Raw genomic sequence first — 50,372 nt, forward strand, 5'->3', positions numbered from 1 at the left:
CGGGACAACTCCGGCTGGTGGTGTGCCCGTTGCACACATGGCTGCTGCCGAGAAGGGACATGCTGTGCCCGCTGGTGGCGCACTTCACCAGTCGACCGCTCAGAGGGTGCACCACCTTGCCGGGGGCGGGGCGGTCTTCCTTGGCCACGAACTGGAATCCCGCCAGGACTCGGCGGGCCCGCTCGGCAAGCTCGGCGGGGATCATGTGCGGCAGCGTCTCGTCAGTGACGCAGCGGATGTTCTCGCCGGTGTCGGGGTGGACGTACCGGCTGGGCCGCTTGTGCGACTTCTGCTTGCCCACCGCGGGGGCTACGGTCAGCCATCCCTCGTACACGGGGTGGACGACGATTGCCCAAATGGTGGCGGCCCGCCAGTACGCGCCGGTGCCGGTCCGCAGACCCTCGGAGTTGAGCGATCGTGCGAGGGCCCGCGCGGAAGTGCCGGTCGACAACGCCCAGAAAATCCGCTTCACCACCTCCCACGGGGTCACCTCCTGGTGGTCCGCCAGCAGGCACATGTACGGGGTGGTGTCCGGGGCGAGCCGGCGATTCGTGTCCGCCGTCAGACCGAACGGGGCCCGGCCGAGCCACCGTCCCTCTTTCTGCTGCTTCGCTTTGGTGCCGCGGACGTTGTGGCTCAGACGCTGCGAGTAGTCGCGGGCGTTCTCGGCCCGGTCGAGAATCCACCGGCGGTCGCGTTCGTCCATGGAGTCGAGACGCTCGTAGTCGAAGATCACACGGGCCTTGCCGAGGATCGGAACGACGGACTCAGCCCCCTTGCGGGAGAACCGGTCGAGCGCGTAGCACCAGAGCGCTTGCACCTCTCCGGCCAGCACGGCGTCAAGGGCGGCGTCCATCTTCGGTCGGCGCACGTCCGACCAGGCCGACAGGTTCTCCTTCCACACGGTCCGAACGCAGTAGCCGTTCTCTGCGGCCCACGCGCGGCCCCGGTCTTCCTGCGTCCGGATGGACAGGGCCCGCTCACCCTCGCGGACAATCTTGCTCTTACGCAGCAACAGGTCAGCTTGCGGCCGACCGTGGCACGGGCAGATGCCCGGCTGTGTGGTTTCCATGCTCTTGTTCGGGGGCGAGGATTGCCGGGCAGGGCGGGCGGTGGTGGCGGTCGACATGGGCGGGCCCCTCAGAGATGCGGGGTCGGCCCGCTCCGAGTAGGCGTTGCAAGACCTTCGCGCCTACTGGGGACTGCGCGACAAGCGCGAACCTGCGCCCCCGTTTTCGCACCCACCGGCGCCCGTCCTCGGTTCCCGGCAGTAGGGTGCGCGGATGGCGACCCATGAGCGTGAGATCACCGAAGCCGTCGACCTGTGCGGTCCGGACGGGCGGCTCAACCCTGCGGCGGTCGGGTGGTCCCGCACCCCGTTGCACCGGGCCAATCTGCGGGGGTGGGGGCGGACCAAGCGGTTCGAGTACTGGTGTGTCACCACGCCCACGCACCTGGTCGCGCTGACCGTCAGCGACCTCGACTTCCTGACGCTCGACGCCGTCCACTTCCTCGCCTGGGACGACCACGGCGTGCTGGAGGACCACGAACGCACCGCGCTCGCTCCCGGGCTGCCGCTGCGCCCCACCGCGATGCCGGAGGGCATCGCCGGCTCCGGCGGCCCGTACGGCGCGGACCTCGCCGTCGGGCCCGAGCGGCCCGCTCGTCGTCAGGTCAGGGTGGCGATCCGTCAGGAGAAGGACGGCGGGACCCGGTTGTCGGCCCGCGCGCTCACCGCGGACCTGCGGCCGCTCGAAGTGGACCTGCTGGTGGCGTTGCCGGAGGGCCACGAGACGATGTCGGTGGTCGTCCCCTGGGACGGGAAGCGCTTCCAGTACACCTCCAAGCACACGGCCCGCCCCGCCACCGGCACCGTCCGGCTCGGCGGTCGCACGTACGCGTTCGACGAGGACGCCTGGGGCGTGCTCGACCACGGCCGGGGCCGCTGGCCGCGTTCGCTCGGCTGGAACTGGGGCGCCGCGTCCGGCCGGACCGACGGGCACGTGGTCGGCCTCCAGTTCGGCGGACAGTGGACGGTCGGGACGGGCTCCACCGAGAACGCGCTCTGCGTGGACGGCCGGCTGAGCAAGATCGGCGACGAACTCGACTGGCAGTACGACCCGGCCGCCCCGCTCGCCCCCTGGCGGATCACCACGCCCGGCAGCGACCAGGTCGAGCTGACCTTCACCCCGTTCCACGACCGCCGGGTCCGCACGGAGGCCGGGCTGCTCGCCAACCGCACCGACCAGTGCTTCGGCCACTACCGCGGCAGCATCCGCACCGACGACGGCCTGCGGATCGCGGTGGACGGCCTGCTGGGCTGGGCCGAGGACGTCCGGATGCGCTGGTGACGGCGGGACGCCGGGAAAACCGGTGTCCGCACCGTGGGCGCCGGTGATAGACATCCGCGCGTGGAAAAGAATCTTGATTTCGCCGGTCCCGCCCACGACGAGCTGCTGCGACTGATCGACGGGCGCGCGACGGCCTTCCGCGCCGCGATTGCCGCCGCGCCCGGCCTCGACGTGCCGGTGCCGTCCTGCCCGGGGTGGACGCTGCGCGACCTCGCCCAGCACCTCGGCGAGGGCCGTCGGGCCTGGGCGGCGACGGTGGCCGCCGGGCCGGCGGCCACCGGGAAGCTGGCGCCGCTCGGCGGGGCGACCGCGCCCGAGGAGCGCGAGGCGCTGCTCGGCTGGCTCGCCGAGTCGACGGAGCTGCTGCTGGCCGAGCTCCGCGAGGCGGGCCCGGACCGGGTCTGCTGGGGCTGGTGGGGCAAGTCGCAGACCCCGCTGACCAGCCGCGGTGTGGCCCGCCGCCAGGTGCACGAGATCTCCGTGCACACCTGGGACGCGCAGCTCGCCGCGGGCGTGTCCGAGCCGCTGCCCACCGAGCTCGCGGTCGACTGCGTGGAGGAGTTCCTCTCCAGCATGTGCACCACCACGGAGGCGTGGCCGCACGAGCCCGCCACCGCCGACTACCACGCCGCCGAGGGCCGCTCCTGGCGCAACGACCTCTCCGCCGCCGGCGCGACCCTGGTCCCCGTCCCCGCGGACGCCACGCCCACCGCCGCCGCCCACGGCTCGGCGAGCGACCTGGCGCTCATGTTCTACGGCCGCTTCCCGCTGGACGACCTGAAGCTCGACGGCGACCGCCGGCTCTTCGACCACCTGATCGAGTGGGACCCGGAGCGCTGACCCGCCCCACCACCCCGGGCAGGGGCCTGAACACCCCTGCCCCGCCGCCCAGTTGCCCCACCCACGGCCCGGGCCTCGACCCGGCCGGGCTGGTCGGCCGCCGACTGATCGGGCTGATGGCGTCCTGGTTCACGCCGCCCGGCGGCGAGCGCGAGCCCGAACCGGTGGACGTCTGGCTGCTCGACGACCGGGGCGGCCGCACCCGGATCACCACCGGCAGCGACTGGTGCCTGACCGTCGAGGACGAGGCGCCGCACGGGGATCTCGACCTGGGGGAGTGGGGCCGCATCGAGGTCCGCCCCGACCGCGCCGGGACGCCGTTCGCCCGTCACCTCGGCGAGCCCGTCCTCGCCGTGCGCGAGGAGCACCACCCGCTCACCGGCCGCACTGCCCTCGAACTCGCCTTTCCCGCCGGCGCCGTCCGCTGCGACGGCTGGTCCGGCGACCTGCGGGTCAGGCGCCTCGGCTGATGTTCCGTCAGTCGGTGTCGTCCGGGTGGATGGCGATGTGGTCGGTGGCGAGGTCGGCGGCCACGCGGTGTTCCATGCCGAGGGCGGCGAGGAACTTGGCGGGGAGTTGGACGCGGCCGGTGCGGTCGAGCATGACGTACTCGCGTTCGCTGACGGTCTCCTGGCCGTGCTCGTCGGTGACGGTGCGGCGGAGCACCTCGCTGCTGGTGCGGCCGTCGCGGATGGCCACGGTGCGGCGGACCTCGCCGGCCACCATGGGGTCGTGGGTGACGACGACGACGGTGGTGCCGAGTTCGCGGTTGACGGTGCGGAAGGCTTCGAAGATGCCGACGGCGGTCTCCGAGTCGAGTTCGCCGGTGGGCTCGTCGGCGAGCAGCACCGCCGGGTCGTTGGCCAGGGCGACCGCGATCGCGACGCGCTGCTGCTGGCCGCCGGAGAGCTCGGCGGGGCGGCGGTGCCCCAACTCGGCGATGTCCAGGGCCTCCAGCAGTTCGGTGACGCGGCCGCGCTGCCGCTTGGCGGCGCGGTGGCCGGAGCGCAGCTGCATCGGCAGGGCGACGTTCTGGGCGGCCGTCAGGAACGGGAGCAGGTTGCGGGCGGTCTGCTGCCAGATGAAGCCGACCACCTCGCGCCGGTAGCGGAGGCGGTCCTTGGGCGTCATGGCGAGCAGGTCGCAGCCGGCCACGGTGGCGCTGCCCGCGGTGGGGGCGTCGAGGCCCGCGAGGACGTTCAGCAGGGTGGACTTGCCGCTGCCGGACGCGCCGACCAGGGCCACCAGGTCGCCCTGGTCGACCGTCAGGTCGAGCCCCTGGAGGGCCTGGACCTCGATGCCGTCGCTGCTGAAGATCCGCACCAGCCGCTCGCAGCTGATCGCCAGGTCGGCGCGGACGGCCCTGGGCGCGGAGGCGGCCAGCGCCCTGGCGCGGAGCTCGTCCAGGCTCGGGGGCGGAGTGCTCATCGGTTGTCTCCCGCTCGTAGCTCGGTGGTGATCTGCCGACGGGCGGTGACGGCGGTCTCGGCCAGCACCGCGAGGGCGGCCAACAGTGCCAGCCCGAGGGCCTGTTGGAGGATCGGTGACGCGGTGAGCCGCAGTCCGGTGGTGGTCGCGGCGCCGACCAGGGGGCCGAGGTCGATGGCCGGGCCGAGCAGCAGCACGCCGCAGATCGCGGTGAGCGCCCCGCCGAGTGCGGCGACCAGGGTCTGCGGCAGGGCCTCGGCGAGGATCAGCGCCAGTCCCTGCCGGGGCCGCAGGCCCATGGTGCGCAGCCGGGCCAGGGTCGCGGCCCGCTCGGGGCCGGCCCGGAGCAGCGTCAGCAGGACGGAGAGCAGCGCGAACAGGGCGGTGGCGCCGACCGCGACCCAGAACATCCGCTCGGCGGAGGCCTGCAGCGGGTCGTTGCCGAGTGCGGCGGCCTCGCCGGCGGCGGTCCGCGCCACGTGGCCCGGCTTGGTGTCCGTGGCCGGCGGCCCGAGGTACTGCACGGCGAGCGCGTGCAATCGGGCGTCGTCGACGGGCCCGACGGCCAGCCACTTGGCGGGGCCGCCGATCCGGGGCAGCAGGTCGGTGGCCGGGCCGAGCGGCAGCAGCACGTTGACGCCGACCGCACCGTTCAGGGCGGGGGTGCCGTCGACGAAGCCGACGGTGTGGATCGGGACGGCTTCGCCGGCGCCCAGTCGGAGGGCGAAGTCGCCCTCCGGCAGGTCGCTGCTGACCAGGGCGGGCAGCGGCTGTCCGGGGGCGCCGCCGGCGAGCAGCGCCGGGTCGAACCGGCCCCGCCCGGCGGCCTCGGCGATCTTGGCGTACGCGACCGGGTCGGCCACCACGACGTTGACCCGGATCGACCGGCCGACGCTGACCGCCATGGCGACGTCGTCCATGATCCAGATCGGCGCCGCGGTCTGCACACCGGGCAGCCGACCGGCGGCGGTGACGAAGGCGTCCGGCAGCGCGCTGCCCAGCGGGGCGGCGACCTGGGCGTCGGCGCCGATGTTGTACCGGGCGACGACGGCGCGCTGGTCGGCCACCGAGCTCAGCACGGTGGCGCCGATCGCGCCGCAGGTCACGGCGAGGACCAGGGCGAGCAGCGGCAGCACCGAGGGGCGCGAGCGCGGGCCGCCGCTGCCGCGGGCGGCGCGGGCCAGGCCGAGGAAGCCGATCGCGCCGGGCCGCCGCGCGGCCCAGCGGGCCAGCAGTCCGATCAGGGCGGGCTGGAGCCGGGCCAGCAGCAGTGCGCCGGTCAGCGCGAGCAGCAGCGGCGCGGCGACCAGCAGCGGGTCCACGCCTTCGCCGGCCGGGGCCACGCCGCGCCGGGCGACCTGGGTGACGGCGGCGACGGTGGTGGCCAGGACGGCGAACTCGCCCATCAGGCGGCGGCGTCCGGACCGGGCCCGGTCGGCCCGTTCGCGCAGCAGCACGGCCGCCCGGACCGGGAACGCCAGCAGGGCGAGCAGGGTGACCGAGGCGGCCGCGACGGCGGCGGGCAGCCAGCGCGGGGTGGGCAGCAGGGTGAAGGCGAGCAGCGCGCCCAGCGCGGCGGGCGGCAGCACCGTCAACGCGCTTTCGCCGAGCAGTCGTCGGAAGATGCCGCGGATTCCGGCGCCGCGGGCCAGCAGCAGCCGCAGTTCGGCCGTGCGGCGTTCGGTGCCGAGCGCAGCCGCGAGGCAGAGCACCACGGCGGTGACTCCGGCGGCGCCGGCGGGGCCGAGTTCGGCGAGCGAGTCGATGGCGCCCTGCCGCTGCCGGGCGTGGTCGATCAGGGTGCGCAGCTGGGAGGTGATCCGGACGTTGTTCCGGCCGAGGGCGGTGGTCATCCGGACGGCGACCGGCCCGGTCATGACCGAGGCGAGGTCGTAGGAGGTCTGCTTGAGCCGGTCGGCCCGCAGCGTGTCCACCCGCACCGGCAGTCGCCAGTAGTCCTCGGCGCCGTGGCCCCAGGTGGCCACCTGCCCGGTGGCCTCGGGGCCGGCCAGCGCGACGGCGTACCAGTACTGCTCCGGGGGGTCGCCGGGGCCGCTGCTGGGGGTGAGGTTCAGGCAGGCCTTGAGCGCGCAGCCGATCTCGGCCCAGAACGGGTCCGCCGGGTCGTCGACGGTGTACAGGCCGACCACCCGGACCTGCTGGGCCGGGGGCGGGCCGGTGCGGTCCAGCACCGACCTGCCGCCGGCGTACACCGTGCCGAGCCGCAGCCCGAGGGTCTCGGCGGCGGCCCGAGACACGGCGATCGGCGTCGGCTCGCCCTCCGCGGCGGCGCCCGGCCACTGACCGGACGTCAACCGGAGGTGGTCGTTCGCCCCGTGCTGGTACTGCACGGCGATCTCGGGCGGGACGCCGTCGGGGCGGGTCAGTGACGGGTCGCCCAGTGAACGCGGCTGGGTGCCGCGGCGGCCGTAGACCGGGCCGCTCGGGTCGAGCGGGAGCAGCGCGCCGACGGTCTCGGTGAGTCGGCCTGCGGTGACGTCGAGCTGGTGCGCCCCGTCGGCCGACCGGGGAATGGCGGAGGTGACCTGCAGGCCGTTGGCGGCCGGGCCCGCGGTGCGCAGGTAGCTGCGCAGCGCGTCGTCCGCGCCACGGTCCTGGGCCCGGGGCAGTGCGGCGGACAGGAAGACCACGGTCAGCGCCAGGGCGGCGGTGAGCAGGGCCGCCAGCGGTGCGGTGCGCAGCCGGGTGCGGACCCAGGGGGCCGGGGTGCTCATTTGTCCTCCACGAACCGGAGCCGGGCGGCCACGTCCCGGCGGCGGCCGCCGACCAGGAAGGCGGACAGCAGCGGCAGGGCGGCGGTCCCGACCGCCAGGGCCAGCAGCTGGCCGAGCGGCAGCCCGACCAGCACCTCGGGAACCGGCGGGCGGGCCGCCGGGGTGAGCACCACCAGCGGCACCACCAGGTGGACCAGGACGGCGCCGAGCAGCAGTCCGGTGCCGGTGCCGATGCCGACCAGCACGACCTGTTCGGCGGTGGCGGTGCGGCGCAGCAGCCGCCGGGGCGTGCCGAGGGCGAGCAGCACGGCCGACTCGCCGGCCCGTTCGGCCGCCGAGGCGGCCGCGGCGGCGGCGAAGCCGATGGTGGCGAGGACGGCGGCGGCCACCGCCAGGGCGGCCAGCACGCTCTGCGGGGCGGCGCTCAGCGGGTCGCCGGAGCGGGCGGCGGCGTCCTCCTCGCGGAGCGTCAGCTGCTGGGCGGTCGGTCCGGCGCGCAGGGCGGCGGCGGCCTCGGCGGGGGTGCGGTCGTCGGGGCCGGCGGCGGGCAGCCACCATTCGGAGACCTGCGGGACGTCGGCGCCCCGGTCGGTCAGCCACCGGTGGGCGCCGGCCAGGTCGAGCATCAGCGCGGTGTCGCCGTACACGGGCAGTTCCTCGACCTGGCCGGTGATCCGCACCGGCATGCCGGTGTTGCCGAGCTGGACCTTGATCAGGTCGCCGACCTCGGCGCCGGTGGCCGTCAGGTAGCCGCGGGTGGCCAGGCCCTTGACCTCCGCGCCGGACATGGTGTCGCCGGGCGGGAGCAGCAGGGCGCGCCGGCCGTCGCGCCGGTCGAAGCTCTTGGACTCGTCCGGGGTGTAGGAGATGGTCGGCAGCCCGGTCCCGGCGGGGGCGTCGGTCACCCGGACCGGGGAGTCGGCCGTGGCGCTCCAGGAGCCGGCGGGCGCGGGGACGGGCGTGGCCGGTCCGGCCGCGGTGTCGGAGACGGCCAGGCGGCGGATCGTCAGCTCATTGGCGGCCAGGCTCGCGTTGGAGCCGTACGTCAGCTCGAAGCCGGTCAGAGTCAGCGGCGCGGCGATCGAGCCGAGCGGGGCGGCGGTCTGCGCGCTCAGGTCGACCGAGACGGTGACCTCGCCCTGGCCGGGGAGCTGCGGCAGCAGGACGCGGTAGGCCGCCCCGAAGCCGTCCCGCAGGTGCAGCCAGACGTCGGGCGCCGTCGGCGGCGGCATCCAGGCGGGGAACGAGGAGTCGACGGCGCCGACCTGGACCGCCACGGTCAGGTCGATCCGGGTCGGCTTCCCGGGCAGCCGCAGGCCGGTCGGCTGCGGTTCGGCCAGCGGGCCGAGCAGGTCCTCGACCGGCCGGTCGTCGAACAGGTCGGGACGGACGTGCAGTTCGGCGGCGGCGCGGGCGGTGTCGGTGAGCAGCACCCGGCCCCGCCTGTCGCCGGGGAGCCACTGGTCGAACCCGGCCACCGGCAGCAGCCGGTCGCCGCCGGGCAGCGCCGCGTACCGGCCGCCCTGGCCGAGTGCGGGCAGCGCCGAGCCCTGGATCCGCAGGCCGCCCGCCGAGGCGAAGTCGGCCTGGTCGTGCTGCGAGTCGCGCCAGGCGGCGTGCTGGCCGAGCGCCAGCACGCCGGTGGCGACCGCCAGCACCAGCAGCAGCACCGGACCGTTCGCCCGGCCCGGGCGGCGGGCCAGCTGCCAGCCGGCGAGCGCCGGTCCGAGGCCGCGGCCCCGGGCCGCCAGCCGGGCCCCGAGCCGGGCCGCGAACGGCAGCACCCGCAGCACCAGCAGCGTTCCGGCGCCCAGCGCCAGGGTGGGCGCCGCGACCAGCACCGGGTCGATGCCGAGCTGCCCGGAGGCGTCCGCGGAGAGGCCACCGGTGCGGGCGTCGAGCTGCTGGTAGGCGATCACGGCGAGGACGAGCAGGGTCAGGTCGGCGCCGGAGCGGGCCACCGTGCTGACCACGGCCTGCCGGCGGGACACCACCCGCTCGCCGCCGCGCCGGAGCACGGCGGGCAGGGCGGTGAGCGCGACGCAGGCCAGCGCGCAGGCCGCGGCCACCGGCCAGCGGACGGCGGTGTCGGCGTGCTCCAGCGGCAGCCCGGCCAGCGGGCCCCAGGCGGTGAGCAGTCGCAGCAGCGGCCCGGTCAGCAGGGGAGCGAGCACGGCGGCGGGCAGGGCGAGCAGCAACGCCTCGACGGCCGTCCAGCCGGCCAGTCGGCGTCGGGTCGCGCCCCGGGAGGTGAGCAGGGCGTTCTCCTGGCTCTGCCGCTCCGACACCAGGTGCACCACCAGCAGCAGCGCGGCCGCGGCCAGCACCGCGAGCTGCAGCGCCCCGATCGCCAGGCTGGACCTGGCGACCAGCATCGACGACTGCAACTCGCCCAGCAGGGCGGGCAGTTCGGTCTGTGGCTGGAGGCCGGCGCCGTACTGCTTGGTGAGGTCCGCCAGGTGGTCGGCGCGGGCCCGGACCCGGTCGACGCGCTCCGGGTCGGCGGCGGAGAAGTCGGCGGTCAGCAGCACGCTCCGGCCGCCCTGCGGCAGCGGGCCGGCGGTGAAGACGGCGTCGTCCACCACCATCGGCCCGTAGGTGGTGAAGCCCTTGACCTGGATCTCGCGGCCGCCGAGCGGGTCGAGCCGCCAGTACGGGGCCTCCCGGTCGGCGACCTGGTAGACCCCGGTGATCCGGACGGTGAGCGGCCGGCCGCCGTACCGGTCGGAGAGCGTGACCTGCGCGGGCAGCGCGCCCTCGGTCAGGCCGAGCCGGCGCAGGGCGCTGCCCGGGACGGCCGCCTGGACCGTCCCCGCGGTGTCGGGGCCGGCGGGGGCGCTCTCGGCGGTCGGCCACTGGCCGGCCGTCAGCTTCAGCCGGCTGCGGTCCGGCGACGCCAGCACCGTCAGGTCCGGGTCGTTGGCGCCCGTTGCTCCGGGCAGCCCGTACGAGCGGCTGTGCGCGAGGGACTGCACGTCGACCGGCAGCCCGTCGAACAGCTGGGCGCCGAGCGCGGCGGCCTTCGCGTCGTCCGCCGTCCGGGCGTCCGCCGCGTGGTCGGAGCGCAGCTCCACGCCGACCCGGGTGCCGCCGTCCAGGTTCCGCCGCAGGCCGGCCTCGGCCACGGTGCGGTTGAAGGCGACCAGCGTGGTCAGCACCGTGGTGGTGATCAGCACCGTGAACAGCACGGCAGCCGCCAGCGGCAGCCGCCCGCGCAGTCGTCGCAGGACAAAGCCGAACATGTTTCCCCGTACCCCCGTTCCGGTCAGCGTGTACCGGATGGCGGACGACTCTGTCAGATTCGAACGATCAGCGGAAGGGCCTTGCGCGAACCGTTGTCGTAGTGCGCAGAATCGAGCACCATCGCTCAACTGCCAACGGGGGACAAAGAGATGACCGAGTCAGCGGCGCCCATGGTGGTGGTCGAGGACCTGTGGCGCAGCTTCGGCGCCGGACCGCGCACCGTGCACGCGCTGCGCGGGGTGTCCTTCACCGCGGCCCGCGGCCAACTCACCGCTCTCAAGGGCCGGTCCGGCTCCGGCAAGACCACCCTGCTCAACCTGGTCGGCGGCCTCGACACCCCGACCAGCGGCCGGATCTCGCTCGACGGCGCCGACCTGTCCGGCCTCGACGAGGCGGGACGGCTCGCGCTGCGCCGGGACCGGATCGGTTTCGTCTTCCAGTCCTTCGGCCTGCTGCCGACGCTCACCGCCGCCGAGAACGTCGGCGTCCCGATGCGGCTGCGCCGGCTGTCCGCCGTCGAGCGCGAGGAGAAGGTCCGCACCCTGCTCGCCCTGGTCGGGCTGGCCGACCACGCCGAGCAGCGGCCGAGCGAGCTCTCCGGCGGCCAGCAGCAGCGGGTCGCGATCGCCCGGGCGCTGGCCAACGACCCCGCGCTGATCATCGCGGACGAGCCCACCGGACAGCTCGACTCCGAGACCGGCCTGGCCGTGATGGAGCTGCTCCGCGCGGTGGTGCACTCCCAGGGCGTCACGGCCCTGGTCGCCACCCACGACCCGGCCCTGATGGCCCAGGCCGACCGGGTGATCTCGCTGCACGACGGCACCGTGTCCCGGCCGGAGGCCGAGCCCGAAGTCGCGCCCGAGGCCGCCGCGGGCTGAGCCGGGACGGGTCACCGGCGGCGGGGGCGCCGCGGGTGACCCGGTGGGCGGTCGGGTCGCGGTGACCCGGCGGGCGGTCAGGGGGAGGGGACGACCCGGGCGAAGTCGTGGTGGGTGCGGACCGCCTGGTCCCACTCCAGGGTGCGGATCAGGCGGTGCACGATCAGCAGCGGAATGACGCCGAATACACCGAACGACATGTCGACGAATTGCCAGAACAGCGGAATCTCGCGCAGCGGCCCGCAGACCAGCGCGAGCGGGATGACGGCGCCGCAGGCGAGCATCGCCCAGCGGATCACCCAGATGTTGCGGACCGGATCCCGCAGCGGCCCCCAGAACGCGGCCGCGATCACCAGGTGCGCGAAGGCCAGCCAGTCGGTGCCGTAGGCGAGGAACGGGTGGCTGCCGAGGCCGTCGGCGACGCCGTCCCGGGTCAGCACGGCCCAGTCGCCGAGGGCGGGGAGCGCGGAGCTCAGACCGGTGGCGTCCAGGGCGCGCACCAGCAGCGTGGTCTCGCTCTGCAGCGGGAAGGCGGTCAGCCCGCTGAGCGCGAGGCAGACGATGAACAGCCAGAGCCAGCGCCTGATCCGGCGTCGGACCAGCGCGGTGTCGGTGACGGTGGTGGGGCCGGGGCCGGCGGTGGTGGAACCGGTCGGGGCGGTGGCGATGTCGGACATGGGGAGTCCCCCTCCATGACGCGGGTGCCGCAGACGGCACGCGGTGTCGCGAGAAGGACTCTAGACCTGAATTTGAACGCGTTCAACACGCCGGAACAGGCTGTCCCAAAGGGGACGTTTCGGACCTGTCCACGGAAAGCCCTAATCTTGTCCACCGTGACCGCCATCGCAGACCAGCCCACCAGGCCCGCCCCCGGACCGGCCGCCGACGAGGGACTCGCCCGCCGGCTCAAGGCGCTCGCCTGCACCGCGCCGCTGCACGACCTGGACAGCCGCAAGGTCAACCTGGCCGGCGAGTACGCCTCGTACACGATGGCCGAGATCGGCCTCGCCGCGATCGACCTGGTCACCCTCAACATGGACTTCGACACCGGGGCCGACCGCGACATAGTGCTCGGCCGGCTCCAGCCCCGGATCGCCGCGCAGAACCCCGGGCGGGCCGTCACCGAGCACGAGCGGGTGGCCCGCTGGGTACTGGAGTCGCTGATCAACGTCGGCAGCGTCGACCGCGGCTTCCGCGCCGTGTACGGCACCTTCGGGCCGGACGGCGCGTACACCCGCCGCGACTACGACTTCAAGCTGATCGAGGAAGTCCCCGGCCAGGACGGCGGCGTCTACCTGCGCACCACCGACGAGGCGGTCAACGTCCTGGTCGGCGCGCTGGACACCGACGTGACGAGCGCTCAGATCGCCGCCGAGGTCAAGCTGGAGGTGCTGATCCGCCGCGGCCGCCTCGCTGACGCCCAGCTCGCCGCCGAACAGGCCCGTTACCGCACCGTCCAGTACGCCGAGACGCTGCGCCGCGCACTGGAGGCGACCCGCCGCAACGTCCGCGCCGTGGACTGGATGGAGACCGTCCCCGACCTGATCGACGAGGCGCTCGACCACATCGCCGACCGGTACCGGCACGAGAACGCGATCCTCACCAACATCCGCAAGGCCCGCGACGAGAGCACCGACGCCGAGCACAAGCGCCGCGCCGCCGAGCTCGTCGACATCGTCAAGGACTGCATCCGCCGACACACCCAGCTGCAGACCCGCCTGCTGGAAGCCGGCCCGCTGTTTCGCGCCGAACAGGACCGGCAGGCGTTCTCCGCACCCACCGCGCGCACCGGCATCGACCTGTACGGTCAACTCCTCGCCCCCGTTCTCACCCTGCCGCTCGCGGACGCCACCCGGCCCACCGACGCGTTCTTCGCCCGCGGCACCGGCCTGCGCACCCCCGCCTCGGTCCGGGTCGGCGACCTGGTCGACCTGCTGCTCACCCCGCCCGTGGAACGCGAGCACCTCGGCGCCGAACTGCCCGAGCCCGACCTGGTCGCCACCCCCGACGACAGCCGGTTCTCCGAAGCCCAACTGGAGGCCGCGCTGGAGCTGCTGGAGCTGCCCGCCGACGCGCCCCGCCGACTGTCCGGCCTGCTCGCCGACGCCCGTGCCCGCGGCACCGAACTCGCCGAGGACGGCGAGGAACTCGCCTACCTGGTCGCCCTGTTGGCCGTGCACGCAGCCAGTCCGCCGGTCGGCACCGCGTACCGGCAGGGCGAGGAGCGCCTGCTGTTCGCGGTGGACGACGGCACCCGCCTGGACGACCCGGGCTTCGGCGGCGCGGACCTGATCGTCGGCAGCGCCCTGCTGGACGCCGCAGGCATGGCCGCCGACCGCCGGGACGCGAAATGACCGACCGGTCCGGGGACGGAGCGAGTCGCGCCTGCGGCGCCGGCAGCGCGAGCGGGACGGGTTGCGCCTGCGGCGCGGGCATTGCCTGTGGCGCGCATGGTGCCTGCGGCGCGGGCGTCGACCGCCGCACCGGTACCGCCCGCGCGGCTCGCAGCGCCGGCGGCAAGCGCAGCGGGCGCAGCACCGGCGCTGCCTGCACCGCTCGCGGCATGCGCAGCGCTTGCATCGCCCGCAGTATCGGCATCGCCCGCAGCGCTCGCGGCACGCGTAGCACCACTGGCACTGCCCTTGTCACTCGCATCGCCCATAGCGCGCACAGCGCCCGCGTCGTCCGTACCGCTCGCGGCACTTGCGTCGCCCGTGGCGCGCACAGCCCTCGCAGCACGCGCAGCATTTGCACCGAAGGAGCACCCGCATGACCACCAGCGCCGAGGCGTGGGCACCGCAGGACGCCGAGCCGGCCGTCCCCGCCCACGCGCCGATCAGCCCGGCGGACGTCGCCGAGGCCGCCCGCCTGGTGTCCTTCGGCCTGCAGGCGAAGCTGCTGCCCTCCCGGGACGCGGAGTACGCCGAACTGGTGCGCCGCTACCGCGACGACCCGCTGTTCGGGCGCCTCGCGGACGCCGTCGCCACCGGCATGGGCCTGGTGGTGCTGGAGGTCTCGCCGCGGGCCGGCATGGCGGTCGCCGCCGCCGAGGACTCGGTGTTCGCCGTCCGGATGGGCGACTACTCGCGCCGCGCCGCCTCCGAGTCCACCGACCGCTTCCTGCACGGCCTCGCGCACCTCGCGGTCGCCGCGCTCGCCTTCCCCCGCCCCGAGGACCTCGCCGACGACGGCTACCTCGGCCGGGTCACCGTCAACGGCGTGGACGCGTTCGTCCGGCAGGCCTGCCGCCGCCTGGAGGAACGCGCCGAGGCCGAGGGCAGCAACACCGACCCGGCCAGCTCCGCGCCCGGCCTGGAGGCGGCCTGGCGGGTGTGGGCGCGCCGCTCCGCGACCGGCGCCACCAAGGACGCCCGCCGCCTGGCCGGCTCCACCACCGGCATCGTCTCCAAGGCGGTGTCCTTCCTGGTCGACTCCGGCTTCCTGCAGAAGACCTCCGACGACGCCGGCGGCACCTACCGCACCACCGCCCGCTACCAGTTGCAGGTCCGCGACCTGGCCGGCAGCGCCGCCATGGGCGAACTGCTCGACCTGGGCGTCGTCCCGGTCAGCGACGGCACCGCCACCCTGCTGCCGCCCGACGACAGCGACGAACTCGTCGCCGACGCCGGCCTGCCCTTCCACGCGCTCTGACGATCCGTCACCACACGTTCTGAACTGACCGCTCCAGGAGAACCACCGCACATGTACGAGCTGAACCGGGTCCGCCTGTACTCGATCGGACCGGCGGGCGCCCGCTACGCCGACACGGTGCTCGACCTGCGCGGCGTCGGCGATCCGGTCCCCGAGCCGCAGCCCCAGCAGATCGGCCTGTTCGGCGAGGAGCCCGAGGGCCCGCAGCGCCGCCCCGCGCCCGCCGGCGTGCTGTTCCTGGAGAACGGCGGCGGCAAGTCCGTGCTGCTCAAGCTGATCTTCTCGGTGATGCTGCCCGGCCACCGCAACACCCTGGGCGGCGCGTCGTCCGGCGTGCTGCGCAAGTTCCTGCTCGCCGACGACTGCGGCCATGTCGCCCTCGAATGGCAGCACACCATCACCGGCGAACTCATCGTGGTCGGCAAGGTCAGCGAGTGGCGCGGCCGCCAGGTCTCCTCCGACCCGCGGAAGTTCGCCGAACTCTGGTACTCCTTCCGCCCCGGCCCCGGCCTCACCCTGGACGCGCTGCCGGTCGCCGAACGGCCCAGCCTGGCCGGCGACCAGAAGGCCCGCGGCCGCCGCCGCACCATGAAGGGCTTCCGCGACACCCTCACCGAGGCCGCCAAGGCCCACCCGCACCTCGACGTCACCTTCGAGGAGATCCACGACCGCTGGAACGAGCACCTCGGCGCGCTCGGCCTCGACCCCGAACTCTTCCGCTACCAGCGCGAGATGAACGCCGACGAGGGCGAGGCCGCCGGCCTGTTCGCGGTCCGCAACGACGCCGACTTCACCGACCTGCTGCTGCGCGCCGTCACCGACACCCGCGACACCGACGGCCTCGCCGACCTCGTCCACGGCTTCGCCGCCAAGCTCGGCCGCCGCGCCGAACTCACCGCCGAACGCGACTTCACCGCCGGCTCCGTCGACCTGCTGCAGCGCATCGTCGACGCCACCGCCGGCCGCGAGACCGTCCGCGAGGGCCACCGCGCCGCCGAACGCCGCACCCGCAGGCTCGCGCTATCGCTGTCCGCGCGCTCCACCGTCGAACGCGACCGGATGCACGACCTGGCCGTCGAGGTCGCCGCCGCCGCGAGCGCCGTCACCGCCGCCGAGACCGACCGCACCCGGCACGCCCTGATCGTCGCCGAACTCGGCTACCGGCACGCCACCCTCGGACTGGAGGCCGCGACCGCCGAAGCCGGCCGACTGCGCCGCGAACTCACCGACGCCCGCGCCCAGTTCGCCGCCTGGCAGGCCGCCGAGGCGGTGCTGCGGCACCGCGCCGCCGCCGACCGGGCCGGCCGTGTGGCCACCGCCATCCGGGAAGCCGAACTCGACGCCGCACCCGCCCTCGCCGCCCGCGACCGCGCCGCCGGCGCCCTCGCCCGCGCCCTCGAAGACGCCGCGCTGAGCGCCGAGACCCGCGCCGACCAGGAAGAGCTGCGCGCAGGCGAGTTGCAGCAGGACGGCTCGGCCGCCCAGGCCGAAGCCACCGCCGCCGCCACCGCCGCACAGAAGGCCCGCTCCGAGGCCGAACACCTGCGCCAGCGCCTCACCGAGGTCGAGCAGGAGACCGCCGCCGCCGTCGAAGCCGGCTGGATCGACGACTCCGGCGCCGAACCCGACCCCGCCCGCGCCGCCCTGCACGCCGCCGACGCCGAACGCGCCGCCACCGAAGCCCTCGAACTGGCCCGCACCGCCGCCGAGTCCAGCGCTGTCCGGGCCCGCGAGTCCGCCGCCGCCGAGGCCCGCGCCGAACTCGCCGCCGCCCGCGCCACCGACGCCCGCACCGCCGCCGAGCGCGCGCTGGCCGCCGAACAGCGCACCGCCGCCCAGCTCGCCGCCGAACCCCGGCTCGCCGAACTGCTCTCCCTCTCCCCGTACCAGGACGGCGCGGACGAGAGCGAAGGCTTCCTGACGCCCCGTCAGCTCGACGCCTCCGCCGAGGACCTGCGCGAACTCCTCGACCAGGCCGTGGCCAACGCCGAACGCACCCTGTTCGACCTGCGCACCGCCGCCGCCGACGACTCCCGGATCCTCGCCGCGCTCGGCGACGGCGGACTCCTCCCGCCCGGCCCCGACGTCCTCGCGACCGTCGAGCACCTCGGCGAACAGGGCATCCCCGCGCTGCCCGGCTGGCGCTACCTCGCCCAGTCCGTCGACCCCGCCGACCACGACGCCATCCTCGCCGCCCGCCCCGAACTCGTCGACGGCGTCGTCGTCACCGACCCCGCCTCGCTCGACCGGGCCCGCGAAGCGCTCGCCGCCGCCGCCCTGCTGCCCCGCTCCACCGTCGCCGTCGGCACCGCCGCCGCCCTGATCGCCCCCATCGAGGGCGAACCCGGGTTCTTCCTGGTGCCGCCGAACCCGGCCATGCACAACGAGACCGCCGCCGACGACGAACGCCGCGAACTGCGCGCCCGCGCCACCGCCCGCGAGGAGCACATCCGCGAACTCGCCGCCCGCCTCGGCGGCGACCGCGCCCTCGCCGCCCGCCTCGCCTCCTGGCACGCCTCCTGCCCGCCCGGCACCCTCGCCGAACTCGCCGAGACCGCCGCAGCCGCAGCCGACCACGCCGAAGCCACCGCCGCGGAACTCGCCACCCTGCGCGCCGACCACGCCGAAGCCGACGCCGACCACCAGGCCGCCGCCGCCCGCCACGAGGAGTGCCGGGAGACCGCCCAGCGCACCCGCCGCCGCGCCGACGCCCTCGCCGGCCTCGCCTTCCGCCTCCGCGAACGCGCCAACTGGACCCGCCGGCAGCGCGAACTCGCCGACGACGCCACCGAGTGCGAACGCCGCCAGGCCCTGTGCACCGAACGCGCCCGCACCTGCGACGAGGACCGCCGCGCCGCCCAGCGCGCCGCCGACGACGCCCGCCGCACCGCGCGCACCCTGCGCGGCGAACGCGCCGAGATCGCCGCCGCCGACACCAGCGCCGAGCCCGACGACACCGTCACCCCCATCTCGCTGCCCGCCCTGCGCGAGGCCTACCGGGCAGCGGCCCAGCTCTACGAGAAGGTCGGCGTCGGCGCCGACCTGCGCGCCGAACAGGCCCGCGCCGAAGGCGACGAAGCCGCCGCCGCAGCCGAGTTGGAGCGCCTCAGCAACAAGGTCAAGGCCCGCGCCGAGGAACTCCTCGCCAGCCCCGACGGCGCCGACGGCCCCGCCCGACAGGCCGCCGCCGCCCGCGCCGAAGAACTCGTCACCATCATCGAGGCCCGCTCCGGCGCCGCCGCTGAGGAGGTCGGCCGCCTGCGCGGCGACGCCGAACGCTCCGCGCCCGTCAACGGCGAAGCCCACACCGAGCTCCCCGAGGACCTCCTCCCGGCCGACCCCGAGCACGCCCAGGCCCTGCTGCGCACCGCCACCGCGCTGCTCGCCGAACGCCGCGAACGCGTCGACACCGCCCGCACCGAACACGCCGACCTGCAGCGCACCCTGGACCAGGCGCAGGCCGCCGCCACCGACTTCGAGGAACTCGCCGGCCAGCTCCGCGACGCGCTGCGCGACAACGGCGACGAGACCGAGACCGCCGACACTTACCTCGGCGGCCTCGCCGCGGCCCGCGCCGCCGCCGCCGACACGCGGCGCGCCATGCGCACCGCCGCCACCGAACTTACCGGCGCCGAACTCGCCGTCCGGGACGCCTCCGACGCCCTCGTCCGGCACGCCAACGCCGCCCGCTACGAGGCCGTCCGCACCCCCGCCCGCCAGCAGATCCGCGAACTCCCCGCCGCCGCCCTGCCCGACCACGCCGCCGCCTGGGCCGCCGCGTTCGCCCCCCGCCTGCGCGTCCTCACCGACGAACTCGCCCAGCTGGAACGCAACCGCGCCTCCATCGTCGACCGCCTGCGCGGCCTGGTCGAGTCGTCGCTGGCCACCCTGCGCGCCGCGCAGCGGCTCTCGCGCCTGCCCGAGGGTCTCGGCGAATGGTCGGGCCAGGAGTTCCTGCGCATCCGCTTCGACGACCCCGACCACGCCGTCCTGGTCGAACGGCTCGGCGAAGTCATCGACGACGCCACCCAGTCGGCCGTCCGGAAGAACTCCGACCTGCGCCGCGACGGCATGTCCCTGCTGCTGCGCGGCGTCGCCGCCGCGATCGGCCCCAAGGGCGTCTCGGTCGAGATCCTCAAGCCGGACGCGGTGCTTCGCGCCGAACGGGTCTCCGTCGGCCAGATGTCGGACGTCTTCTCCGGCGGCCAGCTGCTCACCGCGGCCATCGCCCTCTACTGCACGATGGCCGCCCTGCGCGCCAACGACCGCGGCCAGTCGCAGCTCCGCCACGCCGGCACGCTCTTCCTCGACAACCCGATCGGCCGCGCCAACGCGACCTACCTGCTGGAACTCCAGCGCGCCGTCGCCGACGCCCTCGGCGTCCAACTCATCTACACCACCGGCCTGTTCGACACCACGGCGCTCGCCGAGTTCCCGCTCGTCATCCGCCTCCGCAACGACGCGGACCTCCGCGCCGGCCTCAAGTACATCTCGGTGGAAGAACACCTCCGCCCCGGCCTCCCCGCACCCCAGGACCCGGACGGCCCCACGATCCACGGCGAGATCACGGCAACCAGGATGTTCCGCAAGCCCGAATAGGGCGGGAGGGTGCGAGAACAGGGGCGCGGGAGGGTGCGAAACCGGGGGCGCGTGGGGGTACCTCCCGGCCCGCCAGGGCTGGGGGAGAACTGCGCGAAGGGGAACGCGCCACGTCCGCAAGATCGCGATGCAGGACAATGACCTGCACTTGATCGCGACCTTGCGGACGTGGCTGGCGCTCGTCGCGCAGTTGCTCCTACTGCTTCGTCGAAACGGTGACCGACGCGACCTTCATCGGATGCCCCGGCTCCGTCGCCGACGTCACCGGACTCCCGTACGCCGTAGGCAGGTTGCCGCCGATCGCGACGTTCAGGATCAGGAAGATCCCGTGGTGCACCGCCTGGTCCCACGCGGCCGGCTCGACCTGGTCGGACGTCACCGCGAAGTACTCCTGGCCGTCCCGCAGCCAACGGACCTTCTCGGGAGAGGCTGAGCGGTCGACCTCCAGCGTCCAGGTGTGGAACGCGCCCCAGCAGTCCGCGCAGGACTGTTCGCCGGAGCCCAGCCCGTTCGGCTCCTTGCAGGGGCCGCCCGGCGCGGTGCCGCAGTGCATGGTGCCGAAGACGCCGCGGCCGCCGACCGATTCGAGGACGTCGAGCTCGCCGACGCCCGGCCAACCGGTGTACCCGTCACGGAGTTTGCCGCCCAGCGCCCAGAATGCGGGCCAATACCCGGACGCGGCAGGCCCCTTGACGTCCGGGAGGGCCAACTTGGCCTCCACTCGCAGGACTCCGCTCGCCGGTGCGGCGAAGTCCGCGCGCTTGGACTCGATCCGTCCGGAGGACCAGCGGCCGGCGCCGTCCCGGGTGGGCACGATCTCCAGTGAACCCTGGCCGTCCAGGCGGACGTTCGCGGTGGAGTCGGTCATGGTCTCGATCTCGCCGGTTCCCCACTGCGCGGCGGGGCAGCCGGGGTAGCAGGTGCCCACGTCGTACTGCCAGTTGGCGGAGTCGGGCTTCGCGCCGGCGGGGCCGTCGAACTCGTCGTGCAGCAGGGTGGTCCAGCCGGTGGTGAACACGCCCGCGTCGATGAGCAGTTGGTCGAGCCGGGAGGTGAGGACGACGGCCGCCGCGTTGGTCAGGTGCGAGTCGTCGCGGTACAGCAGGACGTGCTCCAGGACGGCGGGGCAGGTTCGGCCGTCGCCGGGGCAGAGCACCGAGTTGACGCCGATGGTGCGGACGCCGGGGACGCGGCCGGCGGCGATCTCCTCGGCCAGCGGGTCGGCCCACAGGCCTTCGCTGCGCGGGAAGTCGCAGGCGGAGGTGGTGTCGGGGTGTCCGGAGACGCAGGCGGGGACGTCGCGGCCGGGGATCGGGGTGTCCTGCAGGTAGACGATCGGGACGCCCAACTCCCGCAGTGGGGCGAGGGTCCGCTCCCAGCCGTGCAGCAGCGTCGCCCGGTCGGCGGTGTAGCGGTTCAGCGTGGAGACGATGATCAGCTTGGGCCTGGGCCCGTCCTTGAGCCGGGTCAGCGCGTTCGTCCGCCAGGTGTCGCACTCGTGGTAGGTGCGTCCCAACTGGGGGTTCTCGACGGTGAGTTCGGGTAGCGGGCAGCCCTGCTTGACGAGTTCCTCGACGGACATGCGGTGCTGGGCGGCGATGCCGAGCAGGGCGGAGAACCACTGGCCGGCGTGCGAGTCGCCGAGCAGCACGATCCGGTCGTCGCCGGTGCCGAAGCGGCAGGGCGGGCTGACGGTGTCCGCCGGGTCGACCTCGCAGGCGCCGTCCGGCGGGAAGTCCTGCCGGGCCTGGACGGGGTTGGGCACGGTCGGGCTGTGCGCGGGCGGGGCGGCGGCGAGCAGGGAGCGGCCGTCGCGGGCGCCCGGCGGCAGGCCGGACGGGTCCGGGGGAGTGGCGGGGCCGAGCATCCGGATCGTGCCGGTGCCGACGACCAGCGCCAGCACCACCGGCATCACCACCGCGGTGAGGCCCAACGACAGCCCCCGGCGCGGGATTTCACCGAGCACCCGGCTGCGGCGCAGCGGCTGCTCCAGCCAGTTGAGGGCGGCCAGCGCGGGCAGCGCGGCAGCCGCGGTGAGGGCGACCTTCACGCCCCAGTGCAGGCTGCCCCACTGGGCTTCGGCGAGCACCAGCACCGGCCAGTGCCACAGGTACAGGTTGTAGGAGAGCCGGCCGATCGCGCGCGGCGCGCGGAGCGACAGCAGCCGTCCCACCAGGTGCTTCTCGCCGGCCAGGACGACGGCGGCGGTGCCGATGGTGGGCACCAGCGCGGCGTAGCCGGGGTAGGGCGTGCGGGCGTCGAAGACCAGGACCGCGCCGAGTACCGCCGCCATGCCGCCGAGCCCCAGCAACTCCCGTATCAGTCGCGGTATTTCGCGTATCGGCAGGAGCGCGATGATCGCGCCGGCGGCGAACTGCCAGGCCCGGGTGGGCGTGGAGAGGTACGCGCCGGCGCTCCAGTGCAGGGAGAGCCAGAACGAGCCGGCGCCGAGCAGCAGGGTCAGGCCGAGCAGGGTGCGCCGCTTCCAGACCCAGCGGGCGGCGAGGGCCATCAGCGGGGCCCACAGCAGGTAGAACTGCTCCTCGACGGCGAGCGACCAGAAGTGCAGCAGCACGCTGGGGTCGCGGCCGGCCGCCAGGTAGTCGGTCTGTTCGGCGATGAAGCGCCAGTTGGCGACGGACAGCGCGGAGGCGAGGACGTCGCGTTCCAGGTCGGCGCGGCGCAGCGGCGCGGTGAGCAGGGCGCCGAGGACGGCGACCACGGCGAGCACCACGGCGGCGGAGGGCAGCAGGCGGCGGGCGCGGCGGGAGTAGAACTCGGCCAGCCGGACCTTCCCGGTGGCGGCGCTCTCGCTGCGCAGCAGCCCGGTGATGAGGTAGCCGGAGATGACGAAGAAGACGTCGACGCCGACGAAGCCGCCGGCCAGGCCGGGGACGGCCGCGTGGAACGCGAGCACGGCGAGCACGGCGACGGCCCGCAGGCCTTCGATGTCGGGTCTGAACCTGGGCCGTTCGACGGGTGGTTGCCCGAGGACGACGGTGAACGGGGCGGTGCTGGTGGACACGGGAGGTGGACCTTTCAGCCCAGCCAGGGCAGCATCGGCGCCACCCAGCCGGAGGCGAGCAGGGCGATCAGGGCGAGCGTGCTCGTGACGGCGAGGGCCTCGGGCCAGCGCCTGGGCCGCATCGTCGGGCGTGCCCCGGATTCGGTGTTCTCGGTGGGGTGCGGCCGCAGTTCGGCGTACAGGTCGCGGATCAGCGGGACGCCGGCGTGCAGCTGCACGGCCAGGTACAGGGCCAGACCCCAGGTGTAGTGCCAGCCGTGCATCGCGGTGGCGACGGCCACGCCGGCGGTGGTGGCGATCAGGGTGCCGGCCGTCCACACCAGGGAGACCAGCAGCACCTTGCGGGCCATGCCGCCGGAGCCGCCGGGCTTGGCGACGCCGGTGGGCACCCAGGCGGCGCTGCGGCCGCGCAGGGTGTGCCAGTAGGCGGTGGCGGCGGCGAAGCTCATCAGCACGTTGGCGCGCAGCACTTCGGTGCGCCAGCGGGTGCGGCTGACCCGGGGCAGCAGGACGTGCCAGAGCCACAGCAGGGAGAGCATCGGCAGCACGTACCAGGCGCGGACCTCGCCGGGGAAGGCGAACAGCATGACCAGCGGCGGCAGCGGCGCGGTGAGCACGTTCACGGCCGCGGCCAGGTAGCCGACGATGCCTTCGTCGAAGCAGCGGCGCATCCGCCAGGTCATGGCCTTGCGGGCGGCCCGGTCGCCGATCAGGTGCAGGTTGCCCATCGTCCAGCGGTACTGCTGGTTGACGAAGCTGGTGGTGGAGTCCGGCGAGGTGCCCTTGGCGACCAGCACCGGCACGTACCGGGTGGTGAATCCCCGTTCGTGCAGGGCGAGTCCGGTGTACATGTCCTCGCTGTGGTCGAGCCGGGCGAAGCCGCCCGCGGCGTCGATCGCGGAGCGCCGGTACACGGCGTTGGAGCCGCAGCAGATCGCCGCGTCGGAGGCGTCCCGGCTGGGCTGCACCCAGCGGAAGAACCACTCCTGGGAGGCGCCTGCGGCGCGCTGCACCCAGCCCATCGAGGCGTCGGTGTCGAAGCACTGCGGGCTCTGGACGATGCCGACCCGGTCGTCGCCGAAGTACGGCAGCAGGTGCTGCAGCAGGTCGGCGCGCGGCGCGAAGTCGGCGTCCAGGATGGCGATGTACTCGGCCCTGCTCAGGGTGAGCGCGTGGTTGAGGTTGCCGGCCTTCTTGAACTCGCCGCGGTTCGGCCGCACGACGTAGTGGTAGCCGAACTCCTCGGCCAGCGCGGCCACTTCGGGCCGGTCGGCGTCGTCCAGCACCCAGACGTCGAGCTGTCCGGGGTGGTCGAGCCGGGCGACGGCGCGGTAGGCGTTGGCGAGGATGTCGAGCGGTTCGCCGCAGGTCGGCAGGTAGAGGTCGACGGACGGCGGTTCGGCGGGCTGCCAGGCGGCGACCAGCAGTTCGTGGCCGGCCCGGGTGAATCGGCGGCGACGCAGTCCGTTGAGGCAAGTCAGCGCGAGTGCAACGAGGTTGACGCCGAGGACGGCCAGGAACGGCCAGAGCGCGGGCGTCCGGAGGGAGAAACTGAACATGGTGGCCGCGCTGAGCACGAAGGCGAACGCGGAGAGCAGCGGGACCCAGCGACGCTGAGGTCCGAAATACCAGTAGAGCTCCTGATCGGAGGGTGGCGACGGAAGGTGATTGACAGTCATTGGGCCCCCCACGGCCGGTCATTGACACCTGTCGTCGGTCAGATTACCCGATTGGTATAGACCAAATGACCACGTGGGATGAACGCTGGGGCAACTCCGGTGAAGCCCGTGTGACCAGGCATGACCATGTCGGACGGAGGCCCCCGGCATCCGCCGGGCGAGGCCTCTGGGGCCGTTGACGAGCAGGGTGACGAGACGGTTCCAACGTTGTACTGGCGAAGGGTCGCCGCGCCCCGTGGCGGGTATCCGCCTTGTCCGGGACGTGAATTGACGGATCGTCAGGCTGGTGGCCCGAGGGTCGGTCGAACGGTCAGCGGGCGGCCGGCTTCGGGGTGGTGAAGCACGGCCCGGCGGCGACGAGCACCGCGTCCAGCAGTCCGGGGAAGCGCGCGGAAAGATCTGCGGCGCGCAGTGTGTTCATCTTAGAGGTGCCGCGACGGTGCTGGCGGATCAGTCCGGCCTCGCGCAGGACGCGGAAGTGGTGGGTCAATGTCGATTTGGTGACCGGCAGTTCGAACGCCAGGCAGTTCAGCTCGTCGCCGCCCACCGCCGCCAGGTCGGCGACGATCCGCAGCCGGGTCGGGTCGGCGAGTGCGTGCAGCACGGCCTCCAGCCGCAGCTCGGCGACGGTCGGCTCCGGCAGCAGTCCCGGGCAGTCCTGGTCGGTGGTCACCCTGCCATAGTACGAGAACTCTCGTAGTTTGACAGATGTCGTAGTACGGCAGCTATCGTACGAAGCGAAGAGACCAGTCGGGACCACAGGAAGGACGGGCCGTCGTGAGCGCCCTGTTCGAGCCGATCACCCTCCGTTCGCTGACCATCCCCAACCGGATCTGGCTCAGCCCCATGTGCATGTACTCGGCCGCCCACGAAGGCCCCGAGACCGGCGTCGCCACCGACTTCCACCTCGCCCACCTCGGCTCCCGCGCCGCCGGCGGCGCGGGCCTGGTCATGGTCGAGGCGACCGGCGTCCGCCCCGACGCCCGGATCTCCCCCTGGGACCTCGGCCTGTGGAACGACCGCCAGCAGGACGCCCTCGCCCGGATCGCCGCCCTGATCCGCCAGCACGGCTCCGTCCCCGCCATCCAGCTCGCCCACGCCGGCCGGAAGGCCTCGACGGGGAAGGCCGGTTCGGGCGGCGGACCGCTGGCCGTGGCGGACGGCGGCTTCCCGATCGTCGGCGCGTCCCCGATCCCGTTCGACGAGGGCTACCCGGCACCCGCCGAACTGACGGAGGCGCAGATCGCCGAGCTGGTCCAGGACTTCGCCGATTCCGCCCGCCGCGCGCTGGCGGCCGGCTTCCAGGTGGTCGATGTGCACGGCGCCCACGGCTACCTGATCCACCAGTTCCTCTCCCCGCTCACCAACCACCGCACCGACGGCTACGGCGGCGACTTCGCCGGCCGCAGCCGCCTCGCCCGCGAGATCGCCGGCGCCGTGCGGGCCGTGTGGCCCGAGGAGCTGCCGGTGCTGTTCCGGGTCTCCGCCACCGACTGGGTCACCGACCGGCCCAGCTGGACGGTCGAGGAGTGCGTGCTGCTCGCCAAGGAGCTCCAGGCCATCGGCATCGACCTGGTCGACGTCTCCTCCGGCGGCCTCGTCCCGAACGCCGAGATCACCGTCGGGCCCGGCTACCAGGTGCCGTTCGCCGCGCAGATCCGGCGCGAGGCCGGCATCCCGGTCAGCGCCGTCGGGATGATCACCGAGCCGGACCAGGCGGAGGCGATCCTGGCGGACGGCGAGGCGGACGCGGTCATGCTCGGCCGCGAGCTGCTGCGCGACCCGTACTGGCCGCTGCACGCGGCGAAGGCGCTGGGCGTGGACCGCAACTGGCCCGCCCAGTACGGCTTCGCGGTCGGCTCCCGGGGCTGAGCCCCGTGCTCGGCTCCCGGGGCTGAGTCCCGTGTTCGGCTCCCGGGGCTGAGCCCCGCGCGACGGGCCGTGCCCGCACCCCTGCCCGGGGCGCGGGCACGGCCCGCAGTGGTCTTCGGTCACTTGAAGAACACCGAGTAGTCGACGGACGAGCCGCTCCGGAAGTCGGCCCCGCCGCCGACCGTCGGGATCTTTCCGTCCGCCGAGACGATCGGCGTGCCGCCCGGAGAGTGCGGTCGGGGCGCCGCACGCCCCCCCAAGGCCCGGAGCGCTGTCGGCCGGTCAGCCCCGGTGGGGCGAGGGCCGGGCGTTCGGTCGGCGGGTGCGTTCCCGCGAACCGTCCAGCGGCCCCGAGGAGTTGGGCGCCCGCCGACGCGAGGCCGCGACCTGGCGGGAGACGACGACGTCTATCAGGCACCACACCAGGACGAAGACGCCCATCGCCATCATCGCCAGTGCGGGCACGATCAGGTTGGTGTGGGACCAGGAGGCCAGGACGGCGACGATGACCGTCACCACGGTGAACGCGAACGCCAGGCCCGCGCGGACGGCGGCGGCACGCACCTCGTCCGGCAGCCGGTTGCGCCGACGACGCGCCATCGCCCACCCCCTGTCGGACCCCAGGTTGCCCCCATGGGGGTGAAGGTATGCCCCTGCCCGGCTGAATTCCACTCAAACCGGGCGTGTCGCACCCCGACGGGCCGTCAACCCCCCTGAGGAGGATCGTATTCGGCCCGGCAAGAGGGCCGCCGGGAGGTCAGTCGGTGAGGGTGGCGTCGAGTTCCTCCAGTGCGCCGACCACGATGGTGCGCATCGCCCGCTCGGCGAGTTCGGGGTCGCCCGCGCAGATGGCCTCGGCGACGTCCCGGTGCAGTTGGACGGCGTACTCGCGGGGGCGGTGCGGCATCAGGCGGTGCTCGGTGCGGCCGGTGAGCACCGCGCCGACGGTGTCCTTCAGGTGCGCGAACATCTCGTTGCCGGAGGCGCGCAGGACCGCCGCGTGGAACGCGATGTCGTGTTCGAGGAAGGCTTCGAGGTCCGCGGCCCGGGCGGTGACGGTCAGTTCGACGGCCAGTGCGCTGAGTTCCCGCCGGTCGTCGTCGCTGGCGTGGCGGGCGGCCAGCGCCGCCGCGGCGGGCTCGACCGCGACCCGCAGCGAGCCGAGCGAGCGCAGCTGCGCGGAGCGGCCCGCGCCGGCCAGGCGCCAGCGGATGACCAGCGGGTCGAAGACGTCCCAGTCGGACTGCGGCCGCACCGTGGTCCCGACCCGGCGGCGCGGCTCGACCATCCGCATCGACTCCAGGATGCGCACCGCCTCCCGCACCACGGTGCGGGACACCCCGTGCTGCGCCTCCAGCTCCTCGGCGCGCAGCACGGTGCCCGCGGGCAGCTCGCCGGAGGCGATCGCCGGACCGAGGTGGGCGAGCAGTCGGCCGGGCAGGCCCTGGATCTCCATCCCGCCAGCCTATCGGCGAGGTCACGGCGGCCGAGGGGGCGGGGGAGCGGTGAAGGGCTCTCACCTGCGATAACGCATATATGTATGACGATTGGGTTTCGGCGGCTTGAATAAGTCATACCTTTGGGTCTACCTTGCCCGTGACCAGGCAAGGACAGGAGCACCACCCATGGCTCTCAGCGTCGAGAACCAGCAGCCGCCCGTCATCGTGGTGATGGGCGTCTCCGGAGTCGGGAAGACCACCGTCGCCCGACTGCTCGCCCACCGTCTCGGCCTCCCGTACGCCGAGGCCGACGACTTCCACCCCGCCGCCAACATCGCCAAGATGAGCGCCGGGACACCGCTCGACGACCACGACCGCGAACCCTGGCTGCGCGCCCTCGGCGCCTGGCTCGGCGAACGGGCCGCGGCCGGCACCGGCGGCGTCGTCACCTGCTCCGCCCTCAAGCGCAGCTACCGCGACATCCTGCGGGACGCCTGCCCCGAGGCGTTCTTCCTGCACCTGACCGGCAGCCACGAGCTGGTCGGCGACCGCATCGCCCACCGCACCGGCCACTTCATGCCGCCCTCGCTGCTGGACTCCCAGTACGCCACCCTCGAACCCCTCCGGGCGGACGAGAGCGGCACCGTGCTGGACGTCGACGCCGACCCCGACACCCTCGTCGACCGCGCCGTCGCCGCCCTGCCGAACTGACCCCCGCCCGACCTGTCACACCCGCCGCCGCGCACCCGAGACCCCCCGGGGCGGCGACGGCCCGTCAATGGAGACTCGCGTGACCCCCACCCTGCTGGCCGCCGCCGCGCCGGCGCTCCCCCACACGTCCAGCAACGGCCAACTGCTGGTCGCGGTGCTGCTCAGCATCGGCGCGATCGTGCTGCTGATCACCAAGTTCAAGCTGCACCCGTTCCTCGCGCTCACCCTCGGCTCGGGCCTGCTCGCCGCCGTCGCCGGCGCGCCGTTCGACAAGCTGCTCAGCAGCTTCTCCACCGGCTTCGGCTCCACCGTCGCCTCGGTCGGCCTGCTGATCGGCCTCGGCGCGATGCTCGGCAAGCTGCTCGCCGACTCCGGCGGCGCCAACATCATCGCCGACACGGTGCTCGCCCGGACCGGCCCGAAGATGCTGCCCTGGGCGATGGCGCTGATCGCCGCCGTGCTCGGCCTGCCGCTGTTCTTCGAGGTCGGCGTCGTGCTGCTGATCCCGATCGTGCTGCTGGTGGCCCGCCGCGGAAACGTCCCGCTGATGCGGATCGGCATCCCCGCGCTGGCCGGCCTGTCCGTGCTGCACGGCCTGGTGCCGCCGCACCCCGGCCCGCTGGTCGCCGTCGACGCCCTCAAGGCCGACCTCGGCGTCACCCTGGCGCTCGGCCTGCTGATCGCCGTCCCCACCCTGATCGTGGCCGGCCCGCTGTTCTCCCGGTTCGCCCAGCGCTGGGTCGGCCCGCTGGAGATCCCCGCCGACACCACGCCCGCCGAGACCGTCAAGCACGAGAAGACCCCGCGGTTCGGCGCCGTCCTGGCGACCATCCTGCTGCCGGTCGTGCTGATGCTCGGCAAGGCCCTCGCCGACGTGGTGATCGACGACCCGAAGGCCGGCGTTCAGCGGTTCTTCGACTTCATCGGCTCCCCGCTGATCGCGCTGCTCGCCGCCACCCTGCTCGCCATGGTCACCCTCGGCAGGGCCGCCGGGTTCGACAAGACGAAGATCTCCGCGACGGTCGGCAACTCGCTCGGCCCGATCGCCGGCATCGTGTTCATCGTCGGCGCGGGCGGCGGCTTCAAGCAGACCCTGATCGACGTCGGCGTCGGCCAGGCCGTCAGCGACTGGTCCGGCAAGTGGCACATCTCGGCGCTGCTGCTCGGCTGGCTGATCGCCGTGCTGATCCGCCTCGCCACCGGCTCCGCCACCGTCGCCACCATCACCGCCGCCGGCATCGTCGGCCCGCTGGCCGCCGACATGTCGACCACGCACGCCGCGCTCATGGTGCTCGCCATCGGCGCCGGCTCGCTGTTCCTGTCGCACGTCAACGACGCCGGCTTCTGGCTGGTGAAGGAGTACTTCGGGATGAGCGTCGGCCAGACCCTGAAGTCCTGGTCGGTGATGGAGACGGTGATCTCGGTGGTCGCGATCGCCCTGATCCTGCCGCTCAGCCTGATCATCTAGCGAGCGACACCCCCCAGACCGCGACGCCCTCCGGATCCCGCTTCTCTCTCCCGGAGGGCGTCGTCGTGTCCCCGGACGCCTCAGCGCGCCAGCAGCTCCGCGGTCCGCTTGCGGACCTCCTCGGTGTCCAGCCCGCGCACCGTCAGCGTGGTGCGCCGACGCAGCACGTCGTCCACCGTGTACGCCCACTCCTGCTCGGCCGCGTACGCCACCTGCGCCCAGATGTCCGGCCCGCCCGGGTGCACCCGCTCGCCCAGCTCGGGCCGCTCGGCGATCATGCGGGCGATCTCGAACGACAGCGTGCCGTAGTGGGTGGCCAGGTGGCGGGCCACCAGCGGGTCCATCCGGGAGCCCGGCTCGCGGTCCATCAGCAGGCGGTGCGCGACGGCCTGCGGGGCGCCGATGCCGGGCAGCGGCACGGTCGCCGGGATGGGCGAGACGTCCTCGGCGAGGCCCACGCCGCGCGCGTGCTTCAGCTTCTCCAGCACCACCCGGCCGATGTGCCGGTAGGTGGTCCACTTGCCGCCCGCCACCGACAGCATCCCGGCCCGGCCCTCGGTGACCACCGTCTCCCGCTTGGCCGCCGCCGTCGCCCCCGGACCGCCCGGCAGCACCCGCAGACCCGCGAACGCGTACGTGATGTCCTCGCGGCGCAGGTGCTCCTCGCGCACCGCGTGTCCCGCCTCGGACAGGATCTGGTCGATGTCGGCGTCGGTGGCCCGGACGTCCAGCGGGTCGCCGGTGTACTCCTCGTCGGTGGTGCCCAGCAGGACGTGGTCCTCCCACGGGATGGCGAAGGACACCCGGTACTGGTCGATCGGAATGGTCAGCGCGGCCCGCCACGGCGCCTGTCGGCGCAGCACCACGTGCGCGCCCTTCGACAGCCGGATCGACGGCGCGGCGCCCGCGAACTCCATCCGCCGCAGGTGGTCCACCCACGGGCCGGTGGCGTTCAGCACCAGGCGGGCGTCGATGCCGAACTCGGCACCGTCCAGGCGGTCGCGGACATCCGCGCCGGTCACCCGGCCGCGGGTGAAGCGCAGCCCCGTCACCTCGGCGTGGTTGAGCACCACCGCGCCCGCGTCGACCGCCGCGCGGACCGTCATCACGGCCATCCGGGCGTCGTTCATCTGGTGGTCGCCGTACACCGCGACGCGGCGCAGGCCCTCGGTGCGCAGCCCCGGCACCGCGCGGGCCGCCTGGCGGGGGGAGACCACCCGGCCCAGGCCGTCGCGGAACGCCGACAGCGCCGAGTACAGGAAGACGCCCGCGCCGAGCTTGGGCGCCGAGTGCGGGCCGCCCTCGTAGACGGGGACGAAGAAGGTCAGCGGGTTGACCAGGTGCGGGGCCACGTCGGTGGCCAGCGCCCGGCGCTCCTTGTGGTTCTCGGCGACCAGCCGGACCGCGCCGGTCTGCAGGTAGCGCAGCCCGCCGTGGACCAGCTTCGAGGACGCGGAGGAGGTGGCGTTCGCGAAGTCCCCGGCGTCCACCATGGCCACCTTCAGACCCGCCTGGGCGGCCGTCCAGGCGGTGGCGGTGCCGAGGATGCCGCCGCCGATCACCAGCAGGTCGTAGCGGGCCCGGCCGAGCAGGTCGCGGGTGGCGGCGCGGGAGGCGACGCGGCCGGCGGCGCGCTCGGCGCCCAGGGTCGGGATGCTTGCCATGGTGTGTGCGGCGGGCCCGGTTTCGCGGCCGGTCCGCGTCTCCTTCCGATCGGGAATGCGGACTCTGACTGAGGTGTCAGAGCTGCGGCTGCTCGTCGTCCTGCTCGATCCAGCCCATGGTGCGCTCCACCGCTTTCAGCCAGTTGCGGTGCTCGTGCTCGCGGGTCGCGGCGTCCATCCGGGGCGTCCACTCGGCGGCCCGGTGCCAGTTGGCGCGCAGGGTGTCCAGCCCGTCCCAGAAGCCGACCGCCAGGCCGGCCGCGTAGGCCGCGCCGAGAGCGGTGGTCTCGGCGACGTACGGGCGCTCCACCGGGACGTTCAGCACGTCCGCGATGTTCTGCATCAGCAGGTTGTTGGAGGTCATGCCGCCGTCGACCTTCAGCGCGGTCAGCGTGACGCCGGAGTCCTTCTGCATGGCGTCCACCACCTCGCGGGTCTGCCAGGCGGTCGCCTCCAGCACCGCCCGCGCCAGGTGGCCCTTGGTGACGTACCTGGTCAGGCCGGTGATCACGCCGCGCGCGTCGGAGCGCCAGTACGGCGCGAACAGGCCGGAGAACGCGGGCACGAAGTACGCGCCGCCGTTGTCCTCGACGGTGCCCGCCAGGGTCTCGATCTCGGCTGCCGTCGAAATGATGCCGAGCTGGTCGCGCAGCCACTGCACCAGCGAGCCGGTGACCGCGATCGACCCCTCCAGGGCGTACACCGGCGGCCGGTCGCCGATCCGGTAGCCGACCGTGGTGAGCAGCCCGTGGTAGGAGTTGACGATCCGTTCGCCCGTGTTCAGCAGCAGGAACGTGCCGGTGCCGTACGTCGACTTCGCCTCGCCGACGTCGAAGCAGGTCTGGCCGAACAGCGCGGCCTGCTGGTCGCCGAGCGCCGCCGCGACCGGCACGCCCGCCAGCACGCCGACCGCCTCGCCGTACACCTCGGCGGAGGAACGGATCTGCGGCAGCATCGCCATCGGCACGCCGATCGACTCGGCGATCCGCTCGTCCCACTCCAGGGTGTGCAGGTTCATCAGCAGCGTGCGCGAGGCGTTGGTGACGTCCGTGACGTGCCGGCCGCCGTTCACACCGCCGGTCAGGTTCCAGATCAGCCAGGTGTCCATGGTGCCGAACAGGATGTCCCCGGCCTCGGCGCGCTCGCGCAGGCCCTCGACGTTGTCCAGCAGCCAGCGGATCTTCGGCCCGGCGAAGTAGCTCGCCAGCGGCAGCCCGGTCTCCCGGCGGAACCGGTCCTGGCCGACGTTGCGGCCCAGCTCCCGGCAGAGCGCCTCGGTGCGGGTGTCCTGCCAGACGATCGCGTGGTGCACCGGCTCGCCGGTGTGCCGGTCCCACAGCACCGTGGTCTCGCGCTGGTTGGTGATGCCGACCGCCCGGACGTCCTCCCGGGTCAGCCCCGCCTTGTCCAGCGCGCCGCGCACCACCGCCTGCACCCGGGTCCAGATCTCCGCCGCGTCGTGCTCGACCCAGCCCGGCTGCGGAAAGATCTGCGCGTGCTCCTGCTGCTCGACGGCGACGATCCGGCCGTCCGCCCCGAACAGGATGCACCGGCTGGACGTGGTGCCCTGGTCGATCGCGGCGATGTAGCTGGCAGTCATGCGGTTCCTCGGCTCGGCTCGGCTCAGGGGGTCGTCAGGGGAGCGGGGCTGACCCTTCGTCAGTCCCCGTGCGCGCGGGTCCGGCAAACCAGGCGGGCGGCGCGGAACGCCCGGACCCTCCAGCCGTCGTTCGACAATGTCGACCGACGTTTGGAAGCCAACAGCAGCCGGACGCCCGACGTCAAGGCGTTGTGACCCGCGACGCCCCGACGGCCACCCACCGACGCCGAACGATCACCCGCTGCCCACCGCGCCCCCTCAGAACCGGTGCGCCCCGAGGTCGCGGGAGATCGCCCGGGCCGCCGTCCGCACCGACGCCACCAGCGACGGCCGCACCGCACCGCCCTCGCACACCGTCTCCACCGCGCCGCTCACGCACACCGCGCCCACCGGGTTGCGCCGCCGGTCCTGGATCAGCGCCGCCACCGACGCCACGCCCTCCCAGGTCTCCTCCACCGCGTCCGCCCAGCCCCGCTCCCGCACCAGCGCGCACTGCGCGTCCAGCGCCGCCGGCTCGGTCACCGTCCGCGGCGTGAACGCCTCCCACGGCCCGTCCCCCAACTCGCCGCGCGCCACCGGGTCGTACGCCAGCAGCACCTTGCCCAGCGCCGTCGCGTGCAGCGGCTGCATCGAACCGACCTCCAGCACCTGCCGCGAGTCGTCCGGCCGGAACACGTGGTGCACCACCAGCACCCCCCGCTGGTGCAGCACCCCCAGGTACACCGTCTCGCCGGCCGCCCGCGCCAGGTCGTCCGCCCACACCAGCGCCCGGGCCCGCAGCTCGTGCACGTCCAGGTAGCTCTGGCCGAGCCGCAGCAGCTCCGCGCCCAGCTGGTACTTGCCGCTGTCCGGGTCCTGCTCGACGAAGCCCTCCTGCTGCAGGGTGCGCAGGATGCCGTGCGCCGTGCCCTTCGCCAGCCCCAGCCCCGTCGCCACCTCCGACAGGCCGAGCCGCCGCTCCCCGCCCGCCAACAGGCGCAGGATCGCGGCCGCCCGCGACAGCGACTGGATCGCACCGGACATCGGCCCACCTCCACTGACCACCGGTCGGCCATGCCGACCCCACCTACCGTGCTCCGACCGTACTACCCCGCCGCCGCCACCCGGACGCCCGGCACCGGACGATCAGGCCGTCGTCGCGGCCGGCTCCGCCACCCAGCCCGCCAGCAGCACCAGGCCCGAGGCGCGGTGCACCGCCAGGAACGCGAACGGCCGGTCGAACCGCGCCGCCGCCCGGCGCACCCGGAACCGCTTCGGGGCGGGCATCGCGCCGCCCCTTCGCATCGCCACCGCCGTCACCGCGCCGCCCCTGAAGCCCTCCGCCGAGAACTCCGCCACCGCCGCCTGCCGCGCGCCCGACACCTTCAACGGAAGGCTCCGGCTGATGCCCCGGAACCAGTCCTCGTGCGCCGTCGCCCTCCCCAGCCCGAACAGCTCGGCAGCCGCCAGCAGGTCGTGCTCGGCGCGGACGGCGAAACCCGCCGTCCGCAGCGTGCCGGTGTTCCCCGGCACGGCCGAGTCCACCGACTCCAACGTCAGCCCCGGCCAGGACTCCCCGTCCGACAACCCCTCCAACGGCATCCGCCACGACTCGCCCGACACCAGCTCGAACCCGGCCGCCACCACCGCGCCCGGCGCCGCGTCGAGCTCGCCCAGCACCAGATGGACGTCCACCTCGCCGTCCCCGACCACCCGGACCTCCGTGACCGGGCCCGCCGAGGTCTCCGACACCGAGATCCGCTCGAACAGCTCCGGACCCGACACCTCCAACTTCACGAACTCCCGCCACGACCACGGCCCTTCGAGCACCCGGAAGCGGCTCGGCACGAACCGCTTCGCCCACCTGGTCCGCACCGTCACCGCGGACGCCAGCACCAGCAGCACCTCGGCGAGGTCCACCGGCATCCGCTGGAGCAGGCCACCGGTCTGCTCCTTCGCCCACTGGTCCAGCGCCGCCCGGTCGGCGTCGGTCCCGCCCGTCAACCGCCCCCACATCGAAGGGCCCAACTGCCCCAGCCAGTCGGGCTCCACCTCGACCTGCCGAGCCGTCCACAGCCCGAGCGCCGCCGCACAGCCCGGCGTCCGCCGCACCAGCGCCAACAACTCCCGGGCCGCCGCCGGGGCTTCCTCGGCCGGCACCCCCAACGCCTGCTCCAACTCGGCCCGCACCGGCCCGTCGGCCCCCGCCGCCAGCATCGCCAACAGCGGCCACACCCCCACCGCCGTCCACACCTGCCCGGCCTCGAACGCCAACTCCCGCCCCCAGCGCGCCCCGAGACCGTTCACCAACCCGACCGCCTGCACCGCAACCCCTCTCCGTCCGTCGATCACCGCCCCATCCTCCCGTCCCGCGCCGGGATTCGCGGCAATCGACGGTCACCCGGAGAGCGCCGCCGCCAGCTCCGCGATCCGGCCCGGACCCACCCGGCAGCAGCCGCCCACCAGCCGGGCGCCCGCCGCGACCCAGCGCGGCGCGTCGGCGGCGTCGAAGGCGGCCGGACCCGCCCAGTCACGGGCCGTCGCGTCCCAGCCCTCGCCGCTGTTCGGGTACGCCACCGCCGGGCGGCCCGTGAGCTCCACCGCCAGCCGCACCGCCGACGAAACCTCCTGCGGCGCGCAGCAGTTGACGCCCACCGCCACCACCTCCGGGACGTCCGCCAGCAACGCGAACGCCTCCGCCAACGGCTCCCCGCCCCGGGTCCGGCCGTCCGCCGCGCCGAACGAGAACCACACCGGCACGCCCAACCCCCGCACGCACTCCGCCAGAATGGACGCCTCCAGCAGATCTGGCACCGTCTCCACCGCCAGCACATCCGGCCCCGCCGCCGCCAACACCTCCAGCCGCGGACGGTGGAAAGCGGTCAACTCGGCGGCGGACAAGCCGTAATGGCCCCGGTACTCGGAACCGTCCGCCAACACCGCCCCGTACGGCCCCACCGACGCCGCCACCCAGCGCGCCCGCCCGTCACCCGACTCCGCCGACGCCTCCTCGGCCGCCTGCCGCGCCAACTCCACACTCGACGCCAGCAGCCGGTCCGCCTTCGCCGCACCCACGCCGCGCCCCGCGAACCCCGCCCGACTCGCCTGGTAGCTCGCCGAGGTGGCCACCTGCGCCCCCGCCGCGAAGAACGCCCGGTGCGCCGCCACCACCTGCCCCGGATCGTCCAGCAGCAGCCGCGCCGACCACAGCGCATCCGACAAGTCGCAGCCCTGCGCCGCCAGTTGGGCGGACAGGCCGCCGTCCAGCACCACCGGACCGGCCGCCATCGCGGACCCGAAGCCCGCGGTGGCGCCGGGAGCGTTCGAGCCGTCGAGCGTCGCTGCCATCCCTCCAGCCTGCCGCACCACCCGCCGCGCGGCGAACCCGTCGCACCCGGGCCTCAGCCCCCGGCCGCGGGCACCGGCCTGGAGGTGACCGCGATCCGGTTGTACGCGTTCACCACCGTCGCCGCCCAGGCCACGAACGCCGCCTCCGGATCCGACAGCACCGCCCGCGCCACCCGCTGCGCCCGCGCGCCCTCCGCGTGGTCGGGGAGCCGGGTGACCGCCTCCGCGAGCGCCAGGGCGGCCTGCTCGCGGGGCGTGAACAGCGGGCCGGACTCCCGCCAGGCCGCCAGCCCGTCCAGCCGCTCGTCCGACTCGCCGGCCTTCCGCGCGGCCGAGGTGTGCAGGTCCACGCAGTACGTGCAGCCGTTCAGCTGCGAGCAGCGCAGCCGCACCAGCTCCAGCAGCAGCGGCTCCAGCCCGGCCGCCGCCGCAGCCTGCTCGACGGCGCCGTGCAGCGCGTGCACGGCGGCGAAGGCCTGCGGGGCGAGTTCGATCAGCGGAAGCGGCGGGAGCGTCCCGGCTGCGGCGGTCCGGATCGTGTCGGGTCCGGCTGCGGCGGTCCTGGTCGCGGCGGCGTCGGTCGCGGAGGTGTCGGTCACGGAGCGAGGCTATGGCTCCCGCATGGGCCCGCCGCCGTCGACTCGCGCGGCGATCACCCACCCGGGAGACAGGTCTTGAAACCGTTGACCGTGTCCCCAAATCGTGGCGCAGGCCTTGGAGTTCAACGGCCATCGGCCTGACGGTCGGTCAATACGCGAGGTATGTCACCCAGTTGGCGGTACGCAGCCGAACCGGAGCGCGTCTCGCCGGTAGTGTGACGTTCCGTGGCCGACCGCACCGATTGTGTGATGGCCACTCATTCGAACCCCGGCGGGCGACACCCCGTCGGCCCTGTCCCTGGACCGGCCGCCGCCCGCCACAGACTCACGTGGAGACACCGATGACCAGTTCCGTGCAGGCCGACCGTACCCAGAAGCGCTTCGACCTCTGGGACGTGAACGGCGACGGCCAGATCGACCGCGCCGACTGGAACGCCGAGGCGACTCGCATCCTGCAGGCCTTCGGCGAGGCCCCGACCTCCCCGGCCGGCCGCCAGCTGACCGAGGCCTACCTCGGCATGTGGAGCTTCTTCGCCGACAAGGCCGGCATCGACGAGCACGACGGCGCGCTCACCCCCGAGCAGTTCAACCACATCGCCGAGGAGCACGTCCTGGAGAACGGCGGCGCCGGCTTCGGCCGTGTCGTCAAGCCCACCATCCAGGCCATGGTCGAGCTGGTCGACGTGGACGGCGACGGCCAGGTCAACCCGGCCGAGTTCAAGACCTGGCTGGACGCCATCGGCGTCGAGGGCATCGTGCCCGCCGAAGCGTTCCGCCAGATCGACACCGACGGCGACGGCCAGCTGTCCGTCGACGAGCTGGTCCACGCCGTCCGCGCCTACCACGTGGGCGAGCTGGACGTTCCGCTGCTGGGCCGCTGAGCCCTCCACCGCGGCGAGGCCGGTGACGGCCTGACGCACTTCGGGCCCGGAACGGGGAAGGCGCCCCCCGATCCGGGCCTTTCGGCATGCCGCGAGGCTTGGATCGGGGGGCGCCGGCAGCTCCGATCGCTCAGAACTCCGCGGCCGCCGGGACGAACCGCACCGGCAGTTCCGGCCGCAGGTCCAGCTTCTCGCCGGTGAGCAGCCGGTCGGAGGCGATCAGCACGTTGTAGTGGTTGGGGAAGTGACAGGCGTCGAAGCCCAGTACCGTCCCCACCCGGTGCTCCCCGACGAACACCTCGTCGCCCCGGTCCAGCACCCCCGCCGCCGCGATCTCCGCGAAGCCGAGGAACCCCACCCGGTCGATCCGCGCACCCGGCGCCGTGTCCCGCTGGTCCGTGGTGACCAACTCGTGCACCTCGCCGACCCGGACGCAGCGGCTGGCGAACGGCTCCAGGCTCATCCCGCGTTCCGTCCGACTGTGCAGCAGCACCTTCACCAGGGTGCCCGTCACTGTCCGCTTCGACCCGTTCTCCCGTACCGCGCCCGGCAGTTGGGTCGGAGCGTTCCGCTGCCGAATCATCCGCGCACCCCCGCCCGCTCGGCCCGGTACGCCGCCTCGACCACCCGCAGCGCATCCACCCCGTCCGGGCCTCGGCCGTCGTCGCCCGCCGCCGGGGCGCCCGCCAGCAGGGCGGCGAACTCGGTGACGATGCCGACGTACTCGTGCCACAGCGACTGCTTGAACCCGTCGTGCCCGGCCAGCAGATCCGCCCGCAGCACCGAGCCGTCGGCCAACTCCACGGTGACGTCCTTCAGTTCGCCCGGGTACGACCAGTCCAGCTCGATCCGGCCGCGCACCCCGCCCGCGCCCGACAGCTCCAGCACCGCGGACCGGTCCACCCCGCTCCCGTCCCGCCGCACCTCCGCGGAGCCCGGACTCATCGGCCCGGCCAGCAGCCGCAGCAGGTCGTACGCGTTCGGGCCGTTGTCGGCGACGCAGCCGCCGCCGCACCGCTCCGGCTCCAAGTACCAGCGGTCCCGGCCGACATGCTCCTCGATCAGCTCGAAGTACCGCGCCGTCACCGACCGGACCGGCGCCGCGCCGTCCAACGTCCGGCGCAACTCCCGCACCGCCGTGTTGTACCGCCGGTGGAACGCCGTGAACAGCGGCACCCGGCGCTCCACCGCCAGGGCCGCCAACTCCGCGCCCTCCGAGGCCCGCAGCGCCAGCGGCTTCTCCACGCACACCGGCAGCCCCGCCCGCAGCGCGTCCCGACAGATCGGCAGGTGCTGGTCGTTGGGGACGGTCACCACCACGGCGTCCAGCCCGCCCGCCGCCAGCAGCGCCCGGTGGTCCGTGAAACGCCCGACGCCGTCGGGGAATTCGCGCAGGAGATCCGCGTCCCGGTCGCAGACCGCCGCCAACCGCACCCCCGGGACCTGCTCCAGTGCGGCCAGGTAGAACCGCGAGATCACCCCGAGACCGATCACCCCCACCCGCAGGCCGCTCACCGCGCCACCTCCACGGCCACCGGTCGGACACCGAACTGCTCGGCCACTGCCGCCAGTTCATCCAGCAGCGGGGCCGCCAGCGGTACGCCGTCACGGCGCGCCTCGGCCGTCCTCCGGGCCTCGTGCCAGCCCGGGTAGACGACCGGCCCGGACTGGTCGCCGGCGGGCGGACAGTCCAGCACCGTGGCGAACAACGTCCGCGCGTCCGCAGCCACTTGGGCCGGATCGCGGAGCGTCGCCGGGGCGATCGCCAGGGCGAACAGGCCGATGTCGTCGTCCCGGCCGGTCGGACCGCCGTCGCCGTCGAGCGCCGCCGGCTCCGGACCGAGCCCCGCGCCGGGCAGCATCGCCGCCAGCACCTCCACCATCAGCCCCAGCCCGAACCCCTTGAACTCGGCGCCCGAACCCGACCCCAGCCACAACAGATGCGCCTCGCCCCGGTCGAACGCGGCCGGGTCCGTCACCGGCCGACCGTCCTCGTCGGCCAGCCACCCCGCCGGAATCGTCCGCCCCGCCCGCGCGGCCGCCCGCACCCGCCCCGTCGGGACGGCGGTCGTACTCATGTCCAGGATGTACGGCGGCAGTTCACCCGCCGGCGCGGCCACGCTCCACGGATTGGTGCCCAGCAGCGCGACCGCGCCACCCGGCGGACGGGCGATCCGCTGCCGCCCGCAGTTCGACGCCAGCAGGCCGACCATGCCGCGTCCCGTCACCCGCGCCGCATGGTGCCCGGCACACCCGAAGTGCGTCGCCCGCCGCACCGACACCAGCCCGATGCCGAACCGCTCCGCCCGGTCCGCCGCCAACTCCATGGCCGCGCCCGCCTGCCACAGCCCGAGCGCGTTCCCCGCGTCCACCAGCACCGCCGCCCCCCGATCGGCCACCACCACCGGCTCGGCCGCCGGATCGGCCCGCCCCTGAGCCAACAGCGGCAGATAGAGCCGGGACAGATTCACCAGCCCGTGCGAGTCCATCCCCGCCGCGTCCCCGTAGCACAATGCCTCCGCCGCCGACCGCGCCCGATCCGGCGGCAGCCTGTGCGCGACGAAGACATCGGTGGTGAAGCGGAGCAGCTCGGCGTACGGGACGCGAACGGTGCGGGCGGCGGAACTGGGCGCGGACGCCACGGTGCTCATGGGCGGCGGTCTCCTGGAGGTGGGAACGATGGGTGGCCAAGTGGTGCTGTTTCGGTCGTGCTGCTACCGGCCTGCCGGAGGGACCGGCACGGTCAGTGGCGTGGCCGGTGACGGGCGAAGGCCACCAGCAGGCGGGCCACCGCCGAGGCGAAACCGTCGAGTTGGGCGAGCTCGGCGAACTCGCCTTCCGCGTGCGCCCGGTTGGCGCCGAGGTCGCCCGGGCCGAGCACCACGGTGAACGCGTCCGGCAGGCCCGCCGTCCAGATCGCGTCGCAGGTGAACGCCGGCTCGTGGTCCGGGAACCGGTGGATGCCGGCCTGTCGGGACAGCAGCTCCTCGAAGGCGGGATGCCGGTTGTCCAGGACGGGCAGGCCGCGCTTGAGCCAGTCCAGCCGGGTGATCCGCGCACAGTCGGCGGCCGTCCGGACGAACTCCGGCACCCCGGCGAACTCCCGCCGGAACGCGGCCAGTGCGGCATCGACCGCCGCCTGCACGGTCTGCTCCGCGCGACGGCCCGAACGGGCGTCCCGATAAGGGAGGTTGAGCAGCAGCTCGCCGGTTCCGTACACCCGGTTGTGCAGCGGACCGGTGCTCAGGCCCGCCACGCACACCGGGTCGCGCGGGGCCGGGACGGTGCCCAACTCCCGGGCCAGGTACTGGGCGAGGAAGCCGAGCAGCACCGTCGCGTTGTGGCCCTCGCCCGGACAGTCGTCGATCGCGTCCTCGCCGCGGACCCGGAGCCGGGCGGTGGCCGCCGCGGTGGCCCGGGGCAGGTACCGCAGCCCCGTCGGCTCGCAGAACACGTTCAGCGCGCCCACGTACCCGGCTTCCACCAGCGGACGGGTGCCGAACACGCCCATCGCGCCGCCCTCTTCGCCCGAGACGGCCTGCACCAGCACTCCGACCGCAGTGCCCACCCGGGGCTCCGCCGCGACCGCCGCCCGAATCCCCGCCAGCAACGCCACCGCCGGGCCCTTGGCGTCGATCGCGCCCCGCCCGGTGAACCGCCGCCCGTCGAAGCCGACCGGCTCCAGGCCCGCCACCGTGTCCAGGTGCACGTTGAACATCACCGTCGCCGACCGGGGCAGCTCCGCGCCGAGCCGCAGCACCAGACTCGGCTGACACGCCAAGAACGCTGCGTCGTCGGCCCGTTGGCGCACGGTGAGCGGTACGTCCGGCCGGTCGAGCTCCGCCGTGCGGGGTGCGCCGCGATGCACTTCGGCCAGGCCGGCCGCCTCCGCCGCCCGGGCGTACACCGTGAGCGCCTCGGGGAGCCGCGGGGGCGGTGCGCCGGGGCCGGTCTCCAACGGGCCGGCGGTCGGCAGGGCCAGCAGGTCGAGCAGCAACTCCCGCTCCTCGGAACGGAGTCGGGCCCCCATGGCGGCCGGAGTGCGGGCGACGCCGACAGCGGTGGGCGCGGTCTCCCTGCTCACGCGACACCGCCGCTGCGTTCCAGGCCGCCCGGCACCGCGCGCCAGCCGGCCGCGAACGGCAGGATCTTCTCCGCCACCAGTGTGTTCAACGCCCGTCCGGCGGCGACGAATCCGCTCACGGCGGTGCCGTCCGCCGCCAGGCCCTGGTGCGGGCGGGTGGCGAGGTGGGGCTCCAGTGACCAGCTGCCGCTCCAGCCCCGGTCCACCAGGAAGCGCAGGCTCTCCGCGAGCCGCGCCACCCCGTCGCCCGGCAGCACGTACTCGGTGCGGTTGCCGCCGCCCACCGCGTCCTTGATGTGCACGTGGGCGACGTGGTCGACCACCTCGCGGAGCATCAGGTACCCGTCGTAGCCGTGCGGGACGCCGTTGCCCGCGTCGAACAGCAGGCGCAGTGCCGGGCTGTCCACCGAGGCGACCAGGTCGAGTTGGCGTTCGGCGGAGGCGCCGGCCCAGCCGCTGCAGTTCTCGTGCAGCAGGGTCAGGCCGCTGCGGCCGGCCAGTTCGGCCAGGCGGGTCAGCCGTTCCAGCGCACGGCGGCGCCAATCCGCCTCCGACAGGCCCGCGTTGGGGTAGGACATGACCCGGATCCGGTCGGTGCCCAGCAGCGCGGCGCGGACGGCGAGAGCGGAGATCTCGGTCAGGTCGCGGTCGAGATCGTCGGTGATCCGGCTCGCCCAGTTGCCGATCCGGGAGGCCAGGCCGGTCACCCGGGTGCCGCGGGCGGCGAGCGTCTCGGCGATCCGGCGGACCCGGTCGAGCGGCAGCTCGGCGATCCACTTGCCGTCCACGGTCCGCAACTCGATGTCGTGCCAGCCGAGTTCGTTCAGTGCGTCGAGCTGCCCGGGCAGGTCGGGGGCGGCCTCGTCGCCGATGCCGCCGAAGCTGATCGCGGCGAGTGCGTCCCCCGACGGGCGGAGCCGACGACGGCCGAGCGGCGCCCCGGGCGGAGCGGTGTCGACGGTCTGTGCGGCCGGGCCGGTCATCGGGCGGCCGCCGGGCGGCGCTGGGCATCCCGAGCCTGGGCATCCCGAGCCTGGGTGCCGCCGACCTGTGGCTCGCGGGCCGGTGCATCGTCGACCTGTGCGTCGCGGGCCTGCGCGGCGATCGTCTTGGCCTGGTCGAGCAGCCGCACCACCTGGGAGTTGACCGCCAGGTCGGGGTGCGGGTGGTGGGCGCCGGCCGCCGCGCCGCCCGCTGCGAAGTAGGCGTAGACGCGGTGCAGGAAGGTGCTCAGCGAATCGTCGTGGAGCAGCTCGGTGCTCTCGCCCTGGTGGTCGATGACGGTCAGCCGGGCGTAGGCGTCGGCCTCGCTGCCGGGGAAGTGGCCGATCAGGGTGCCGTGGGCGAGTTCCAGGGTGACCCGGCGCTCGCGGACGGGGGAGGTGAGGTCGGAGCGGATCCGGGTCCACGCGCCGCTCTCGTGCTGGAGGTTGAGCCAGGCGGTGCCCAACCGGGGCAGCACCTGCCCGCCGACCACCATGTCGGTGCCGCCCGCGCCGGTGACCCGGCCGGGCCCGGCCAGCGAGAGGCAGAGACCGAGGGAGTGCGGCAGCTCGATGTCGAACGCGGTGGGGTGGCCGTCGCCGGCCAGCGAACGGGAGAACCGCGGCTTGCGCTGCACCACGTGGATGGTGCGCAGCGGGCCGTACGCGCCGCTCGCCAGTGCGGCGCGCAGCCGGTCGGTCAGCCGGCTGCCGAGCCACTGGGCGACCACCACCAGGTCCAGCCCATGGCGCTCGCGCAGCGCGAGCAGCTCGTCCAGCCCGGCCGCGTCGGCGGCGAACGGCTTCTCCAGCAGGATGCGCCGGTAACCGAGCCGGCCCAGGGTGTCCAGCGCGGCGACCCGTTCGGTCGGCGGGGTGCACAGGTGGACGACGGTCTCGGCGGGGTCGGCCAGCAGGGGTGCCTCCGCGAGGCTGACGGGCCGCAGATCGGCCGCCGCCCCGGGGCGGCGACGCGGGTCGACCGCGAGCATCGGGGCGGGTGCGAACAGGTGTCCGGAATCGGCGGCGGTGCGCAACCGACGCAGCACCGGCAGATGGAGTCCGCTGCCCGCCCGCCCCATTCCGACCAGTAAGGTCTCGAGTCCGTTCGACATGGCGAGCCGTCCTTCCGTCCGATTCGCGGGGATCGCGTCGCCGGGTATTCAACCAGCACTTCCGACGAGACCTGTCAGAACGTCAACTCGCTTACGTATCAAGCCATTCGAACGAGTGAAGCGAACGATTCGGCGCAGTGGACGGCGGTGGCAGCGGCATAGATTCAGCGGGGTGTATCGAACCGCTGCGCCGGAGATTCACCTGCGCCCGCACGCCGGTCGCGAATCGGACGGGGCAACCGGAAAGCGCTTTCAATCTCCCTCTGCAGTGCTGATCGGAAAGCGTTTTCCGACCGCGGTCGGCCCACCCGTCCGTCACCTCCCACAATCCGATGAGAGTTCCATGGGTGCCTCCTCCGGCGTCTCCTTCTTCGACCAGACCGAGACCTTCGAATCCCTCTGGCCCACCACCCGGCGCCACCTCGACGAACTGATGGACCGCGGCAAGTACTCGCACGGCCCCAAGGTCGCCGAACTCGAGGCCGCGCTCGCCGCCTGGACCGGCGCCCGACACGTCGTCGGCGTCAACAGCGGCACCGACGCGCTGGTCCTGCTGCTGCGCGCGGCCGGCCTGCAGCCCGGCGACGAAGTGATCGTCCCGACGTACACCTTCGCCGCGTCCGCCACCGCCGTGGTGCTGGCCGGCGGCCGCCCGGTCTTCGCCGACATCGACTCGCACAGCTACAGCCTCGACCCGGCCAGTGCGGAAGCCGTCCGCACCGAGCGCACCCGCATGGTCATGCCGGTCCACCTGTTCCACCAACTCGCCGACCTGAACGCCCTGCTGGACTTCGCCGCCCGCCACCGGCTGACCGTGGTCGAGGACAGCGCCGAGGCGTTCGGCATGCGCTGGGACGGCGTCCACGCCGGACTGCACGGCGCCGGCGGCGTTCTGTCGTTCTTCCCCACCAAGACCCTGGGGGCGATCGGCGACGCCGGGGCCGTCCTCACCGACGACCCCGACCTCGCCGACGCCGTCGCCGCGATGCGCCACCACGGCCGCACCGGCGCCACCGTCGACGACTTCCCCGCCATCAACCGACCCACCGAACTCCTCGGCACCAACAGCAAGATGGACGACATCCAGGCCGCCGTCCTGCTCGCCAAGCTCGACCGCGCCGACCAGTGCATCGCCCGCCGGGCCGAGCTCGCCGCCCGCTACACCGAGCGCCTGGCCGACACCCCCGGCCTGACCCTGCCCACCGTCGTCCCGCGCACCGCCGCCACCAACCTCGTCTGGTACGTCTACCTGATCGAGTCCGACCACCGCGACGAACTCGCCGCCCACCTCGCCCGGCACGGCGTCCAGACCGAGACCTACTACCCGACGCCGCTGCACCTGCAGCCCTGCTTCGCCGAACTCGGCCACCGGCCGGGTGAGTTCCCCAACGCCGAGGCCGCCTGCTCGCGCGCCCTCGCGCTCCCGCTCTACCCCGACCTCGCCGACCACGACCTGGACCTGGTCAGCGACCTGGTCCGCGGCTTCCAGCACGGAAAGCACCGATGACCACCACCGCGCCCCCACCGATCCCGTTCTTCCCGCCCGACCTCTTCGAGGACGACCGCGACCTGCTGCTGGACGTCGTCCACGAGGTCGCCACCGACCCCGCCCAGCGCTTCATCCTCGGCGAACGCACAGCCCGCTTCGAGGAGTTGCTGCGCACCGACCTCGGAGTCGCCGACGTCGTCGCCTGCGGCAGCGGCACCACCGCGCTCACCCTGATCCTGCGCGCCATGGGCATCACCGCCGGCGACGAGGTGATCGTCCCCGCGTTCGGCTGCGCCCCGCTCGCCAACACCGTCCTCGGCGTCGGCGCCACCCCCGTGTTCGCCGACATCGACCCGCACACCCTGGTCATCGACCCGGACGCCGCCGAGGCCCTGATCACCGCCCGCACCAAGGCGTTGATGCCCGCCCACATGTTCTCGGTGATGGCCGACATGCCGCGCCTGCGCGCCCTCGCCGACCGCCACGGCCTCCGTCTGATCGAGGACTCCGCCGTCGCCCAGGGCGCCGTCCTGGACGGCCGGCCCGCCGGCACCTGGGGCGACGCCGGCCTGTTCTCGTTCGTCCAGGTGAAGTCCTTCGGCGGCCCCGGCGAGGGCGGCGTCGTGGTCACCGACGACCCCGAACTCGCCCGCACCGTACGGATGCTGCGCAACCACGGGCAGGACGGGGTGCACCGCTTCCGGCACCATCTGATCGGCCTGAACAGCCGGTTCGACGAAGTCCTCGCCGCGTTCCAGCTGCGCCGCCACCCCGGCCTCGCCCGTCGGCTGGCCCGTCGGGCCGAGATCGCCGCCCACTACACCGAACAGTTCGCACCGCTCGCCGCGGCCGGCATCACGCCGCCGCCACCCGGCACCAACGGCCGCTGCTACTACGTCTATTCACTGCTCGCCGAGCCCCGCGACCAGCTCCGGAAGCACCTCGCCGCGCAAGGCGTCGACAGCCACGTCTACTACCCCCGCGCGCTGCCCCACCAGCCCGCCTTCGCCTCCGCCGCCCCCGCCGACGGCCGCTGGCCGAACGCCGAACGAGCCGCCAGCCAGTGCCTGTCCCTCCCGATCTACCCCCACCTGACGGACGCCCAGGTCGAGCGGATCACGGCTGCCGTGCTCTCCTTCGCCGGCGCACCGGCGCCGGTGAGCTGAACCGCCGGGGTCCACCACCTCGCCGCTGTGGTGGACCCCGGCCGTCCTGGCATCAACTCACCACAACCGCCGTCTCCTGCTCGCGAGTCGAGGACGTCGCCAGCTCGGTGAGCGCCAACCGGTCCGGCTTCCCGGACGCGCCCAGCGGCAACCGGTCCAGCAGCACCAGCCGCTCCGGCCACTTGTACTTCTCCAGACCGCACAACTGGCCCAGATAGTCCGTGAGTTCAACCAGCGCCAGCCCGCCCGCAGGCTCCCTCGGCACCGCGCACACGCACATCCGCTCCCCGAGATCCGGATCCGGCACCGGCACGCACACCGCCTCCACCAGCCCCGGGTGCCCCTCCAGCAGGCGCTCCACCTCCGACAGGCCGATCGACACCCCGCCCCGGTTCACCATCTGCTTGATCCGCGCCACCACCCGCAGCGACCCGTCCGCCTCCAGCACCCCCCGATCGCCGGACCGCACCCACCCGCCGTCCACCCGCAGCCGGGCGTCCAACTCCGGTTCCCCGACGTGGCACAGCGGACTCATCGGCCCCCGCGCCTGCAACTCGCCCGCCACCCCCGCCGGCACCGGACGCCCGTCCGGCCCGCACACCCGGAACTCCGCCACCGCCGGATCCGGCCGCCCCACCCGCAGTACATCGGCGTCCGAACTCGTCCACCGGGTATGACAGTTCACCCCGTCACTGGCCCCGTACACGTTCACCACCGGACGCCCGAACCGCCGCAACGTCGCACCCAGCACCGCCGACGACAGCATCGCGGAGCTCGACACCACCGCCTGCAAGGACGACAAGTCCTCACCCGGAGATGGCGATCGATCCGCCAGACGACGCAGCATCGTCGGCACCGCCGCCAGGTGCGTCGGCCGCCAACGCCCCACCGCCGCCAGCGCGTCCGCCGGATCGAACCGCTCCCGCAACACCACCGTCGCCCCGCACCGCAGCAACGACACCACCGCCAACGAGCCGTACGCCGTCGCCGGATGCACCAACAGCAACACCCGCGGCGGCGTCCCGTCCGCAGTCCCCAACGCCCGCTCCACGTACCGCCCCCGGCCCCCCGCCAGCGCATTGTGCGAGTACGCGATCAGCTTCGGCGCGGACTCCGACCCCGAGGACACCAGAATCCGCGCCGGCGCCTCCGCATCCACCGCCACCGGCTCCCACCCCGCCAGCTCCGGCCACGGCTCCGGCCCCAGCACCACCACCTCGTGCAGCCACGGCAGTTCGGGCCGCAACCCGTCCACCAACGCCTTCCACTCCGGCACCGTCACCACCGCATCCGCCCGCGACGTCCCCAACAGCGCCAGCAGATCCCGCCGCCCGTGCCCCGGCACACACGGCAGCACCACCGCCCCCAACGCCGCCACCGCCAGATCCACCGCCACCGCCCGCCAGTCCGCCGGCACCTTCGTCGCCACCACCGACCCCGGCCCCACCCCCCGCGCCGCCAACCCTGCCGCCAACCCCCGCACCCGCCGGGCAAGTTCCCCGAACGTCACCTCACCCCCGTCGTCCACCACAGCCACCCGCCCCCCATCAACCCCCACCCGCTCCACGAACAACTCGTACAACCCCCGCCCCGGACACCACCCCCGAGCCACCCACTCCTCCCGCAACCCCCGCCCCACCTGGTCCGGAAACTCCACTCCGGCCACCGAGACCCACGTACCGTCCACAACCACCACTACCACTCCCGTTCACTGATCGATCCATCCACTGAAAACCCGCCCCCGGGGTGAGGCCCGACGACCTCCGCGACCGGCACAGGGGCGCCCCTCACTGCCGGGGCAGGCCCGTCCCGCAACTGCTGTGCAATGCCCGGACGGGGGGACGCGGGCAACCGGCCTCGAAACACCGCCGTGTCCGGAGCCGGCCTGTTGCCCGGGCCTACGCAGTCCGGGCCATGCCTGTCCGTGGAGGCTGCGCCGGCGGGGTGCCGCGTAGCCCGCAGGTCCTGTGCGGCGCAGATATTCCGCGCAGGGCGGGGCGTCGGCACTGGCCGCGAGGTGGGCGCCCCCGCGTCGTGGCCACGCGGTGCCGGCCGCGGCAGCCGCGCCTGCCCACCGCCGACACGCGGCTCCGAGGTCCTCGCCGAAGCCCGCGCACCCGGGGGAGTTCGCCCATCGGGCCGGGCGCGCCCGATGCCGCCGGCAGCGTATGGCGCGTGCAGCCATCGATTGACGTGCGGGCGCAGGCTGGTGAAGAGCTGCTGTGCTCTGTGACCGATGCGTGAGACGTGGTGCCCGGCGGGCTGTCGGATGCACCTACGCGGAGCCCCCAGCCCGCTCCACCTGCGCGCCGGGCCCGGACTGTCGGGGCGTAGAAGGCTTTGCCTTCGCGCCCCTGCCCTGCGCCCGCCATTCGAGGTGCCTGGGCACGGCAGCACACCCACCGTCGTCGGAGTCGGCCACCGGACGCACTTCCGCCCGCGTCGCAGCCGCATGCTGATGTGACATCCCGCCGCCTGCCGGTGCTGCGCGGGGCCCTCGGCAGGCCCGGGCGCACGTGCGATCGCCCTGCCCCGCTGCGAGGTCGGAGACAGTTTCGTTGGGGGATGCTCGTCGTTGTCCTCATGCCGGTTCGCGACGGGCATCCGGACTGTTCGGTGCCTGCTCGGCTGCCGGGCGTACACGGTGTCCGGGTTCTGGTGCCCGACCGGTGGTCCGGTGCGCCTGGCCCGCCGGGGTGGCTGTGCGATCGTCGATCAGAGCTGTCACCGGGGGTGGACGGGGGCTGTTCCGATGCCGGCGCAGCGCTGGTGGGCGGCGCGCAGCGCCATGGTGATCGTTCGCGCTGCACACGGCAGACGCGTGATCGGGTATCAGGAGTGCGTCGCGTGGCCATGACCGCCGAGGCCCAGGGTCCGCAGGTGCTGTGCGGCCGGTCGGGGTGCATGGGCGATCGCCGACCTGCTCCACGAGGTCCGGGGTGGGCAGCTGGTGACCATTCGGACGGTTCGCTGCCGACGCCTGGCCGGCCATCGGGCGGCCATGATGTCCGAGATTTGGTGCGTCGGCCGGTTCCGCCTGGGCAGGAGTCGAAGGCCGTCCAGGCCCGGGGGCCGCAGCTGTCGCGCGGCTGGTCGCTCGGTGCTCCTGGTCGACCCGCGTGCATGCGCGATCGTCGATCCGTTCCACGACGTCCGCGACTGTCACTTGCCGGGGCTGGTTTGGTGCCGCAGCTTCGCTGAGGCCGTTCCGTCGCTGCCTTCACGCTGGTGGGCAGTGTGCGGTGCCGTGGTGAGCCGGTGTGCGGTCGGCTGTCGGGCGTATGTGGCGTTCGGGTTCTGTGGCGCTGGCCTGTTCGACCTGGCTGGGCGGCCACGGCCGTCGAAGTGCCGGGGCCTCGGTTGCTGCGTCGGGAGCCCCTGTACGTGGGGAGTGATGCGGCGGCGCAGCGTCGCCCGGGTGCGTCCGTCGTCCCGGCAGGTACTGTGCGACACCTGTGCACGCGCCCGGAGTTGCTCCCAACTGGCCCCGGCGAGAAGAGCGGTGGGGCATCAGAAGCGCACCTCCGAGGCCCGCACCGCCGACC

General features: G+C 74.0%; 37 protein-coding genes. 13 read left to right on the forward strand and 24 right to left on the reverse strand.

The features are described 5' to 3' along the window. Nucleotides 1-1,129, reverse strand: a 1,129-nt coding sequence (locus tag IEZ12_RS32055) for a recombinase family protein (RefSeq protein WP_189277097.1), incomplete at its 3' end; no start/stop codon positions are given. 154 nt (nt 1,130-1,283) lie between these two features. On the opposite strand from IEZ12_RS32055, the gene IEZ12_RS32060 reads away from it, so the two are divergent. From IEZ12_RS32060 to IEZ12_RS32070, 3 genes are read left to right on the forward strand one after another with little or no spacing between them, the layout of a single operon-like run. Continuing rightward, the gene (locus IEZ12_RS32060) at nt 1,284-2,351 is read left to right on the forward strand and encodes a DUF2804 domain-containing protein (protein WP_189277099.1); all 1,068 of its coding nucleotides are present in this window, start codon (nt 1,284-1,286) and stop codon (nt 2,349-2,351) included. A 60-nt stretch (nt 2,352-2,411) separates the two neighbouring features. Beyond that, nucleotides 2,412-3,191, forward strand: coding sequence for a maleylpyruvate isomerase family mycothiol-dependent enzyme (locus IEZ12_RS32065; RefSeq protein ID WP_189277101.1), 780 nt, complete (start codon nt 2,412-2,414; stop codon nt 3,189-3,191). Further along, nucleotides 3,173-3,661, forward strand: a complete 489-nt coding sequence (locus tag IEZ12_RS32070; RefSeq protein ID WP_229848425.1) for a hypothetical protein — start codon at nt 3,173-3,175, stop codon at nt 3,659-3,661. Before IEZ12_RS32065 ends, IEZ12_RS32070 begins: the two co-directional genes overlap by 19 nt. Before the next feature lie 7 nt (nt 3,662-3,668). Here IEZ12_RS32070 and IEZ12_RS32075 read toward each other — a convergent pair whose 3' ends face one another. Genes IEZ12_RS32075 through IEZ12_RS32085 form a run of 3 tightly spaced genes read right to left on the reverse strand, consistent with a single transcriptional unit; the run spans nt 3,669 to nt 10,596 of the window. Then, nucleotides 3,669-4,619 (reverse strand): ABC transporter ATP-binding protein, encoded by a 951-nt coding sequence (locus IEZ12_RS32075; RefSeq protein ID WP_189277103.1) that lies wholly within the window; start codon nt 4,617-4,619, stop codon nt 3,669-3,671. After that, the gene (locus IEZ12_RS32080; RefSeq protein ID WP_189277105.1) at nt 4,616-7,354 is read right to left on the reverse strand and encodes a hypothetical protein; all 2,739 of its coding nucleotides are present in this window, start codon (nt 7,352-7,354) and stop codon (nt 4,616-4,618) included. Before IEZ12_RS32080 ends, IEZ12_RS32075 begins: the two co-directional genes overlap by 4 nt. Next, nucleotides 7,351-10,596 (reverse strand): FtsX-like permease family protein, encoded by a 3,246-nt coding sequence (locus IEZ12_RS32085; protein ID WP_189277107.1) that lies wholly within the window; start codon nt 10,594-10,596, stop codon nt 7,351-7,353. Before IEZ12_RS32085 ends, IEZ12_RS32080 begins: the two co-directional genes overlap by 4 nt. A 150-nt stretch (nt 10,597-10,746) precedes the next feature. Here IEZ12_RS32085 and IEZ12_RS32090 point away from each other — a divergent pair, with 150 nt between their 5' ends. Then, complete coding sequence (locus tag IEZ12_RS32090; protein WP_189277110.1) at nt 10,747-11,475, forward strand: ABC transporter ATP-binding protein; 729 nt, start codon at nt 10,747-10,749, stop codon at nt 11,473-11,475. A 77-nt stretch (nt 11,476-11,552) separates the two neighbouring features. Here IEZ12_RS32090 and IEZ12_RS32095 read toward each other — a convergent pair whose 3' ends face one another. Next, nucleotides 11,553-12,152 (reverse strand): hypothetical protein, encoded by a 600-nt coding sequence (locus tag IEZ12_RS32095; protein WP_189277112.1) that lies wholly within the window; start codon nt 12,150-12,152, stop codon nt 11,553-11,555. A gap of 156 nt (nt 12,153-12,308) precedes the next feature. Between IEZ12_RS32095 and IEZ12_RS32100 the strand changes: the two genes are divergently transcribed. From IEZ12_RS32100 to IEZ12_RS32110, 3 genes are all read left to right on the forward strand, one after another. Then, nucleotides 12,309-13,829: a hypothetical protein gene (locus IEZ12_RS32100; protein WP_189277114.1), complete on the forward strand. Its 1,521-nt coding sequence runs from the start codon at nt 12,309-12,311 to the stop codon at nt 13,827-13,829. Nucleotides 13,830-14,244: 415 nt separating this feature from the next. After that, the gene (locus IEZ12_RS32105) at nt 14,245-15,126 is read left to right on the forward strand and encodes a hypothetical protein (protein WP_189277115.1); all 882 of its coding nucleotides are present in this window, start codon (nt 14,245-14,247) and stop codon (nt 15,124-15,126) included. 51 nt (nt 15,127-15,177) lie between these two features. After that, a complete protein-coding gene (locus IEZ12_RS32110; protein ID WP_189277117.1) occupies nt 15,178-19,725 on the forward strand; it encodes a hypothetical protein in 4,548 nt (1,515 codons plus the stop codon). A 196-nt stretch (nt 19,726-19,921) separates the two neighbouring features. Here IEZ12_RS32110 and IEZ12_RS32115 read toward each other — a convergent pair whose 3' ends face one another. From IEZ12_RS32115 to IEZ12_RS32125, 3 genes are all read right to left on the reverse strand, one after another. Further along, a complete protein-coding gene (locus tag IEZ12_RS32115) occupies nt 19,922-22,750 on the reverse strand; it encodes an acyltransferase family protein (RefSeq protein WP_189277119.1) in 2,829 nt (942 codons plus the stop codon). A 14-nt stretch (nt 22,751-22,764) separates the two neighbouring features. Continuing rightward, the gene (locus tag IEZ12_RS32120; protein WP_189277121.1) at nt 22,765-24,429 is read right to left on the reverse strand and encodes a glycosyltransferase family 2 protein; all 1,665 of its coding nucleotides are present in this window, start codon (nt 24,427-24,429) and stop codon (nt 22,765-22,767) included. 310 nt (nt 24,430-24,739) lie between these two features. After that, the gene (locus IEZ12_RS32125) at nt 24,740-25,102 is read right to left on the reverse strand and encodes an ArsR/SmtB family transcription factor (RefSeq protein WP_189277123.1); all 363 of its coding nucleotides are present in this window, start codon (nt 25,100-25,102) and stop codon (nt 24,740-24,742) included. Nucleotides 25,103-25,206: 104 nt separating this feature from the next. Between IEZ12_RS32125 and IEZ12_RS32130 the strand changes: the two genes are divergently transcribed. Continuing rightward, a complete protein-coding gene (locus IEZ12_RS32130; RefSeq protein ID WP_189277125.1) occupies nt 25,207-26,301 on the forward strand; it encodes an NADH:flavin oxidoreductase/NADH oxidase in 1,095 nt (364 codons plus the stop codon). Between the two features lie 119 nt (nt 26,302-26,420). On the opposite strand, the gene IEZ12_RS32135 is transcribed toward IEZ12_RS32130, so the two are convergent. From IEZ12_RS32135 to IEZ12_RS32145, 3 genes are all read right to left on the reverse strand, one after another. Continuing rightward, nucleotides 26,421-26,561: a hypothetical protein gene (locus IEZ12_RS32135; RefSeq protein ID WP_189277127.1), complete on the reverse strand. Its 141-nt coding sequence runs from the start codon at nt 26,559-26,561 to the stop codon at nt 26,421-26,423. 22 nt (nt 26,562-26,583) lie between these two features. Next, entirely contained in the window at nt 26,584-26,901 is a 318-nt protein-coding gene (locus IEZ12_RS32140; protein ID WP_189277129.1) for a hypothetical protein, read from the reverse strand. Nucleotides 26,902-27,058: 157 nt separating this feature from the next. Further along, nucleotides 27,059-27,757 carry a FadR/GntR family transcriptional regulator gene (locus IEZ12_RS32145; protein WP_189277131.1) on the reverse strand — a complete coding sequence of 233 codons (699 nt, stop codon included), beginning with the start codon at nt 27,755-27,757 and terminating at the stop codon, nt 27,059-27,061. A 169-nt stretch (nt 27,758-27,926) separates the two neighbouring features. On the opposite strand from IEZ12_RS32145, the gene IEZ12_RS32150 reads away from it, so the two are divergent. Both IEZ12_RS32150 and IEZ12_RS32155 read left to right on the forward strand, forming a co-directional pair. Then, on the forward strand, nt 27,927-28,451 hold the full coding sequence (locus tag IEZ12_RS32150; protein WP_043908949.1) for a gluconokinase: 525 nt from the start codon (nt 27,927-27,929) through the stop codon (nt 28,449-28,451). Between the two features lie 67 nt (nt 28,452-28,518). Next, the gene (locus IEZ12_RS32155; protein ID WP_189277133.1) at nt 28,519-29,919 is read left to right on the forward strand and encodes a GntT/GntP/DsdX family permease; all 1,401 of its coding nucleotides are present in this window, start codon (nt 28,519-28,521) and stop codon (nt 29,917-29,919) included. Between the two features lie 80 nt (nt 29,920-29,999). Here the strand turns inward: IEZ12_RS32155 and IEZ12_RS32160 are convergent, their stop codons facing one another. The 6 genes from IEZ12_RS32160 to IEZ12_RS32185 all read right to left on the reverse strand — a co-directional run bounded on the left by IEZ12_RS32160 (nt 30,000) and on the right by IEZ12_RS32185 (nt 37,109). Further along, nucleotides 30,000-31,583 carry a glycerol-3-phosphate dehydrogenase/oxidase gene (locus IEZ12_RS32160; RefSeq protein ID WP_189277135.1) on the reverse strand — a complete coding sequence of 528 codons (1,584 nt, stop codon included), beginning with the start codon at nt 31,581-31,583 and terminating at the stop codon, nt 30,000-30,002. 76 nt (nt 31,584-31,659) lie between these two features. After that, nucleotides 31,660-33,183: a glycerol kinase GlpK gene (gene glpK, locus IEZ12_RS32165; RefSeq protein WP_189277137.1), complete on the reverse strand. Its 1,524-nt coding sequence runs from the start codon at nt 33,181-33,183 to the stop codon at nt 31,660-31,662. A 258-nt stretch (nt 33,184-33,441) separates the two neighbouring features. After that, on the reverse strand, nt 33,442-34,206 hold the full coding sequence (locus IEZ12_RS32170; RefSeq protein WP_189277139.1) for an IclR family transcriptional regulator: 765 nt from the start codon (nt 34,204-34,206) through the stop codon (nt 33,442-33,444). A gap of 102 nt (nt 34,207-34,308) precedes the next feature. Beyond that, complete coding sequence (locus tag IEZ12_RS40215; RefSeq protein ID WP_268250287.1) at nt 34,309-35,469, reverse strand: serpin family protein; 1,161 nt, start codon at nt 35,467-35,469, stop codon at nt 34,309-34,311. 90 nt (nt 35,470-35,559) lie between these two features. After that, a complete protein-coding gene (gene mmuM, locus IEZ12_RS32180; RefSeq protein ID WP_189277174.1) occupies nt 35,560-36,450 on the reverse strand; it encodes a homocysteine S-methyltransferase in 891 nt (296 codons plus the stop codon). A 113-nt stretch (nt 36,451-36,563) separates the two neighbouring features. Then, on the reverse strand, nt 36,564-37,109 hold the full coding sequence (locus IEZ12_RS32185; RefSeq protein WP_229848427.1) for a carboxymuconolactone decarboxylase family protein: 546 nt from the start codon (nt 37,107-37,109) through the stop codon (nt 36,564-36,566). A gap of 341 nt (nt 37,110-37,450) precedes the next feature. Here IEZ12_RS32185 and IEZ12_RS32190 point away from each other — a divergent pair, with 341 nt between their 5' ends. Beyond that, nucleotides 37,451-37,990 (forward strand): EF-hand domain-containing protein, encoded by a 540-nt coding sequence (locus IEZ12_RS32190; protein ID WP_043908935.1) that lies wholly within the window; start codon nt 37,451-37,453, stop codon nt 37,988-37,990. A 130-nt stretch (nt 37,991-38,120) separates the two neighbouring features. Here the strand turns inward: IEZ12_RS32190 and IEZ12_RS32195 are convergent, their stop codons facing one another. The 6 genes from IEZ12_RS32195 to IEZ12_RS32220 all read right to left on the reverse strand — a co-directional run bounded on the left by IEZ12_RS32195 (nt 38,121) and on the right by IEZ12_RS32220 (nt 44,172). Further along, on the reverse strand, nt 38,121-38,573 hold the full coding sequence (locus IEZ12_RS32195) for a DUF6917 domain-containing protein (RefSeq protein ID WP_189277141.1): 453 nt from the start codon (nt 38,571-38,573) through the stop codon (nt 38,121-38,123). Further along, entirely contained in the window at nt 38,570-39,505 is a 936-nt protein-coding gene (locus IEZ12_RS32200) for a Gfo/Idh/MocA family protein (RefSeq protein ID WP_189277142.1), read from the reverse strand. The genes IEZ12_RS32195 and IEZ12_RS32200 overlap by 4 nt, the downstream gene beginning before the upstream one ends. After that, entirely contained in the window at nt 39,502-40,641 is a 1,140-nt protein-coding gene (locus IEZ12_RS32205) for an Ldh family oxidoreductase (protein ID WP_189277144.1), read from the reverse strand. Before IEZ12_RS32205 ends, IEZ12_RS32200 begins: the two co-directional genes overlap by 4 nt. A 92-nt stretch (nt 40,642-40,733) precedes the next feature. Then, complete coding sequence (locus IEZ12_RS32210) at nt 40,734-42,074, reverse strand: M20/M25/M40 family metallo-hydrolase (protein ID WP_308431103.1); 1,341 nt, start codon at nt 42,072-42,074, stop codon at nt 40,734-40,736. Next, a complete protein-coding gene (locus IEZ12_RS32215; protein ID WP_189277146.1) occupies nt 42,071-43,057 on the reverse strand; it encodes a sugar phosphate isomerase/epimerase family protein in 987 nt (328 codons plus the stop codon). The genes IEZ12_RS32210 and IEZ12_RS32215 overlap by 4 nt, the downstream gene beginning before the upstream one ends. Beyond that, a complete protein-coding gene (locus IEZ12_RS32220) occupies nt 43,054-44,172 on the reverse strand; it encodes a Gfo/Idh/MocA family oxidoreductase (RefSeq protein WP_189277148.1) in 1,119 nt (372 codons plus the stop codon). Before IEZ12_RS32220 ends, IEZ12_RS32215 begins: the two co-directional genes overlap by 4 nt. A gap of 343 nt (nt 44,173-44,515) precedes the next feature. On the opposite strand from IEZ12_RS32220, the gene IEZ12_RS32225 reads away from it, so the two are divergent. Together IEZ12_RS32225 and IEZ12_RS32230 are read left to right on the forward strand one after the other, a co-directional pair. Then, nucleotides 44,516-45,679 carry a DegT/DnrJ/EryC1/StrS family aminotransferase gene (locus tag IEZ12_RS32225; RefSeq protein ID WP_189277149.1) on the forward strand — a complete coding sequence of 388 codons (1,164 nt, stop codon included), beginning with the start codon at nt 44,516-44,518 and terminating at the stop codon, nt 45,677-45,679. Further along, nucleotides 45,676-46,827 carry a DegT/DnrJ/EryC1/StrS family aminotransferase gene (locus tag IEZ12_RS32230; protein WP_189277151.1) on the forward strand — a complete coding sequence of 384 codons (1,152 nt, stop codon included), beginning with the start codon at nt 45,676-45,678 and terminating at the stop codon, nt 46,825-46,827. Before IEZ12_RS32225 ends, IEZ12_RS32230 begins: the two co-directional genes overlap by 4 nt. A gap of 52 nt (nt 46,828-46,879) precedes the next feature. Here IEZ12_RS32230 and IEZ12_RS32235 read toward each other — a convergent pair whose 3' ends face one another. Further along, complete coding sequence (locus IEZ12_RS32235; RefSeq protein ID WP_308431104.1) at nt 46,880-48,529, reverse strand: class I adenylate-forming enzyme family protein; 1,650 nt, start codon at nt 48,527-48,529, stop codon at nt 46,880-46,882. Nucleotides 48,530-50,372: the final 1,843 nt, after the last annotated feature.

This window comes from Kitasatospora griseola (assembly GCF_014648555.1).
GTDB classification, from domain to species: domain Bacteria; phylum Actinomycetota; class Actinomycetes; order Streptomycetales; family Streptomycetaceae; genus Kitasatospora; species Kitasatospora griseola.

Excerpts from the sequence above, each read along its gene's own strand:
- IEZ12_RS32105 (WP_189277115.1), top strand. The coding sequence starts at position 14,245 with ATGACCACCAGCGCCGAGGCGTGGGCACCGCAGGACGCCGAGCCGGCC.
- IEZ12_RS32085 (WP_189277107.1), bottom strand. The coding sequence starts at position 10,596 with ATGTTCGGCTTTGTCCTGCGACGACTGCGCGGGCGGCTGCCGCTGGCG.
- IEZ12_RS32150 (WP_043908949.1), top strand. The coding sequence starts at position 27,927 with ATGGCTCTCAGCGTCGAGAACCAGCAGCCGCCCGTCATCGTGGTGATG.
- IEZ12_RS32110 (WP_189277117.1), top strand. The coding sequence starts at position 15,178 with ATGTACGAGCTGAACCGGGTCCGCCTGTACTCGATCGGACCGGCGGGC.
- IEZ12_RS32215 (WP_189277146.1), bottom strand. The coding sequence starts at position 43,057 with ATGACCGGCCCGGCCGCACAGACCGTCGACACCGCTCCGCCCGGGGCG.
- IEZ12_RS32205 (WP_189277144.1), bottom strand. The coding sequence starts at position 40,641 with ATGAGCACCGTGGCGTCCGCGCCCAGTTCCGCCGCCCGCACCGTTCGC.
- IEZ12_RS32120 (WP_189277121.1), bottom strand. The coding sequence starts at position 24,429 with ATGACTGTCAATCACCTTCCGTCGCCACCCTCCGATCAGGAGCTCTAC.
- glpK (WP_189277137.1), bottom strand. The coding sequence starts at position 33,183 with ATGACTGCCAGCTACATCGCCGCGATCGACCAGGGCACCACGTCCAGC.
- IEZ12_RS32195 (WP_189277141.1), bottom strand. The coding sequence starts at position 38,573 with ATGATTCGGCAGCGGAACGCTCCGACCCAACTGCCGGGCGCGGTACGG.
- IEZ12_RS32160 (WP_189277135.1), bottom strand. The coding sequence starts at position 31,583 with ATGGCAAGCATCCCGACCCTGGGCGCCGAGCGCGCCGCCGGCCGCGTC.
- IEZ12_RS32225 (WP_189277149.1), top strand. The coding sequence starts at position 44,516 with ATGGGTGCCTCCTCCGGCGTCTCCTTCTTCGACCAGACCGAGACCTTC.
- IEZ12_RS32090 (WP_189277110.1), top strand. The coding sequence starts at position 10,747 with ATGACCGAGTCAGCGGCGCCCATGGTGGTGGTCGAGGACCTGTGGCGC.
- IEZ12_RS32155 (WP_189277133.1), top strand. The coding sequence starts at position 28,519 with ATGGAGACTCGCGTGACCCCCACCCTGCTGGCCGCCGCCGCGCCGGCG.
- IEZ12_RS32190 (WP_043908935.1), top strand. The coding sequence starts at position 37,451 with ATGACCAGTTCCGTGCAGGCCGACCGTACCCAGAAGCGCTTCGACCTC.
- IEZ12_RS32095 (WP_189277112.1), bottom strand. The coding sequence starts at position 12,152 with ATGTCCGACATCGCCACCGCCCCGACCGGTTCCACCACCGCCGGCCCC.
- IEZ12_RS32080 (WP_189277105.1), bottom strand. The coding sequence starts at position 7,354 with ATGAGCACCCCGGCCCCCTGGGTCCGCACCCGGCTGCGCACCGCACCG.
- IEZ12_RS32170 (WP_189277139.1), bottom strand. The coding sequence starts at position 34,206 with ATGTCCGGTGCGATCCAGTCGCTGTCGCGGGCGGCCGCGATCCTGCGC.
- IEZ12_RS32230 (WP_189277151.1), top strand. The coding sequence starts at position 45,676 with ATGACCACCACCGCGCCCCCACCGATCCCGTTCTTCCCGCCCGACCTC.
- IEZ12_RS32140 (WP_189277129.1), bottom strand. The coding sequence starts at position 26,901 with ATGGCGCGTCGTCGGCGCAACCGGCTGCCGGACGAGGTGCGTGCCGCC.
- IEZ12_RS32060 (WP_189277099.1), top strand. The coding sequence starts at position 1,284 with ATGGCGACCCATGAGCGTGAGATCACCGAAGCCGTCGACCTGTGCGGT.
- IEZ12_RS32145 (WP_189277131.1), bottom strand. The coding sequence starts at position 27,757 with ATGGAGATCCAGGGCCTGCCCGGCCGACTGCTCGCCCACCTCGGTCCG.
- mmuM (WP_189277174.1), bottom strand. The coding sequence starts at position 36,450 with ATGGCGGCCGGTCCGGTGGTGCTGGACGGCGGCCTGTCCGCCCAACTG.
- IEZ12_RS32075 (WP_189277103.1), bottom strand. The coding sequence starts at position 4,619 with ATGAGCACTCCGCCCCCGAGCCTGGACGAGCTCCGCGCCAGGGCGCTG.
- IEZ12_RS32220 (WP_189277148.1), bottom strand. The coding sequence starts at position 44,172 with ATGTCGAACGGACTCGAGACCTTACTGGTCGGAATGGGGCGGGCGGGC.